This window comes from Pseudomonas kitaguniensis (assembly GCF_009296165.1).
GTDB classification, from domain to species: domain Bacteria; phylum Pseudomonadota; class Gammaproteobacteria; order Pseudomonadales; family Pseudomonadaceae; genus Aquipseudomonas; species Aquipseudomonas kitaguniensis.
This window is the reverse complement of record NZ_VUAZ01000104.1, coordinates 1-42801: the sequence shown is the minus strand read 5'-3', so window position 1 is coordinate 42801 and position 42801 is coordinate 1. Positions and strand designations below refer to the sequence as shown.

Sequence of the window (42801 nt, the reverse complement as noted above, 5' to 3'; positions counted from 1 at the left end):
GGGGCAAGCCCCCTCCCACACTGACTGTGTTCACACGTTCAGATGTGCAAATACAGTCAACTGTGGGAGGGGGCTTGCTCCCGATGAGGCCCGACCTGACCACACTTTAAAGAGGGTACATTTATGTCCCAAGAATACGATTACATCATTGTGGGTGCCGGCTCCGCCGGTAACACCCTGGCGACCCGTCTGACCGAAGACGAAGGCGTCACCGTTTTGCTGCTGGAAGCCGGCGGCCCTGACTACCGTCTCGATTTCCGTACCCAGATGCCGGCCGCCCTGGCGTTCCCGCTGCAGGGCCGTCGCTACAACTGGGCCTACGAAACCGACCCTGAGCCACACATGGACAACCGCCGGATGGAATGCGGCCGCGGCAAGGGCCTCGGTGGTTCTTCCTTGATCAACGGCATGTGCTACATCCGTGGCAACGCCATGGACTACGACAACTGGGCCAAATTGCCCGGTCTGCAAGACTGGACGTACCTCGACTGCCTGCCGTACTTCCGTAAAGCTGAAACCCGCGACATCGGCGCCAACGACTGGCACGGCGGCGATGGCCCGGTCAGCGTGACTACGCCGAAAGCCGGCAACAACCCGCTGTTCAACGCCATGGTTGAAGCGGGCGTACAAGCTGGCTACCCGCGTACCGAAGACTTGAACGGCTACCAGCAAGAAGGCTTCGGCCCGATGGACCGCACCGTCACGCCAAACGGCCGTCGCGCCAGCACCGCACGCGGTTACCTGGACACGGCTAAAAAGCGTTCGACGCTGACCATCGTCACCCACGCCCTGACCGACAAAGTGTTGTTTGAAGGCAAGCGTGCCGTGGGCGTGCGTTACCTGATCGGCGCTGCCGAAGAGCGTGTTGAAGCCCGCGCGCGCAAAGAAGTGCTGGTGTGCAGCGGCGCAATCGCCTCGCCGCAACTGCTGCAGCGCTCCGGTGTCGGCCCGGCCAAACTGCTCGAAAGCCTCGACATTCCGGTGGTCCACGACCTGCCGGGCGTCGGCGAAAACCTGCAGGACCACCTTGAGCTGTACCTGCAATATGCCTGCACCCAACCGGTGTCGCTGTACCCGTCGCTGCTCTGGTACAACCAGCCAGCCATCGGCGCTGAATGGCTGTTCAACGGCACCGGGATCGGCGCCAGCAACCAGTTCGAAGCCGGCGGTTTTATCCGTTCGCGCCCGGAATTCGAATGGCCGAACATCCAGTACCACTTCCTGCCGGTGGCGATTAACTACAACGGCAGCAAGGGCGTGCAAGAACACGGTTTTCAGGCGCACATGGGTTCCATGCGTTCGCCGAGCCGTGGCCGCATCCAGCTCAAATCGAAGAACCCGCGGGACTACCCGAGCATCCTCTTCAACTACATGGCCAGCGAGCAGGATTGGCAGGAGTTTCGCGACGGCATCCGCCTGACCCGTGAAATCATGCAGCAGCCGGCGCTGGATCAATACCGTGGCCGCGAAATCAGCCCCGGCATCGAAGTGCAAACGGATGCGCAGCTCGACAAGTTCATCCGCGAACACGCCGAAACCGCGTACCACCCATCGTGCTCGTGCAAGATGGGCGACGATGAAATGGCCGTAGTCGATGGCGAAGGCCGCGTGCATGGCCTGCAAGGCCTGCGCGTGGTAGATGCCTCGATCATGCCGATCATCACCACCGGCAACCTGAACGCGCCGACGATCATGATCGCCGAGAAAATCGCCGACAAGATCCGTGGCCGCCAGCCATTGCCGCGCAGCACCGCCGACTACTACGTGGCAGGCGATGCGCCAGTGCGTGGCAAGCCGATGCGTGAAGTCGGCCCTACCGCGCAGTAACGGTGTCGCTCCCATCGGGAGCAAGCCCCCTCCCACATTTGAAGGTATTCACACATCAAAATGTGCGAGGGGGCTTGCTCCCGGTGAGGCCCGAACAGGCACCTCAACGCCCTCCGCCTGCCTACACTCTCCTTGATCAGCGCCCCGCCCCAGGCCTACTCTGTTGCCTGCCCGCGATGAGCCGCCCACAAGGAAGGCCCCATGTTCGAACACCACGCCACACTCAAAAAGCATTTCAGTGCCCTGCGCACCACCGCTGAATTCTTCTCGCTGCGTTACGTGCGCGAATCCGGCCAATACCTGTCGGTACGCAAAAATGTCGCCGCACCGCCACACTTGAACCACGACGAGGGCGCCATGCTCACCGTGCGTGTCAATGGCGTGGAAGCCTACGCCGCCACCAACGACATCTCCCTTGCCGGCCTGCAAGCCGCCCTCGAACGCGCAGAACAACAAGCCCGGCGGATCTTGCCGCACGCTCTGCTTGACCTGCACACGCAGCCCGTCGCAACTGACGTCGCCGACTACGTGTCGCCCGACCTCGACCAGCCCTTCCCGTCCTTGAGCGACTGCTACCAATTGCTCGGTGACGAGTCTGCGAGCGTGCCCAAAGACCCGCGGCTGGTGAGCTGGGAAGTCAGCCTGGGCACCACCCGCGTCGAACAGATCTACCTCAATAGTGCCGGCGCCGAACTGCGCCAGGCGCAACGCTTTGTTTACCCGGGCGTGAGCGTCACCGCCTTCGACGGCAACGACAGCCAAACCCGCACCTTGGGCGGCAGCAACTTCGGCCAGCAAGGCGGCGCGAACGTGATCAGCCGCTTCGGCCTGGTCGGCGCCGCCAGCACCGTCGCCGACCAGGCCCTGCAATTGCTGCTCGCGCCGAACACGCCGCACGGCCCGCGCGACCTGCTGTTAATGCCCGACCAGATGATCTTGCAGATCCATGAATCCATCGGCCACCCGCTGGAACTGGACCGCATCCTCGGCGATGAGCGCAATTACGCCGGCACCAGCTTTGTGAAGGCCAGCGACTTCGGCCACCTGCAATACGGCTCCAAATTACTTAACGTGACCTTCGACCCGGAGATCCCCGAGCAGCTCGCCAGCTACAGCCATGACGATGACGGCACCCGCGCCAGCAAGCAGTTCCTGATCCGCGACGGGCTGCTGATCAAGCCATTGGGCGGTGCGCTGTCGCAATTTCGCGCGAATATGCCAGGCGTCGCCAACAGCCGCGCGTGCGGCTGGAATCGCCCGCCAATCGACCGTATGGCCAACCTGAACATCGAGGCAGGCGACAAAAGCCAGGCCGAACTGATCAGCGGCATCGAGCACGGTATTTTGATGAGCACCAACCGCTCCTGGTCCATCGACGATGCGCGTAACAAATTCCAGTTCGGCTGCGAATGGGGCCAATTGATCGAAAACGGCGAGCTCAAGGGCGTGGTGAAAAACCCCAACTACCGGGCGATTTCCGCGCAGTTCTGGCGCAACCTCAGCGCCGTCGGCGACGCCAGCACCTTCAAGGTTTTGGGCACGCCGAACTGCGGCAAAGGCGAACCCAACCAAGTCATCCGCGTCGGCCATGCCTCGCCCGCGTGCGTGTTCAGTAATGTCGATGTTTTTGGGGGAGATGCCTGATGAACAACTTCAAGGCACTGGTGGATTGGCTCAAGCAGGCGATCACCGACAAGGAACAATTCCACCTCGGCTTTGCTGCCGAATCATCCGAATTCGTGCGTTTCAACCACGCCAAAGTGCGCCAGGCCGGGCAAGTGCAACAGGCCAGTGTGAACCTCAAGCTGATCAGCGATGGCCGGCATGCCGACCTCGGCATCACCCTCGCCGGTTCGCCGGAACTCGACCGCCAGCGCCTCGCCGATGGCCTGCAACAACTGCGCGAAACCCTGCCGTTACTGCCGCAGGACCCGTACTTGCTGCTCAACCACAACGCCTGGCAAAGCCACAACGAACAGTTGCGACCCTTGCCGGAGCTGGCCAAGGTACTCGAAGCAATACACCAGGCCGCAGAAGGTGTGGACATGGTTGGCTTCTACGCCGCCGGCCCGATCAGCCGTGGTTTTGCCAGTTCAAACGGTGCATTCGGCTGGCATCAGGCCAATAGTTTTAACGTCGATTTCAGCTTGTTCCACGCCAACGGCGAAGCGGTAAAAGCCAGCTACGCCGGGCACACCTGGAACAGCGCCGAGTTCGCCGCGCGCTTCCAACAGGCGCGCGAACAGTTGGAGTTTCTCGGCCGCCCACTGCACAAGCTAGCGCCAGGCCAGTACCGCGCCTACCTCGCGCCGGCCGCACTGGAAGAAATCTTCAGCATCATCACCTGGGGTGGTTTTTCCGCCCAGGCCATCGCCAGCAAGGGCAGTTCGTTGCAACGCCTGTACGCGGGCGAACAGTCGTTGAGCCCATTGGTCACGGTGAACGAGCAGATCAGCGGCTCCTTGAGCCAGGCGTTTTCCACCGAAGGCTACCCGCGTGGTGATGTAACGCTGATCAGCGCGGGCGCAGCCTGCGGCCAACTGATCAACTCGCGCAGCGCAGCCGAATATGGCCTCAGCACCAACGGCGCGAGCAGCGACGAATCACCCAGCGCCCTGCAAGTGGCAGCAGGCAGTTTGGCCCAGGCCGATATTCTCAAACAGTTGGGCACCGGGCTGTACATCAGCAACCTGTGGTACTTGAACTACTCCGACCTGCCGGCGGCGCGCCTGACCGGCATGACGCGCTTCGCCACGTTCTGGGTGGAAGACGGCGAGATCAAAGCGCCGGTCAGCACCATGCGTTTTGATGACAGCGTGTACCAGTTGCTCGGCTCCCAACTCGAAGCCCTGACCGCTGAGCGAGAACTGCTGCTGTCGGCAAGTACCTACAGCCAGCGCAATACAGCCTCCAACTTGCTGCCGGGCGCCCTGGTAAAACGCCTGACACTGACCTTGTAACGGCAGTTACTCCAATGTGGGAGGGGGCTTTCAGCCCCTCCTTAACCTGTTAAGGGATCAGAAGCTTTAAATACTCGGCTCTTTCGGTGCTCATTTTAGCGACGCACAAATTAATTGATATTTCATAGGCAATAACTCCAACTTCAATGTCATTTGCTTCCAATTCACAATTTGTATCTCTTAGCCCAATCCAATTTCGCTGCGACGTTAAGATTCGTTTCTGAATGATGTCGCGTGACGTTGGGTCAAGCTTATATTGCTCTGCAGTTCTGTCGCGCAGCTTCCTGTATTCATTATTTAATGCGGTATCAGATTTCACTTTTTCTGATGTGGAGCACTCAAGCATTTCCTGTGTAAAACTTAAATTGGCGCAGGGCGCAGCTTCCTTGCTAGCGTCTGCCACTGCAAAAGAACTAAGGCCGACCATCAATAAAACCACTACAAATAAATTATTCACTCTGCACCCTCTTTAAATAATTTGCGCGCTGCCTTCCCGCCCCATAGCGGCTGCGGCATCACCCTACGGCATCCCTGCTATGCGGAGTGGGCTGACCATGGGCCTTTAGAGCCATCGGGAGCAAGTCGAATCGTCTCACCGCCCCTCCCACAGTGTTTGTGCTGTTTTCACACACCTCGTTTCGCCCCTTCCTACCGCCCATTCCCATTTAACCCGTCTCCCCGCGCGGCCAGTTGTCGCCTCGAAAAAACCCCGCTATAACGGTTAGTGGCACTCTGCCATCCAACCCGCGTGCGTGCACGTAAAGCATGACCTTGCCCGGGATAGGGCAAGCTGGAGCGTTGACATGAACCATGGAAGTTTTGTCATTCAAAAGCTGTTCAAACACTACAACGTGTACACAGAGCAACTAGGCAACGACCCAACCAAGAACACCGTGCTGATGGTCAATGGCGCACTGTCCACCACCCGCTCCTTTGCCCGCACCAGCAAGTGCCTGGCGCAACACTTCAACGTGCTGCTGTTCGATTTGCCGTTTTCCGGCTACTCCCGCGAGCACAACACTGACTTGGGCCTGGTGACCAAGGACGACGAAGTGCAAATCCTGCGGGCGCTGGTGGAGCGCTTCGAGGTCAACCACTTGGTGTCGGCTTCGTGGGGCGGCATCTCGACATTGCTGACCCTGGCGCACAACCCGCCCTCCATTCAAAGCTCGGTGGTGATGGCCCTGGCCCCCAACCTCAACCAGGCCATGCTCGATTATGTGGAACGTGTGCGCGTGCTGATCGAGGCCGACGACAAGTCCGCGGTCGGCGACCTGCTCAACGAGACGGTCGGCAAATACCTCTCGCCACGGCTTAAACGCAATAACCACCGGCACTTGTCGAGCATGGCCACTAACGAGTACTGCCAGGCGCGCTTTCATATCCAGCAAGTGCTGGCGCTGGGCGATGGCAATTACCTGCCGGCGCTTACCCAAATCGAAACGCCGGTGCATTTTCTCAACGGCACGCTGGACGAATACACGCCCACCGACGAGGCCCAGTTGTTCAAGCGGTATGTGGGGCGCAGCAGCTTTGCCAGTGCCGAACACACCGGCCACTTACTTGACCTTGAGTCGCGCGAGGCGGCGCTGGCGGTGCACCGTGCGCTGTTGGATTTTTTGGTTGGAAAGCACGCTGCGTTGTCAGACCTAGACGAACAGCCAATGGGAAAAGGCGCGACGGATGGCGCATAATCGCCGACACATAGCCTGCTAACAAAAAGGGTTCACATGCCGAATCGCGTCCCTCTCGATGCCAAGACCGCCCGCTGGCTGCCCTGGGTGGTGGCGATTGCCTTCTTCATGCAGTCGCTGGATGGGACGATTCTCAACACGGCGCTGCCGGCCATGGCCCGCGACCTCGCCGAAAACCCGCTGCGTATGCAAGGCGTGGTGATTGCTTACATGCTCACCGTCGCCTTGCTGATCCCGGCGTCGGGCTGGGTGGCCGACCGCTTCGGCACCAAAAAAATCTTCTTCGGCGCGATCATGCTGTTCAGCATCGGCTCGTTGCTGTGTGCGCTGTCCAGCAGCCTGAGCATGCTGGTCGGCGCGCGAGTGATTCAAGGCTTGGGCGGCGCATTGATGCTGCCCGTTGGGCGCCTGGTGGTCTTGCGCGCTTACCCGCGTTCCGAACTGGTGCGCATCATGGGCTTCATTACCATCCCCGGCCTGCTCGGCCCACTGCTCGGCCCGACGCTGGGCGGCTGGATGGTGCAATACCTGACCTGGCACTGGATCTTCCTGATCAACCTGCCGGTGGGCATGATCGGTTGCTACGCCGTGTGGAAACTCATCCCCGACCTGCGCGGCAGCGAGCGCACGCGTTTTGACAGCATGGGGTTTGTGCTGTTTGGCGCGGCGATGGTGTTGATCACCATCGCCATGGAAGGCTTGGGCGAACTGCACCTGCCGCACCTGCGGGTGATGCTGTTGCTGTTCGGCGGGCTGGCGTGCCTCGCGGCTTATTGGCTGCGCGCCGGGCATATCGATAACCCGCTGTTCTCACCGGTGCTGTTCAAGACCCGCACCTTTGCCGTGGGCATTTTGGGTAACCTGTTTGCGCGGCTGGGCAGCGGCGCCCTGCCGTTTCTGGTGCCGCTGCTGTTGCAGGTGGCGCTGGGTTACTCGCCGTCGGAAGCCGGCATGAGCATGTTGCCGCTGGCGGCGGCGGCGATGTTTGCCAAGTCCATCGCGCGCACACTGATCGAGCGCCTCGGTTACCGCGTGGTGCTGACCGGTAACACGCTGTTGCTCGGCATGATGCTCGCCAGTATGGGCCTGGTCAGCGAACACACGCCCTACCCGCTGCTGCTGTGCATGCTGGCGGTTTTGGGGGCGATCAACTCGCTGCAATTTACCGCGATGAACACCGTCACCCTGATCGACCTCGACGACGCCCAGGCCAGCAGCGGCAACAGTTTGCTCTCGGTGGTCGCACAATTGTCCCTCAGCCTTGGGGTGGCCTGCGCCGGTGCGCTGCTCGGCGGGTTTACCCTGGAAACCGGCAACGACGGCGTCGAAAGCGTATTGGGCGCCTTCCAGTTAACCTTCCTCACCGTGGGCATCATGGCGATGCTGGCGGCGGCGATCTTCTTGCAACTGTCGCCAACCGACGGCAAACGGGCAGTCAGCCGCGAGCACGACATCGAGCATTAACCGGCTTCTCGTCTAGAACTTGCGGGGAAAATCCCACAGGGCTGGTACACTGCGCGACATTTTGTTTTGCAGAGCCAGTCCCGTGACTACCATCGCCACCGCTTTTAATACTTTGCCGCTCTCCGCCGCCATGTTGGCTAACCTCGACTCGCTGGGTTATGTCGAGATGACGCAGATCCAGGCGCAAAGCTTGCCGGTGATCCTCAAGGGACTGGACCTGATTGCCCAGGCCAAGACCGGCAGCGGCAAAACCGCCGCCTTCGGCATCGGCCTGTTGAACCCGATCAACCCGCGCTACTTCGGCTGCCAGGCGCTGGTCATGTGCCCGACGCGTGAGCTGGCCGACCAGGTCGCCAAGGAAATCCGCCGTCTGGCCCGCGCCGAAGACAACATCAAGGTGCTGACCCTGTGCGGCGGCGTGTCCCTCGGCCCGCAGATCGCTTCGCTGGAGCATGGCGCGCACGTTATCGTCGGCACCCCCGGCCGTATCCAGCAGCACCTGCGCAAAGGTTCGCTGGTACTGGACGGCTTGAACACGCTGATCCTCGACGAAGCCGACCGCATGCTCGACATGGGTTTCTACGACGCCATCGAAGACATCATCAGCAAAACCCCGGCACGCCGCCAAACCTTGCTGTTCTCGGCCACCTACCCGGTGAGCATCAAGCAATTGGCCTCCAAGTTCATGCGTGCGCCGCAACAGGTCAAGGCCGAAGCGTTCCACTCCGATGACCAGATCGAGCAGCGCTTCTACGAGATCTCGCCGGAAGAGCGCATGGACGCCGTGACCAAAGTGCTCGCGCATTTCCGCCCGGCCTCTTGCGTCGCCTTCTGCTTCACCAAGCAGCAAGTGCAGGAAACCGTGGATCACCTGACCGCCAAGGGCATTTCCGCCGTCGGCCTGCATGGCGACCTCGAACAGCGCGACCGCGACCAGGTACTGGCGATGTTCGCCAACCGCAGCACCTCGGTGCTGGTGGCGACCGACGTTGCCGCGCGCGGTTTGGACATTGACTCGCTGGACATGGTGATCAACGTCGAACTGGCCCGCGACTCTGAAATCCACATCCACCGCGTCGGCCGTACCGGCCGCGCCGGTGAGACCGGCATCGCCATCAGCCTGGTGGCGCCGTCCGAAGCGCACCGCGCCCAAGCCATCGAGCAATTGCAAAAATCGCCGTTGAACTGGGACCAACTGGACAACCTCAAGCCACAAAGCGGCGGCCCACTGCTGCCGGTGATGAGCACCTTGTGCATCGGCGCTGGCCGTAAAGACAAGGTTCGCCCAGGCGACATCCTTGGCGCACTGACCGGTGAAGCCGGCATACCGGGTGCCCAGGTCGGCAAAATCGCAATCTTTGACTTCCAGGCCTTTGTGGCCGTAGAGCGCGGGATCGCTAAACAGGCGCTGCAGCGCTTGAATGACGGCAAGATCAAAGGCCGTTCGTTGCGCGTGCGTATCCTGTAAAGCGCTCCCCTTCAATGGAGGCCTAATGTGGGAGGGGGCTTGCTCCCGATGAGGGTATTTCAGCCACCTGATGTGTGGCTGAACCACCGCCATCGGGCGCAAGCCCCCTCCCACATTTGCCTGTATTCCAATTCAGCACTTGTATGAGGACACCGTTTTGCGCTCGACCGAAGTTGTGATCATTGGCGCCGGCGCCGCAGGCTTGATGTGTGCACTGACCGCCGCCGGGCGTGGGCGCAAGGTGATGTTGATCGACCACGCGAACAAGGCCGGCAAAAAGATCCTGATGTCCGGTGGTGGCCGCTGCAATTTCACCAATATGTACACCGAGCCTGCCAACTTCCTTTCGCACAACGCGCACTTCTGCAAATCCGCGCTGGCGCGTTACACCCAGTGGGATTTTATCGCGCTGGTGGCCAAGCACGGCGTGCCGTACCACGAGAAAAAACTCGGCCAGTTGTTCTGCGATAACAAGTCGAGCGACATCCTCGGCATGCTGCTGGATGAATGCATCCAGACCGGCGTGAACATTCATCTGGACACCTCGATCGAGGAAATCGCCAAGCTCGAACGTGGCTATAAGTTGCAGACCACGCTGGGTGAGCTGCGCTGCGAATCACTGGTGATCGCCACCGGCGGCTTGTCGATTCCGACCTTGGGCGCCACCGGTTTTGGTTATCAGGTCGCCAAACAGTTCGGCCATGAACTGCTGCCGACCCGCGCCGGGCTGGTGCCGTTCACCATCACCGACCAACTCAAAGACCTGTGCGGCGAGTTGTCCGGCACCTCGGTGGACTGCCTGGTCAGCTGCAACGACCAGAGCTTTCGCGAGAACCTCCTGTTTACTCACCGTGGCCTCAGCGGGCCGGCGATCTTGCAGATTTCCTCTTATTGGGAACCCGGCGACACCGTCGAAATCAACCTGCTGCCCGACCACGACGCGCACACTTGGCTGCAACAGCAACAAGTGGAGCGCCCCAACAGTGAGCTGAAAACCCTGCTGGGTGAAATCTTCACCAAGAAGATGGCCAACCTGCTGGCCGACAGCTGGTTCGCGTCCAAACCGATGAAGCAGTACACCCACGCGGAAGTGGCTGACATCGCGCAAAAACTCGGCCGTTGGCAACTGGTGCCGGCGGGTACCGAGGGCTACCGCACGGCCGAGGTGACGCTGGGCGGCGTTGATACGCGGGAAGTGTCGTCCAAGACCATGGAATCGCTGAAAAGCCCGGGCTTGTACTTTATCGGTGAAGTGCTGGATGTGACCGGTCACCTCGGCGGGTTCAATTTCCAGTGGGCGTGGGCTTCGGGTTACGCCGCCGCGCAATACGCCTGAAGATAGATGTACCCGATCAAACTGTGGGAGGGGGCTTGCCCCCGATAGCGGTGCCTCAGTCAGTACATGTATTGCCTGAACCACTGCCATCGGGAGCAAGCCCCCTCCCACATTAATTGCATTCCATATCTGGAGTGCAGTGCCTGGAATATATTTTGCCCATCGATGTGATCGCCACGCTTGCCGTGGCGTCTTTGATAGCTCAATTTAGCGGCATCGTCCCGGAAGACTCCAGACTTCATGTCATCGACCTCGTTCAAGCAGTCCATGCGGCGCCTGTGGGCGCTGGATAAATTCAGTTACAGCGTGCGCGTGTTCATCGCCCTCACCGGCAGCATGGCGCTGTGCTGGTATCAGGACGAGATGGCATTGCTGATCCCGCTGTTCCTGGGGATTATCGCCAGCGCGCTGGCCGAGACCGATGACAGTTGGCAAGGCCGCCTGAATGCCCTGGCGGTGACGCTGGTGTGTTTCAGCATTGCCGCGCTGTCGGTGGAGCTGCTGTTCCCGTACCCGTGGTTTTTCGCAATTGCCCTCGCCCTGGCCAGCTTCTGCCTGACCATGCTCGGGGCGCTGGGCGAACGCTATGGCGCAATCGCTTCGGCAACATTGATTCTGTCGGTGTACACCATGATCGGCGTCGACCAGCGCGGTGACGCCTTCACCGACTTCTGGCACGAACCGTTGCTGCTGGTGGCCGGTGCCGCATGGTACGGCGTGCTGTCGGTGCTATGGCAGGCGCTGTTTTCCAACCAGCCGGTGCAGCAAAGCCTGGCGCGGTTGTTTCGCGAATTGGGGCGTTACCTCAAGCTCAAGTCCTCACTGTTTGAACCGATTCGCCAGTTGGATGTGGAAGCGCGCCGCCTGGAGCTTGCCCAGCAAAATGGCCGGGTAGTTGCAGCGCTGAACGCGGCAAAAGAAATTATCCTGCACCGCGTGGGCAATGGTCGCCCCGGCTCGAAGGTCAGTCGCTACCTGAAGCTGTATTTTTTGGCCCAAGACATTCACGAACGCGCCAGCTCGTCCCACTACCCTTACAACGCCCTGGCCGACGCGTTCTTTCACAGTGACGTGTTGTTCCGCTGCCAGCGCCTGCTGCGCCAGCAAGGCAAAGCCTGCCAGACGCTCGGCGAATCAATCCAACTGCGCCAGCCGTTCATTTATGACGACAGCTTCGCCGAAGCGCTGGGCGACTTGAACGCCTCGCTGGAACACTTGCGCATCCAGAGCAACCCGGCCTGGCGCGGCTTGCTGCGTTCGTTGCGTGCCCTGGCCGCCAACCTGTCGACCCTCGACCGCCTGCTCGGTGACGCGAGCAACCCCGACGCCCTCGCCGACGCTACCGACAGCAACCTGCTCGACCGTGCGCCGCGCAACCTCAAAGAAATGTGGACGCGCCTGCGCACGCAACTCACGCCCACCTCGCTATTGTTCCGCCACGCCCTGCGCCTGGCCCTGGCACTGACCATCGGCTACGGCACGCTGCACGCGATCCACGCCTCGCAAGGTTATTGGATCATCCTCACCACCCTGTTCGTCTGCCAGCCCAACTACGGCGCCACCCGACGCAAGCTCGGCCAGCGGATCATCGGCACCGCCATCGGCCTCACCGTCGCGTGGGCGCTGTTCGACCTGTTCCCGAGCCCGCTGGTGCAATCGATGTTCGCCATCGCCGCTGGCCTGGTGTTCTTCCTCAACCGCACCACGCGCTACACGCTGGCCACGGCGGCGATTACGCTGATGGTGTTGTTCTGCTTCAACCAGGTGGGCGATGGCTACGGGCTGTTCCTGCCGAGGCTGTTCGACACCCTGATCGGCAGCCTGATCGCGGGCCTCGCGGTGTTCCTGTTCTTGCCCGACTGGCAAGGCCGTCGCCTGAACAAGGTGCTGGCGAACACCCTGACCTGCAACAGCATTTACCTGCGCCAAATCATGCAGCAATACGCCGCCGGCAAAAGCGACGACCTCGCCTACCGCCTGGCCCGTCGCAATGCGCACAACGCCGATGCGGCGCTGTCGACGACACTCGCGAACATGCTGATGGAGCCGGGCCACTTTCGCAAAGAAGCCGATGTGGGCTTTCGTTTCCTGGTGTTGTCGCACACCTTGCTCAGCTATTTGTCGGGGCTGGGGGCGCACCGCGAAACCCTGTTGCCGGCCGAAGTGCGTGAGCACTTGATCGACGGCGCCGGCAATACCCTGGCCGCGAGCATCGACGAGATCGCCACGGCGCTGGCCAACAAACAGCCGATCGCGATTCAGAGTGACGCCGAAGAAGCCCTGGCGGCGGACCTTGAGCAGATGCCGGATGAGATCGATGAAGGGCAGCGGTTGGTGCAGACGCAATTGGCCTTGATCTGCCGGCAGTTAGGGCCGCTGCGCACGCTGGCCGCGCACCTGATCAAAGATACCCGCGCGGCTTAGGCCGCCCTCGGGCGCAAGCCCCCTCCCACATTTGGCCCGCAAGAACACTACATTCCGTGCGCCTTCATCAACCGCGCATAACTGCCATCGAGCTTCATCCTGGCAATCTCGCGGTCAAAACCGGCGACGATCTGCTCATGCTCGGGGTTCTTCAGGCTGACCAGAATATGCAGGCTGTTTTCACTCAGCGGCGTCGGCAAAAACTCCACCGCATTACGCACCTTCAGCGACTCGCGCGCGAGGTAGTAGCGGGCCACATATTCATCTTCCAGCGTTAGCCTTACGCGCTGCGCCGCAAGCATGCGCACGGCCATGGCGAAGTTATGCACAGGTACTTTTTGCAACTGCTCATCTTGGTCGAATGCCGCCGAATAGGCATACCCGCGGACCACGGCGATGGGCTCGCCGTGCAGCTGCTGCAAATTCTGATACTCGATAGGGTCTTCAACGCGCTTGATAAAACGCACACGATTAACCAGGTACGGTTCGGAAAACTGCCCCAACTGCGTACGCGCAGCGTCATACCAGGCGTTGACCAGCACGTCATAGCGGCCATCGCCCACGCCCAGCAACGCACGCGCCCAAGGCACCTGTTCGAAATCACTCGCGTAGCCGGCGCGCGCCAAGGCCGTGCTGACAATATCGGTGGCCAGGCCGCCGTTGATCAAGGTGGCATCGGTAAAAGGCGGCCATGCATCCGCGACCAGGCGCAGGCGCTGCGCGAACGCTGGCTGGGCCAGCAACAACACTGCGATCAAAGCAACGGCACGAGAAAATCGCGGCATGCTCAAGGTCCTTGGCGGGGCAGGTGATGGCCTTATAACAATAGCTCATCAATAATCCTGTACTGCAGATTACACAAAGAAGTCAGCGACGACTGAACTCAATGATGGCGATATGACGCCACTCACACAATTGCCGAATTTAGACAGCGAGGCACGCTGCGCTTACTATCGGCAACCGTCACTCAGAAGAGATCACACCATGAGCGTTGAATGGGTCTGCAAACATCACGATGAGCTTGGCAAGGAACAGTTGTACGCGATTTTGCGCCTGCGCAGCGACGTCTTCGTTGTCGAACAGAAGTGCGCTTACGCGGACCTCGACGGGCAGGACCTGTCGGGCGACACCCACCACCTGATGGCCTGGAACGATGACGCATTGGTGGCGTACTTGCGCCTGCTCGACCCGGAGTCTCAGGGCGGCGATGTGGTGGTGGGTCGAGTGGTGGTGGCGCCGGTGGCACGCGGCACCGGGCTGGGCCATCAGATGATGCAGGAAGCGCTCACGCGCATTGCATCTATCTGGCCAGAAATGCCGATTTTTCTGTCAGCCCAAGCGCATCTGCAGGGGTATTACGGGCGGTACGGTTTTGTGGTGGCGGGCGAGGAATACCTGGAAGACGATATTCCCCACATCGGTATGCGCCGCCTCTGAGGGCGCCATCGGGAGCAAGCCCCCTCCCACAGTTGAATGTGTTCACACATTGAATGGGGTGGCTGTGCTGAAGCCATCGGAGCAGGCTCTTTCTCATATTTTGACTGTGTTCACACATCCACTGTGGGAGGGGGCTTGCTCCCGATGGCGGCAGGCCAGTCACCGCAGAACTCAGGGGTAACCCAAAACCTGCTTGATCGACGCCAGATTCGCCTCGATCCAGCCCCGATCAATCGCGCCCCAGCTACGAATCCGATAGTGCCCCGCATGGTTGCGGGCGCCGTCTTCCTGCTCGAATTCGCACACAATATCCAGGTCGGCCAGTGCGGCAATGGTGTCCTGCGCCGTGCGCCGGGGCATGCCGGTGGCCTCAGTCAACGCCGGCACGCTGCTGGCCTGCTGGCTGTCAATCAAGTACGCCACGTACAGGCGGCGGTAAAAACTGCTTTTGGTCTTGCTCACGTCCATGGTCTATCGCCTGGTGAGGTTAGGGCTTGCCCTGCAAATCGCGATACGTGAGGTACACCCGCAGGTCGAATTCCACCTGATGGTAGCCCGGCATCATGTACTCGCAGAGTTTATAGAACGCCTTGTTGTGGTCCGACTCTTTGAAGTGCGCCAGCTCGTGCACCACGATCATGCGCAAAAATTGCGGCGCGGCCTCTTTGAACAACGCGGCAATGCGAATCTCTTTCTTGGACTTGAGATTACCGCCCTGCACCCGTGAAATCGTGGTGTGCAGGCCCAAAGCGCGGTGGGTCAGGTCGAGGCGGTTGTCGAAGAGTACTTTGTCGATGGCCGGCGCGTTACGCAGGTGTTCCTGCTTCAAGGCCAAGGCGTAGCTGTACAGCGCTTTATCACTCTGCACCGCGTGGCGCTCGGGGTAACGCTGATCCAGGTACGCGCCCAACTGGTCCTTGGCGATCAGTTGGCGCACTTGCTCCTGGAGGGCTGCGGGGTAGGCCTGGAGGTATTTCAGCGCGGTCATGGGGTCTGCAACAGGGTTCGAAAGGCCGCCAGTGTAGCGAATTCAAAGCAGACGGGGGCGAGACCAGGCGGCCAATTCCTCGGCCATCAGCGGTTGCGCCGCCCACGGCCCCTGAATAAACGAGCAACCATTGGCTTTGAGCCACTGCGACTGTTCGAGTGTTTCCACACCTTCAGCGATCACCAACACATCAAAATGCCCGCACAACTGGATAATACTGCGGGCCATCGCCGCGTCCCGCACCGAGCCAGGCAAGCGCGCGACCAGTTGCGGGTCCAGCTTGAGCGTATCGAACTCCAGGTCACGCAGATGGGCCAGTGAACAGCGGCCCAAACCGAAGTCATCGAGGGCAATACGCACCCCAAGCTGACGCAATAACTTGAGCTGCTTGTTGGCCTCATCCACGTTGTTCATGAGGCTGTCTTCGCTGATTTCCACCTCCAACTGCCGCCCCTGTAACCCATGTCGCTCGATGACCTGCTGCAGTTGGCTCGCAAGGTTAGGCATATTAAATTGGCTGCTGCTCAAGCTCACGCTCAACACCAGGTCTTCGTCAAAGGTGCTGTGCCAGGCCTGGCGCTGCGCCGCCACTTGCTGGTAGATCCAGGTGCTCAACTGGCTGATCAGCCGCGCCTCCTCCAGCAACGGTAAAAACAGGCCCGGCGGCACGTCACCGACACTCGGGTGCTGCCAGCGCAACAGCGCCTCGACGCCGCGCAAACGGCCGTCATCCAGCGACACCTGCGGCTGGTACACCAGGGTGAAATCCTTGTTCTGAATGGCACTGCGCACGCTGTCTTCGAGCATCAGGCGTGAACGCGCGCGGCCGTTCATTTCCTGATCGTAATAGCGATATTGCTGACGCCCCGCGCGCTTGGCTTCGTACATGGCAATATCCGCTGCGCGCAGCAGGCCATTCAAGTCCGAGCCGCAGTCCGGGAACGTCGCAATGCCGATGCTGGCACCGAGCATCACATCCAAACCATCGACCTGCTGACACACCGACACGCGCTCGATCAGCTTCTCTGAAATCTTTGCCGCCTGTTCCGGGAACTCCAGCTCCAGCAACGCGGTGAACTCATCCCCGCCCATACGCCCCAAAATGTCGTAGGAACGCAAACACGCCTGCATTTGTTCCGACACCCAGCGCAACACCCGGTCGCCCGCGTCATGGCCCAATGTGTCATTGACGCGCTTGAAGCCGTCGAGGTCCAGGTACAGCAACACCAGCGACAGCCCGTTGCGCTCGCTGCGCAATAAGGTGTTCTCCACCGCCTGGTGGAAGCCGCGCCGGTTCAGCAGCCCGGTCAACGGGTCGGTAACGGCCTGGAACTCCAGTTGCTGGTGCAGGTGGCGCACCTCGGACATGTCCAGCACCGTCACCACCATGGCCTTTTGCTCGGCGGGCAATGGCGCGCAGGACAAAGCCACCGGCACCTGCTGGCCGCGACCCGTGCGCAAAATGGCGTCGTGCTGGCGCCACGTCTGCCCCTTGCGGTACGCCTCGAACATCGGGAAACCCAACCAGGTGGGCACATGCGGCTTTTGCAGGAAACTCAGGAAGCTCTCGCCCTGCAACTCCGCCATGGTGGCATTGAGTAACCGGGAAATGGCGGGGTTGGCGTACTCGATCACACTGCCCTCGCCCACCACCAGAATGCCCTCGGCGGCGTTGTCGAGCACCGAGGCATTAAACGCGCGGGCCGATTCCAGGTCATGGCTCAGGCGCTGCAAGGCCCGGCGGTTGCGCTGCTGCTCCAGCAGGGCCTGCACCTTGGGCTTGAGGATATTCGGGTCAAAGGGCTTGAACAGGTAGTCGATCGCACCGCTGGCGTAGCCTTCCAGCACGGCGGCGGAGGACTGGGCATGGGCGCTCAAAAAGATAATCGGCGTCATACGCGTACGCTGGCTGCCGCGCATCAGGCGCGCCACTTCAAAACCGTCCATGCCGGGCATGCGCACATCCAACAGCACCAGGTCGATTTCGTGCGCCAGCAGTAACTCCAGGGCTTCGAGACCGGAACTTGCGGTTATGACGCGCCAGTCTTCACGCTGCAAAAGCGCACGCATACTGCTGAGGTTTTCCGGGTAGTCATCGACTACCAGAAGAACCGAACTGCCATCGCCGTGGTGTGAAGCGCAATCCATGCTACGTCTCTTCCTAAAGGAACTACACCGGCTACTTCTGATAACAAAACCGGACAAACCCTGAGGGCTAACTCTAGCCCCGGTTCTAAAAAATCAGAAGTGACCTCAGTGCCATCATTGCGCCAAAGTTCAGGAAGCCGACTAACGGTCAACCTCTACAGCCCGCGGTTCATGGGAAACATGGCTTTTTGACACTCCTCTGACGCCAATAAATTGCCACGCAATGTTTAACAAGCCGGTGAGCACCGCCTATAAAGAAACAGTAAGGCCTGCGGGCCAAAGCCTTCACCCTCTGTAAAAGGCCAACACCATGATCGACCTTTCCACCTGGAACCTGAGCATTCCGGTCGGCTCCCCGCCCACGACAATCGACACGCCGAAACTGCTTAGCGGCTTCAAGGACCAATATTTCCAGGCCGAAGGCAGTGACGTGCAATTCTGGACGCCGGTGACCGGCACCCGCACCGAAAACGCCGTTTACCCACGCAGTGAACTGCGCGAAACCTACCCCAACGGGCGCTTGCGTAATTGGACCTACCCCGAGGCCGACAACTACCTGCGCGCCACCCTGGCCGTGACCCAAGTGCCGTCCTCCGGCAAAATCGTCATCGGCCAAATTCACGCGTATGACAGCCAAAAGCCGCTGATCAAACTTGAGTACCAATTCAAGGAAAAAACCCAGACCGGCAACATCGTCGCCAAAGTGCGCATGCGCCCGGATGAAGCGGAAGGCCGCGTGATCATCGTGGCCTCCAATGTGCCGTTGACGACGAGCTTCACCTACGTCATCAACCTCAATAAAGCCGGGCTGTTGAGTGTCGAGGCGGCCGACGGGCAGTGGAACGAGCGCATCGGCGCCGCGTGGGGCGACAAACCGTTGTATTTCAAGGCGGGGGCGTATGTGCAGGACAACAGTGGCGACACCAAGGAAGGCGCCCGCGTGACGTTTGCCAAGCTGGACATTGATCACGACTAAGCGCATTGGCCGCCATTTGTGTAGGCCATGTCCTATAAATACAAGGACCATTCCCTCAGCACAGTCACCCCTGTGGCAGGGGGCTTGCTCCCGATAGCGGTGGGTCAGCCACTTGATGCATGGGCTGGCCCACCGCCATCGGGAGCAAGCCCCCTCCCACAGTTGTTTTGTGTGGGCTGAGCAGGCAGTGTTGGTCCTACACGACCGTTGCGGCGGATCAGGTCGGCGCTTATAGTTCGCGCCGTCGCTGGCATTCATCAGCGACAGGGTTTCGCAGCCCTAACGATACGTGTGTAACCAAGCATCATGAATGCAACGACGGCGCTTCTGCGTTCGGCGTTTACTTTATGGTGGCTGTGTGTGGGAGATCTTCGGATCTGCCGGGTTCCTCGTATCCTCGGTCTGCGAACCCGCACACAGCTGCCACCCATTCGTTTCGCAGCGAACGGCGGTAGTCCTTTTTAGATACGAGGAGTATTTGCCATGACAACCCAACTGCCGCCCCGCCGCTTCTATCCGTGCGCGCAAACCGCCACCGACTCCCCCGTGCTGTTAATCGACAGCGAAGCCCCATTGCCGGACCTGCACGCCTGCCTGCGTGAACGCCTCAACGCAGCCGTTGAACACCTCAACCTGATGGCCTGCTCCAGCCTGCCGGACTTCGCCGAGCGCGACCTGAACAACGTGGCCAACACCGCACGCATTCTGGTGCAGGACGTGAGCGATGTGTTCCGCGTGATCGAACAGCGTGGTTTGGATACGCCTGACGCAGCCTGATCAAATCTCACCCACAAAAAAGCCCGCATCGCTGCGGGCTTCTTTTGAACACCTAAGGCTTAGTTCACCTTGGCGTTCAACTCACCTTTCAGGTAACGCTGGTACATCGCTTCCAGCGAGACCGGCTTGATCTTCGACGCATTGCCCGCCGTACCAAACGCTTCGTAACGTGCGATACACACGTCGCGCATGGCGGTGACGGTGGCGCCGAAGAATTTACGCGGGTCGAATTCGCTTGGGTTAGTGGCCATCAGGCGACGCATTGCGCCGGTGGACGCCAAACGCAGGTCGGTGTCGATGTTGACCTTGCGCACGCCGTACTTGATGCCTTCAACGATTTCTTCAACCGGCACGCCGTAGGTTTCTTTGATGTCGCCGCCGTACTGGTTGATGATCGCCAGCCACTCTTGTGGCACCGAGGAAGAACCGTGCATCACTAGGTGGGTGTTAGGGATGCGTTTGTGGATTTCCTTGATGCGGTCGATAGCCAGCACGTCGCCGGTCGGCGGCTTGGTGAACTTGTAGGCGCCGTGGCTGGTGCCGATGGCGATAGCCAGGGCGTCAACCTGGGTCTTCTTGACGAAGTCCGCGGCTTCTTCCGGGTCGGTCAGCATTTGGCTGTGATCGAGCACGCCTTCGGCGCCGATGCCGTCTTCTTCACCGGCCATGCCAGTTTCCAGCGAACCCAGGCAGCCCAGTTCGCCTTCAACCGAAACGCCGCAGGCGTGAGCCATGGCCACGGTTTGTTGGGTCACGCGTACGTTGTATTCGTAGTCGGTTGGGGTCTTGCCGTCTTCGCCGAGCGAGCCGTCCATCATCACCGAGCTGAAGCCCAGCTGGATGGAGCGCTGGCACACGTCAGGGCTGGTGCCGTGGTCCTGGTGCATGCACACCGGGATGTGCGGGAATTCTTCGATGGCAGCGAGGATAAGGTGACGCAGGAACGGGGCACCGGCGTATTTACGCGCGCCGGCCGAAGCCTGGACGATCACGGGGGAGTCGGTCTTGTCAGCGGCTTCCATGATGGCGCGCATCTGCTCAAGGTTGTTGACGTTAAAGGCTGGGACGCCGTAGCCGAACTCGGCTGCGTGGTCCAGCATTTGACGCATGCTGATAAGTGCCATTGTGTTGTCTCTCCCGATCGAGGGTCGTTAATCGTGCAAGCCTGCCGTAGCGGCGGCTGCTATTCAAGTTATTGCAGATCAAGGGGTTAAGGCTTGGCCTGCTGAATCGTTTTTTCTATGTCCGGCTCACGCTTATGCCAATTTTGGAACCGGATTTAATGTGGGAGGGGGCTTGCTCCCGATGGCGGTGGGTCAGCCACCACCGTCATGGACTGATAGATAACCATCGGGAGCAGGCCCCTCCCACACTTCAAATCTCAATGACATCAGAGATCGTGTTCGGTATTACTGAGCCTTACACCCGCGCCCAATCAAATCATCGGTGGCGACCCAGTAAATCAGGCCTTCCTCACCTTTGGTGTGAAACGCCAACTGGTCGTTGCTGTACAGCACGCCCGAGGCGGCAACGTCTTGTTTAAGGCGATACACCGGGTCAGCCCCGCCGAGGCGCACATCCACCTCGCTGTGGGCCGCATTGGCAAAGCGCCAGTTGACTTCGGCCTTGCTGTCACAGGTCCAGGTGGTCCACGTGCCTTGCGGCTCTGCCTTATTGAACAGGTTCATGCTGCTGCAACCGGCCAACAAGGCCAGTGCTGCCAGGGCGAAAACGCCTTTCATTGCCAATCCTCGAACGACGGCCCAAGGGCCGCCACTGCTGTCGGTTAGTTGATCAGACCCATCAAGGGCAACCCTGTTCCTGACCGTTGGGCGCGGAGTCGTATTTCTCCAGCCGTTCATTGCCGATGCGCTTGTTGATCACCGGCATGGTTTCGGCTTGCCAGTCAGCCTGGTAGCAGTTGTTTCTCTGCGCTGGCGCAGGCTTGCCGGCCGGTGACGGCGCCGCGCTTGGCGTGCTACCGCAGCCGGCCAACAGGCCCGCCGCGATGACCAGTGCCAACGACTTGATCATGGGAATGCTCCTTTTCCGGATCATGCGCCTTAGCCCTTGGCTCGGGTTTCCAGCACTTCAACGGCGGGCAGTACTTTGCCTTCGACGAATTCAAGAAACGCGCCGCCACCGGTAGAAATGTAGGAGATCTGGTCAGCAACGCCATATTTATCGATGGCCGCCAGGGTGTCGCCGCCGCCTGCGATGGAGAATGCCGAGCTTTCAGCGATGGCCTTGGCCAGCACTTTGGTGCCGTTGCCGAACTGGTCGAATTCAAATACGCCGACCGGGCCGTTCCACAAAATGGTCTTCGACGACTTCAGCAGTTCAGCGAAGTTGGCCGCGGTTTGCGGGCCGATGTCGAGGATCATGTCGTCAGCGGCCACGTCAGCGATGAGCTTGACGGTGGCTTCGGCGCTTTCGGCGAATTCCTTGGCAACTACCACGTCGACCGGCAGTGGCACGCTGACTTTTGCCGCAATGGCGCGGGCGGTGTCGAGCAGGTCCGGTTCGTACAGCGACTTGCCCACCGGGTGGCCGGCGGCGGCCAGGAAGGTGTTGGCGATGCCGCCGCCGACGATCAGTTGGTTGCAGATTTGGCTGAGGCTGTTGAGCACGTCCAGCTTGGTCGACACTTTGGAGCCGGCAACAATGGCGGCCATCGGCTGCGCCGGGGCGCCCAACGCTTTGCCCAGTGCGTCCAGTTCAGCGGCCAGCAACGGGCCTGCCGCGGCCACTTTGGCGAATTTGGCCACGCCGTGGGTCGAGCCTTCAGCGCGGTGCGCGGTGCCGAAGGCGTCCATCACAAACACGTCGCACAGCGCCGCGTATTGCTGGGCCAGCTCATCGCTGTTGCTTTTCTCGCCCTTGTTGAAGCGCACGTTTTCGAACAGCACGATGTCGCCGGCTTTTACGTCGACGCCACCCAGGTAATCTGCCACCAGTGGCACGTCACGGCCCAAGGCTTTGCTCAGGTAAGCGGCCACAGGCTTGAGGCTGTTTTCAGCGGAAAACTCACCTTCGGTCGGGCGACCCAGGTGCGAGCAGACCATCACGGCCGCGCCTTTTTCCAGGGCCAGCTTGATGGTCGGCAGCGAGGCCAGGATTCGCGCATCGCTGGTGACAACACCGTCCTTGACTGGGACGTTGAGGTCTTCGCGAATCAGCACGCGCTTACCTTGCAGATCGAGGTCGGTCATCTTCAACACGGTCATGGGTCGCAGTTCCTGAATTACTGTTGAGGTTGTTTAGAAGCGATGTGCAGATAATGTTCGGCAACATCCAGCATGCGGTTGGCAAAGCCCCATTCGTTGTCGAACCAGGCCAGAATATTCACAAGCCTTGGGCCGGAAACTCGCGTTTGGCTGGCATCGACAATTGCCGAATGCGGGTCATGGTTGAAATCACAACTGGCGTGCGCCAACTCGGTATAGGCCAGCAGGCCTTTGAGCGGGCCGCTGGTGGCGGCGTCGCGCAAGATCCGGTTGACCTCGGTAGCATCGGTGTCGCTGACGGTTTGCATGGTGATGTCCAGGCAGGACACGTTCACCGTCGGCACCCGTACGGCTTTGGCCTGTATACGCCCGGCAAGTTCCGGCAATAATCGTTCGATGCCACGGGCCAGGCCGGTGGACACCGGAATCACCGACTGGAACGCCGAGCGCGTGCGGCGCAGGTCTTCGTGGTGATAAGCATCGATGACCGGCTGGTCGTTCATCGCCGAGTGAATCGTGGTGATCGACACGTAATCCAGGCCAATCGCCTGATCCAGCAAGCGCAACAGCGGCACGCTGCAATTGGTGGTGCACGAGGCGTTGGACACCAGCAGCTCGTTGCCGGTCAGGCAATCCTGGTTGATGCCGTAGACGATGGTGGCGTCGACATCCGCCTCGCTGGCCATCGGCTGGGAAAACAGCACACGCGGCGCGCCGGCGTCGAGAAAACGCTGGCCATCAGCACGCGTGTGGTAAGCACCGGAGCATTCCAACACCAGGTCGACGCCCAGCGCCGCCCAGTCGATGCCCTCGGGGGTGGCACTGCGCAAGACTTTTACGCAGTCGCCGTTGATATGCAGACAATCGCCTTCTACCCGCACTTCGCCGGGGAAGCGGCCGTGGGTGGAGTCAAAGCGTGTCAGGTATTCGATGCTGGCCATGTCGGCCAAATCGTTGATCGCGACAATTTCAAACCCGGCCGCCGCCCCTCGTTCGAACAGCGCACGCAAGACGCAACGACCAATGCGGCCGTAGCCGTTGAGTGCAACTTTGTAGGGACGCGGTTGGGGCATGGGGTTCTCGATCAATGTTAGTTCGGTGTTGAATGTTCTGACGCTATCGCGAGCAAGCCCGCTCCCACATTTGGAATGGGTTCACAATTCAAACTATGTGAACGACCAATGTGGGAGCGGGCTTGCTCGCGATGAGGCCAGAACAACCACCCCAATCTACAGCCTTAGTCTTCCAGCAGTTCTTCAGCCTGACCCAGAATGTTTTCCAGGGTAAAGCCGAACTCTTCGAACAACGCTGGCGCCGGCGCCGACTCACCGTAGGTGGTCATGCCGATCACGCGGCCTTCCAGGCCCACGTATTTGTACCAGTAGTCGGCGTGAGCCGCTTCGATGGCGATACGCGCGCTGACTTGCAGTGGCAACACCGATTGCTTGTAGCCGGCGTCCTGCGTTTCGAACACGCTGGTGCACGGGATCGACACCACACGCACCTTGCGGCCTTGCTCGGTCAGCTTGTCGTACGCCTGAACGGTCAGGCCCACTTCGGAACCGGTCGAGATCAGGATCAGCTCCGGCTCGCCCTCGCAGTCCTTGAGCACATAACCGCCACGGCTGATGTCGGCGATTTGCGCGTCGGTACGCACTTGGTGTTGCAGGTTCTGACGCGAAAAGATCAGCGCCGAAGGGCCGTCCTTGCGCTCGATGGCGTGCTTCCAGGCCACCGCGGATTCAACCGCGTCGGCTGGGCGCCAGCAATCCAGGTTCGGCGTGGTACGCAGGCTGGTCAGTTGCTCGACCGGCTGGTGCGTCGGGCCGTCTTCGCCGAGGCCGATGGAGTCGTGCGTGTACACATGGATCACACGCTTCTTCATCAACGCGGCCATACGCACGGCGTTGCGCGCGTATTCCATGAACATCAGGAAGGTCGCGCCGTAAGGCACCAGGCCGCCGTGCAACGACACGCCGTTCATGATGGCGCTCATGCCGAACTCGCGCACGCCGTAGTACATGTAGTTGCCGCTGGCGTCTTCAGCCGACACGCCTTTGCAGCCTTTCCACAAGGTCAGGTTGGAACCGGCCAGGTCAGCCGAACCGCCGAGAATTTCCGGCAGCAGCGGGCCATAGGCGTTCAGCGCGTTCTGGCTGGCTTTACGGCTGGCGATGGTTTCGCCTTTGGCCGCGACTTCGGCGATGTAGGCCGAGGCTTTTTCCGAGAAGTCGGCAGGCAGGTCACCGGCCAGGCGACGCACCAGCTCGTTGGCCTGTTCCGGGAATTCGGCGGAGTAGGCAGCAAAACGCTGGTCCCACTCGGCTTCGGCGGCCAGGCCTTTTTCCTTGGCATTCCACTCGGCGTAGATGTCGGCCGGAATCTCGAACGGGCCGTGGTTCCACTTCAGCGCAGCGCGGGTCAGGGCAATTTCCGCGTCGCCCAGTGGGGCACCGTGGCAGTCTTCTTTACCTTGCTTGTTCGGCGAACCGAAACCGATGGTGGTCTTGCAGCAGATCAACGTCGGCTGCTCGCTCTTGCGCGCGGTTTCGATGGCGGTTTTGATTTCTTCCGGGTCGTGGCCGTCGACGTTGCGGATCACCTGCCAGTTGTAGGCTTCGAAACGCTTCGGGGTGTCGTCGGTGAACCAGCCTTCGACTTCGCCGTCGATGGAGATGCCGTTGTCATCGTAGAAAGCAATCAGTTTGCCCAGGCCCAAGGTGCCAGCCAGCGAGGAAACTTCGTGGGAAATGCCTTCCATCATGCAGCCATCACCCAGGAACACGTAGGTGTGGTGGTCGACAATGTTGTGGCCAGGGCGGTTGAACTGCGCCGCCAAAACTTTTTCAGCCAGCGCGAAGCCAACAGCGTTGGCCAGGCCTTGGCCCAGGGGACCGGTGGTGGTCTCGACGCCTGGGGTGTAGCCGAATTCCGGGTGGCCCGGGGTGCGGCTGTGCAGTTGGCGGAAGCTTTTAAGGTCATCGATGGTGACGTCGTAGCCGGTCAAGTGCAGCAGCGAATAAATCAGCATCGAGCCGTGGCCGTTGGACAGCACGAAGCGGTCACGGTCTGCGAACAGCGGGTTGCTTGGGTTGTGTTTCAGGTAGTCACGCCAAAGTACCTCGGCGATATCCGCCATGCCCATCGGGGCACCGGGATGGCCGCTGTTGGCTTTTTGCACGGCATCCATGCTGAGGGCACGAATGGCGTTGGCACGCTCACGACGGCTGGGCATCGCTGTTCTCCTGAGGATAGTGAATAAAAGAAACGGAAAAAAGGACCCGCATTTTCCCTCAGCCACCGCCTTCGGGCAATGAAAGATAGTCACTTGTGGGTGTTTTTCCTGTGGTTAGCCCGGCAATCGCCTGCAGAAACCGTGCGCCGCTTCGTCTAAAGCTTATAGCCGCTGCTTATAACCGCCGATTATCGACCAATATCAAAACTTTTTGATATTGGCCTTGCAGGGATTTCCAGCCGTCACTAGACTGCTGGCCTTATGAACTTACCCGTGCCCTCCCTGCGTCCCGACGACGGCGATGAACTTGCAGCCTTGTGCAAGGCCGCTGGTGATCCGTTGCGCCTGAACGTATTGCGCGCACTGGCCAACAACTCGTTCGGCGTACTCGAACTGGCGCAGATCTTCGCCATCGGCCAGTCGGGCATGAGCCACCACTTAAAGGTGTTGTCACAGGCAGACCTGGTGGCCACGCGCCGCGAAGGCAATGCGATTTTTTACCGCCGCGCCCTGCCCCACACCGAGTTGCTTGGCGGCAAATTGCACGCGGCCTTGCTCGAAGAAGTCGACAACCTGGGCCTGCCCGGTGACGTGCAATCACGCATCGGCCAGGTTCACGGGCAACGCGCGGCGGCCAGCCAGGACTTTTTCTCACGCGTGGCCGAGAAGTTTCGCGCCCAACAAGACCTGATCGCTGGCCTGCCCCAATACCGCGAGAGCGTACTGGCGCTGTTGGACAAGCTGAGCTTCAGTGAAGGGGCGACTGCACTGGAAGTCGGCCCCGGCGACGGCGGCTTTTTGCCGGAACTGGCGCGACGTTTTCAACAGGTCACGGCGCTGGACAACAGCCCGGCGATGCTCGAACTGGCGCGCCAGTTGTGCGAGCGCGAAGCGCTGGGCAATGTCAGCCTGCAGCTCGCAGACGCCTTGAACGACACCAGCCTGCGGGCCGATTGCGTGGTGCTGAACATGGTCTTGCACCATTTTGCCGCCCCCGCCGACGCCCTCAAGCAGATGGCCAATTTGCTGCAACCCGGCGGTAGCCTGCTGGTCACAGATTTATGCAGCCACAACCAGAGTTGGGCCAAGGAGGCCTGCGGTGATCTCTGGTTGGGTTTTGAACAGGACGATCTGGCCCGTTGGGCCACCGCTGCGGGACTCGTTCCCGGGGAAAGCCTCTATGTAGGTTTACGTAATGGTTTCCAGATTCAGGTCCGCCATTTTCAGCGGCCGGCTGGCGACACTCACCATCGGTAAATATCAGGAAAACATCGAGATGAGCGAATACTCCCTTTTCACCTCCGAGTCCGTGTCTGAAGGGCATCCGGACAAAATCGCCGACCAGATTTCTGACGCGGTGCTGGACGCCATCATTGCTGAAGACAAGTTCGCCCGAGTGGCGTGCGAGACTCTGGTGAAAACGGGCGTGGCGATCATCGCCGGTGAAGTCACCACCACCGCGTGGGTCGATCTGGAACAGATCGTGCGTGACGTGATCACCAAGATTGGCTACAACAGTTCCGACGTTGGCTTCGACGGCGCGACCTGCGGCGTGATGAACATCATCGGCAAGCAGTCGCCCGACATCAACCAGGGCGTGGACCGCGCCAAGCCTGAAGATCAGGGCGCTGGCGACCAGGGCCTGATGTTCGGCTACGCCAGCAACGAAACCGAGGTGCTGATGCCGGCGCCGATCACCTTCTCGCACCAGCTTGTGCAACGGCAAGCCGAGGCCCGCAAAAATGGCCTGCTGCCGTGGCTGCGCCCGGATGCCAAATCCCAGGTGACCTGCCGTTACGAAGGCGGCAAAGTCGTGGGTATCGACGCGGTTGTGCTGTCGACCCAGCACAACCCGGACGTGTCCTACGCCGACCTGCGCGAAGGCGTGATGGAGCTGATCGTCAAGCACGTGCTGCCTGCCGAACTGCTGACCAAGGACACGCAGTTCCACATCAACCCGACCGGCCAGTTCATCATCGGTGGCCCGGTGGGCGACTGCGGCCTCACCGGCCGTAAAATCATCGTCGACAGCTACGGCGGCATGGCCCGTCACGGCGGCGGCGCGTTCTCCGGTAAAGACCCGTCCAAGGTTGACCGTTCGGCGGCCTACGCCGGTCGTTATGTGGCCAAAAACATCGTCGCCGCCGGCCTGGCCGAACGTTGCGAAATTCAGGTTTCCTACGCTATCGGCGTGGCTCAGCCTACGTCGATCTCGCTGAATACCTTCGGCACCGGCAAGATCAGCGACGACAAAATCGTCAAGCTGGTGCGTGAGATCTTCGACCTGCGCCCGTACGCCATCACCACCATGCTCGACCTGCTGCACCCGATGTACCAGGAAACCGCAGCCTACGGCCACTTCGGTCGTACACCTGCGCAGAAGACCGTCGGCGACGACACCTTCACCACCTTCACCTGGGAAAAAACCGACCGCGCCAACGACCTGCGCATCGCTGCCGGCCTGTAAGCACTCGCGGCACACAAGGCCCCGCAGGGTTTACCCTGCGGGGCTTTTTATTGCCTTGGTAAACGCCTTTCAAACGGTGCAGCGTCCGCTCAACAAAGGTTGCAACACATTTGCCAGGCCCGATAAAAACGCAGCGGGCGAAGCCTTGGCCGGCCTGTTCAGGCAAGCAGAAACACGCGGTAAACAGCCCCGCCCGCTCGGGGCTTTTTTATCGCCGCATGGATCACTTAGGCTGGGCACCCTTTGCGAGCAAGGATGCTCATATGCGCTTAATGACTGCTCTTTTACTCAGCGCCCTGCCTTTTTCGGCGTGGGCCGAAGCGTGCCCCGAAGAGGCCCGATCACAGGTCGGTACCCTGGCCATACAAGTCGAGCTGTGGGATGACAGCTACCACCGCCTTGGCCACTCGCCGGTCAGTGATGAGCTGTATGACCAGGCCCGCCAGCGCCTGGCGCAGTGGCGCGAATGTTTCCCCGCACCCAGCCAGGTGGCGGATAACCCACTGGCGAGTTCACGGGGCACCCGGCCTCACCCGGTCGCGCACACGGGCTTGAAAAAACTGCTGGATGAGCAGGCTGTTGGTGACTGGCTCAGCACACGCCAAGACGTATGGATTCAACCCAAGGTCGACGGCGTGGCCGTGACATTGGTGTATCGCCAGGGTCGCTTAAGCCAACTGATCAGCCGGGGCAATGGCCGGCTCGGCCAGGATTGGTCAGCCGCCGCGCGCAAGATCCCCGGCATTGTTCAGCAACTGCCGGAGCCGCTCGACCTGGTGCTGCAGGGCGAACTCTATTGGCGCCTCGACGAGCATGTGCAGTCAACCCACGGCGGGCTGAATGCGCGCAGCAAAGTGGCAGGCCTGATGAACCGCCGACAGTTGAGCGACACCGATGCCGCCGGTATCGGCTTGTTCATCTGGGGGTGGCCTGACGGCCCAGCGGACTTCAGCGAGCGCCTGGCCACGCTGACGCGCTGGGGCTTCACCGAAACCCGCCAATACAGCCAGCCCATCCAAACCCTCACTGATGCCGCGCATTGGCGCACTTTTTGGTACAACCATCCGCTGCCCTTTGCCAGTGATGGCGTGGTGTTGCACCAAGCCTTGCACGCGCCCGCCAAACGCTGGCAGGCTAGCGCGCCTTACTGGGCGGTGGCCTGGAAATACCCGGTCACCAAGGCGTTGGCACTGGTACGCGAGGTGCAGTTCAAGATCGGCCGCACCGGGCGCATTACGCCCATTTTGGAGCTCGCACCGGTGCGGCTGGACGATCGGCAAATCAACCGCGTCAGCGTAGGTTCGCTGAAACGCTGGCAAGCACTGGATATTCGCGCAGGCGACCAGGTGTCGATCAGCCTGGCGGGGCAAGTGATTCCGCGCCTGGACCAAGTGGTCCTGCGCAACGAGACCCGCGTGCAGGTGCCAGTGCCTGACCCTCAGAACTTCCATGCCCTGAGCTGTTGGCAACTCGACCCGGGTTGCGAGGAGCAATTGCTCGCGCGCCTGACGTGGCTAAGCGGCAACCAGGGCCTGTCATTGCCGCACGTGGGGCGCGAAACCTGGAACGTATTGATCCAGGCCGGTCTAATCGCAGGCATTCTCGATTGGTTGACCCTGGATGCCGCAGAGCTTGCTAATATTGATGGCTTCGGTGATCGCAGCCGTGCGCGGCTGCTCGACAGCCTTCAAAGCGCTCGGCAACGGCCCTTCGCACAATGGCTTAAAGCCTTGGGCGTTCCGCCCTCGGCGCGCAACGAGCTGGACGGTGGCTGGCAAACCCTGGCTGCCAAAGACACCCAAGCCTGGCTGGCTACCGACGGCATCGGCCCGGGCGCGCGGCGCAACTGAGCGCTTTTTTTCGCGACCCGCAGGTACAGGCCATGGCTGAAACATTACGTTTGGCCGGAATCGACGGGTTTTAAGCACGCCCCGGCCCATTATTGAACCTCGGCAGAATTCACCCTGCCCACCGATTGCGACCCTGGAGCCCCACATGAAATACCTCGCCCCACTTGCCTTTTTAACCGTCGCAAGCTTCCTCACCACGCCACTGCTGGCCGCCGAAACAGCGCCAGAACTCACCGGTTGCGCCGCCAAACGCCAAGCCATCAGCGCCCAGATCGAACAAGCCAAGGCGCACAACAACAGCGAACAACAAGCCGGCCTGGAAAAAGCCCTGAGCGAAGTCACCGCCAACTGCACCGACGCGTCCTTGCGCAAAGAGCGTGAAAACAAAGTGCTCGACGCCAAACATGAGGTCAGCCGCCGTCAGGCAGACCTCGACAAAGCCATGAAAAAGGGTGACGCGGACCGCATCAACAAGCGTAAGGACAAGCTTGCCCAAGCGCGCAAAGACCTGCAGGACGCCGTCGAAGAACTCGACCAGTAAAACCGGTCAATGGTCTCGAAACTGTTTATGACACGCCGTGCAGGCATCTTCGACCTTCTGCACCGCAGGGCCAAGGTTGGCGGCCGCGTAAGGCTGCACCTGGCTTGCAACCACCAATTCACCGGTGGCGGCTTCAAGGTTGCGGGCCAACGCCTGGAAGCGTGCTTGTTGCTGCCACACGTTATCCTTGGCGCTGGTGTGATCTTCTTCACGCACATTCGGAAAATGCTGCCACGGCTCAAAGGACAATGCATTGAGCTTGACCGCACCATCGGCGAACCGGGCGCCGTCGAACGGGATGCGTCCACGCAACATGCCGCCCAAGTCTTCGCTGGTCTTGAGCATCTGTTTGAAGATCGCTTTGCGCTGGCCCAGCGGCGAATTCGGATCGACACCGCCGCACGCGGTCAAGGCCAGGCAGGCCAGCAATGCAACCGTCAATTTGTTAAAAGTCATGGTGGCTCAGGGTCACGGGAAACGGCGGCCAGTATCCTCGCCCCGCCCGTAAAGGCCAATAGCCCTATTAATAATAAGGGTTGCCGAGAAGCGCTACGGCGCGGGCAATCGCTTCAGGAATTGTGCGCATGAATATCACCTTTAACACCTGGAGCCGCCGCCTGGCGTGGGCTCTACCATTGTTCGCGCTGCTGGCCGGTTGCGATACGGGTAAAGACGCCGGCAAAAAAGATGAAGCGGCCAAACCGCACGCCGTCGCCACTTACGTGAGCGCACCGTGGGAAGCGCTGCCGACAGTCTCGGACAGCGATTTGCTGGCCGGGTTTGAATCCTGGCGCAGCGCGTGCCAACGCCTCAAGGCCGACCCGATATGGGGCGCCACCTGTGCCGCAGCGGCCAGCGTGCCCGCAGATGCGCTGGCGGTTCGCGGTTTTCTCAAGGAACGCCTTGACGTGTTCGGCCTGCGCTCGGCCGACAACACACCCAACGGCTTGATCACCGGCTACTACGAACCGGTGTATCCCGGCAGCCTGACCGAAACCGCCACCGCGCATGTGCCGGTGTACGGCGTGCCGGATGACCTGATCATCGTCAACCTCGAAAGCATCTACCCGGAACTCAAGGGCAAGCGCCTGCGCGGTCGGCTCGAAGGCCGCGTGCTCAAGCCGTATGACGATGCCAGCACTCTCAACGGGCAAGGCTCCACGGCCAAGCCGATTGCCTGGCTGACCAACCCGATGGACCTGCAATTTCTGCAAATCCAGGGCTCTGGCCGCATTCAACTGTTGGATGGGCGCCAACTGCGCGTCGGTTACGCCGACCAGAACGGCTACCCCTACCGCCCTATTGGCCGCTGGCTGGTGGAGCAAGGCGCGCTGAAAAAAGACGAGGTGACCATGGGCGCCATCAGCGCCTGGGCCAAGGCGAACCCGCAGCGCATCCCGGAGTTGCTGGCGAGCAACCCCAGCTACGTGTTTTTCAGCGCCCGCCCCGACAGCAATGAAGGCCCGCGCGGTTCGCTGAACGTGCCGTTGACTGCCGGCTACAGCGTGGCGGTTGATCGCAAGGTAATCCCGCTGGGTAGCCTGCTGTGGCTGTCGACCACCAAACCCGATGGCTCGCCGATTGCCCGGCCGGTAGCAGCACAGGACACCGGCGGTGCAATCACCGGCGAAGTGCGTGCCGACTTGTTTTGGGGCACCGGTGAGGCCGCCGGTGAGTTGGCGGGCAGCATGAAGCAGCAAGGGCAAATCTGGATGCTCTGGCCAAAAGGCGCCGCGTTACCGCACGTGCCCGACGCACCGGCCGGCAGCTAACAAACACTGGAGGCCAAATGTGGGAGGGGCTTGCTGCTTCCCACACGGGCTTTGCGTCACGCCTCAGATCGAGACAAAAAAGAAACTCGCAATCAACGCCATGCCCACCAGCCACACCACTGAACGCAGCATCGCCCAGTCCGCCAGGTAGCAAATGATGTACAGCAACCGGCTGGTGATAAACAACACCGCCAGCACGTTGATGGTTACCAGTGACGCCGTACCGGCCAAGTGCGCAATGATCACGGCGGCGGCAAACGCAGGCGTTACTTCAAAGCTGTTGAGCTGTGCACTGTGGGCGCGTTTAGCAAAGCCTTCGAGCGTGTCCAGAAAAGCGCGTGGGTCGTGGTTATTGCGCGGCCCGAACTTGCCGCCGCTGAACTTGGCCACACCCGTGCACAGGTACGGCAGAAAAATTGCGATTAACACACACCAGAAAGCGACTGTCATCACACACTCCTTTTGTCGTTTTAAACAGCAATTGGGGTTTTAGCATTAAACCTGCCGAACCGCACTTACCCGCTATGAGCGCATAAAGCAGCCAAAGGTTCTATCACGCTTTTACCCAACGCCGTGCAACCTCACGCCGCCACTGCGGTCCATGCACCCATTAACGCTCTACCCACTCACCACCAGGGACCCCGGATGCTTGAACTTGTCGCCGCCTTCATTTGCCTCACCACGCTGCTCACCTATGTGAACTTTCGTTTTATCGGCCTGCCACCCACCATCGGCGTGATGGTCACCGCCTTGCTGTTTTCATTGATCCTGCAAGGCCTCAGCGTTATCGGCTTTCCCGGCCTCGAAGAACATATTCAGCAATTGATCGGCCAGATCGACTTCGGCGACTTGCTGATGAACTGGATGCTGTCGTTCCTGCTGTTCGCCGGCGCCTTGCACGTCAACTTGAATGACTTGCGCAGTTACCGCTGGCCCATCGGCCTGCTGGCGACCTTCGGCGTGTTGATTGCCACCGTGGTGATCGGCAGCCTGGCGTATTACATCTTTGCCTTGTTTGGCTGGCACGTAAGCTTCCTCTACTGCCTGTTGTTCGGTGCGCTGATTTCGCCCACCGACCCGATTGCAGTGCTGGGCGTGCTGCGAACGGCGAACGCCTCGAAACCCCTGAAAACCACCATCGTCGGCGAATCGCTGTTCAACGACGGCACCGCAGTGGTGGTGTTTACCGTGCTGCTGGGCATCGCACAGTTGGGCGAAACGCCGACCGTGGGCGCCACCGCCATGCTGTTCGCCCATGAGGCGATTGGCGGCGTGGTGTTCGGCGGGCTCATCGGCTACCTGGTGTACCTGATGATCAAGAGCATCGAGCAACACCAGATCGAAGTGATGCTGACCCTGGCGCTGGTCATCGGCGGCTCGGCCATGGCCACCGAACTGCACGTCTCAGCACCGATTGCGATGGTGGTGGCGGGGCTGATCATTGGTAACCTGGGCCGCAAGCTTGCGATGAACGACATGACCCGGCGTTACCTGGATGGCTTCTGGGAACTGCTCGATGACATGCTCAACGCCCTGCTGTTCGCGCTGATCGGCATGGAGCTGTTGCTGTTGCCGTTCAACTGGCTGCACATTTTTGCCGCCAGTTTGCTCGCCGTGGCGATTCTGCTGTCGCGCTTGCTGACTGTGGCGCCGGCTATCCTGCTGCTACGCCGCTGGCGCACGGTGCCGCGCGGCACTGTGCGCATCCTCACGTGGGGCGGCCTGCGCGGCGGGGTGTCGGTGGCATTGGCACTGGCCTTGCCGCTCGGCCCGGAGCGCGATTTGCTGCTGAGCATCACCTACATCGTGGTGTTGTTGTCGATCCTGTTGCAGGGTTTAAGCATCGGCAAACTGGTCAAGCACGTGACCAAAGGCGAACCCCAAGCCACGCCCGAACATCACTGATCCTTTTTGATCTGCTGCGGGTGCCTCGGGTCCGCAGCCGATTTACCCGGCAGGCTGCTTTCGCTGCGGATCTGCGCGTGGCTGATCAGCGCAAAAATAAAGCTGCCGCCGATGATGTTGCCCGCCAGGGTCGGCCCGGCGAACACCAGCCAGAAGTCCTTCCACGGCAATTCACCGGCAAACACCAGGTACGAGACTTCCGCCGAGCCGACGACGATGTGGGTGAAATCCCCCAGCGCCATCAGGTAGGTGATCAAGATGATGATGAACATCTTGGCGCTTTCCATCGACGGGATCATCCACACCATGGTGGCAATCATCCAACCGGAAATAATGCCTTTGGCGAACATCTGGCCGGGGTCGTTTTCCATGACTTTGCGGCCGATTTCAAGGAAGGCCTGGTCGGTCTTGGTGTCGAAAATCGGCAAATGCAGCATCACATAGGCCACCAGCAAAGTGCCGCAGAGGTTGCCCACCAGCACCACCGACCACAGGCGCAACAGCCGCCCGGCATTTGCCAGGGTAGGTTTGCTCATTACCGGCAGCACGGCGGTCAGGGTGTTTTCGGTGAACAGTTGCTGGCGCGCGAGGATGACCGCGAGGAAACCTGCGCAGTAACCGAAGCTGGCGATGACTTTGAATGCTTCGCCGTCCGGCAGGCGCGAGTTGAGCAAGCCCATGCCCATCAGCGACAGGCCCATGGTCAGGCCAGCCGCCAGCGCCGACCACCACAGTGCCGCGACGTTGCGCTCCAGCTCCTGGTCGCCCTGGGTGCGGATAATTTCGTGCAGTACCGCCGCACGCGGCGGCTGGTTTTCGTCCACGTCCTGCTGCTCTTCCTGCGACAGGTTGGGGGTTTTACCGTCTTCTTGCGTGGCCATGGTGATACCTGAGCGGGGGCGATGTTCAGGTACGACCTATCGCCATCAAGAGCGTTCACTGGCCACCCACAGGATTATTCGGGAAGGCTGTCTTCCTGGAACTGATCCTTCACGTACTTGATCTCGGTACGCCCGTGCGGCGCCGGCAAGCCGTCTTCACCGAGGTTGACGAAGACCATTTTTTCCACGGTGAGGATGCTTTTGCGCGTGATCTTGTTGCGCACTTCACAGGTCAGGGTGATCGAGGTGCGACCGAACTCGGTGGCGGTGATGCCCAACTCGATGATGTCGCCCTGGCGCGAGGCGCTGACGAAATTGATTTCAGAGATGTACTTGGTCACCACGCGCTGGTTGCCCAGTTGAACAATCGCGTAAATCGCCGCTTCTTCGTCGATCCAGCGCAGCAAGCTGCCACCGAACAGGGTGCCGTTGGGGTTGAGGTCTTCGGGTTTTACCCATTTGCGGGTGTGGAAGTTCATATTCACTCCAAAGCGTGTTGCGAAATGATGGGCAACATCATGGCAGAGCGCGGGCCCAAGCTCTATGCGCCATTGCCTATCAACCCGATGGACGATCTTCATGTGGCCGACAGAAAGGCTTGGGAAGTCTGCCGCACACAGCTATAATCGCCCCCGCTTCAAAACGGTCATCTCTGGTTGATACCGTTCTCCCGCCACCTGTCCGAGGGGCGCTGCAGCAGGTTCAACCTGTCAGGCTCGGATGGGGCGTTGTCGGGGCAGGTATTACCTGGCCTGGTACTAAACGCACAACGGCGCCCATTCGCACACTACGAATGGAGGCTCTTCATGAGCGCTGTAATTACGCCTGCAGATTTCACCGACTACAAAGTCGCCGACATGTCCCTCGCTGCCTGGGGCCGTCGCGAAACGTTTATCGCCGAATCCGAAATGCCTGCCCTGATGGGTCTGCGCCGCAAGTACGCCGGTGAGCAGCCGCTCAAGGGCGCGAAGATTCTCGGCTGCATCCACATGACCATCCAGACTGCCGTGCTGATCGAAACCCTGGTTGCCCTGGGTGCCGAAGTACGTTGGTCGTCCTGCAACATTTTCTCGACTCAAGACCAGGCCGCCGCTGCTATCGCCGCTGCCGGTATCGCGGTGTATGCCTGGAAAGGCGAAACCGAAGAAGAGTACGAGTGGTGCCTGGAGCAAACCATCCTTAAAGATGGCGCGCCATGGGATGCCAACATGATCCTCGACGACGGCGGCGACCTGACCGAGCTGCTGCACAAAAAGTACCCGCAGATTCTGGACCGCGTTCACGGCGTGACCGAAGAAACCACCACTGGCGTGCACCGCCTGCTGGACATGCTGGCCAAGGGCGAGCTGAAAATCCCGGCCATCAACGTCAATGACTCGGTGACCAAGAGCAAGAACGACAACAAGTACGGCTGCCGTCACAGCCTGAACGACGCGATCAAGCGTGGCACCGACCACCTGCTGTCCGGCAAGCAAGCGCTGGTCATCGGTTACGGTGACGTGGGCAAGGGCTCCGCTCAGTCGCTGCGTCAGGAAGGCATGATCGTTCGCGTTTCCGAAGTCGACCCGATCTGCGCCATGCAAGCCTGCATGGACGGTTTTGAACTGGTGTCGCCGTTCATCGACGGTATCAACACCGGCACCGAAGCTAGCATCGACAAAGCACTGCTGGGCAAGATCGACCTGATCGTGACCACCACCGGCAACGTCAATGTGTGCGACTCGAACATGCTCAAAGCCCTGAAAAAGCGCGCCGTTGTCTGCAACATCGGCCACTTTGACAACGAAATCGACACTGCTTTCATGCGCAAGAACTGGGCATGGGAAGAGGTCAAGCCGCAGGTACACAAGGTTCACCGTACCGGCGCCGGCACTTTCGACCCACAGAACGACGACTACCTGATTCTGCTGGCCGAAGGCCGCCTGGTAAACCTGGGTAACGCAACCGGCCACCCAAGCCGCATCATGGACGGCTCGTTCGCCAACCAGGTACTGGCGCAAATCTTCCTGTTCGGCCAGAAATACGCCGACCTGTCGCCAGCCCAAAAAGCCGAGCGCCTGACCGTGGAAGTGCTGCCGAAGAAACTCGACGAAGAAGTGGCCCTGGAAATGGTCCGCGGCTTCGGCGGTGTGGTGACTCAACTGACCAAAACCCAGGCCGACTACATCGGCGTGGCTGTTGAAGGCCCGTTCAAGCCACACGCTTACCGCTACTGATGTGCCTGCCGCCTGCTCCTCTGTGGGAGCAGGCTTTTGTGGGAGCGGGCTTGCTCGCGAAAACGGTGTATCAGTCACCCGATATGTTGACTGGCACAACGCCTTCGCGAGCAAGCCCGCTCCCACATTGACGGTGTACACCTTCTGGCTTTATGAGTTTCCATAGGTATTACCATGTCCCAAGACCGTCGCTACAGCTTCGAGTTCTTCCCGACCAAGACCGATGCTGGGCATGAAAAACTGATGGCCACGGCCAAGCAGTTGGCCAGCTACAACCCCGACTTCTTCTCGTGCACCTACGGCGCGGGCGGTTCGACCCGTGACCGCACGATCAACACCGTGCTGCAGCTGGAAAGCGAAGCCAAGGTTCCTGCCGCACCGCATTTGTCCTGCGTGGGCGACAGCAAGGCCGACCTGCGCAGCCTGCTGACCCAATACAAGCAAGCCGGCATCAAGCGTATCGTCGCCCTGCGCGGCGACCTGCCGTCCGGCATGGGCATGGCCAGCGGTGAGCTGCGCTACGCCAATGACCTGGTGAGCTTTATCCGCGAAGAAAGCGGCGATCACTTCCACATCGAAGTGGCGGCTTACCCGGAGATGCACCCTCAGGCGCGTAATTTCGAAGACGACCTGCACAATTTCGTGCGCAAGGCCAACGCCGGCGCCGACAGCGCGATCACCCAGTACTTCTTCAACGCCGACAGCTACTTCTACTTTGTCGAGCGTGTGCGGGCGATGGGCGTCAACATCCCGATCGTGCCGGGCATCATGCCGATCACCAATTACAGCAAGCTGGCGCGATTCTCCGACGCGTGCGGCGCAGAAATCCCACGCTGGGTGCGCAAGCAACTGGAAGCTTATGGCGATGACGTCAAGAGCATTCAGGCGTTTGGCGAGCAAGTCATCAGCGAGATGTGTGAAAGATTGTTGCAAGGTGGTGCGCCAGGCTTGCACTTCTATACGCTTAACCAGGCTGAACCGAGCCTCGCTGTCTGGAACAACCTGAAGCTGCCACGCTAAGGTTTCTTCCAAAGTGCCCAGGCCCTCATAAAGAGGGCCTTTGCGGTTTTAAACGCCCACGGAATTGTGCAGTCCATGAATACAGCAGCCCCGACGCCCCGCCCGCAACTGGTCTACCTGGTGTTCGGGGCAGAGACTTACCATCAAGAAGCGGTATTCAGTATCGCCAGCGCCCTGGCTTTTTTGCGCGATACGCAAGACGCCGCCATCGATATTCAGGTGTTCAGCGATAACCCCGAGCCTTATCGCCTGTTGCCGGTGCGTGTGCGCCCGCTGGATGAAGCCACGCGTAAACGCTGGTGCGAGCCGCATGGCTACCACTTCCGCACCAAACACGTGGTGCTGCGCCAGGTGCTGCAAGAGTCCGAAGTGGCGCTGTTGATCGACACCGACACGTTTTTTCATCACTCGCCCATGGCGCTGTTTGAACGCGTGCAACCGGGCACGCTGTTATGTAACGCCTTCTACACCAAGTACGGCGACAACCCCGAAAGCATTCTGTACAGCGCCCTGCACCAGCGCCTGCGTGACATGGGCGTGGCCGATGACGACATGATGACGCTTAATTCCGGGGTCATGGGCCTGCACCGGCAAGACGCGCACGTGCTTGATCGTTCGATCGAGTTGATGGACGAACTGTTCCCGCATGCCCAAGGCGCGTACACCCTGGAAGAGTTCTGCCTGTCGATCGCGGCTTACCGAACCCTCAACGTGCGTGAATGCCCAGACCTGATCCACCATTATTGGAGCCGCAAGCAGCTGTTCCGGGCCAAGGTCAAGGCGTGGATCGCCAAGCACGCGGCCAACCCCACCAGCGCCCTGGCCCTGGACGACACTCGCCAGGTGTCAGCCCACTTGCCACGCCCGCCGCGCCTGCAACGCTTGATGTACAAGCTGGTGACGCTGGTGCTGCCCAAAAACCAGCAGCAATTTATCCGCGAAATCCTCTACGGCTGCTATGAGCACGAAAACGAATTCGACCAGGCGTGCGGCCCGGTTTGGTGGGACAAGGCCCGACAAAATCAGGAAGAACGCCAGAAGCGCCCGATTGACGCGCACCTGCTTGAGCACTGGTTCGCCAACCCGGTGGTGCGGCTGATTCTGGGTGAGCGGCGCGAAGCGATCTATGAGCACCTGATGAAGTCCCCCGGCAAATAAAAACCCGCCGCTGCCCGTCGACAGCGATACCAGCGCTTCTTTTTCGCCCGAGACAGTCGTAACCTCGGGGCATGCGCGTATTTTTCCAGTTGCTAACCGCGGTTCTTTTCACTTGCCTGAGCCTGAGCGCCCAAGGCGAGAAACTGCGCATCGTCACCGAGCCGTGGGCACCTTACGTGTACGACGATAACGGCACGATGCGCGGGCTCGACTATGAAACCACGGTGATTGTGTTTCAGCGCCTGGGCATCGAGGTGGAATGGCAATTCCTGCCCTGGAAGCGTTGCCTGGCGATGCTCGACCAGGGCCTGGCGGATGGCGCGCTGGATATTTTTCACAGCCGCGAGCGCGGCAATCTGCTGCTCTACCCCAGCGAGCCGCTGTCCGACGTGGAGTTCGTGCTGTTCTACGCCACCGCGCGCCCGCATCCGTTTCACACCTTCGACGACCTGCGCGGCCTGACCATCGGCACCTCGCCGGGCTACCTCTATGGCGCTCAATTCAGCGAGTCCACCCTGTTCAATCAGGAGCCGGCCGCCAGCCATGAAGCCAACTTCGGCAAACTCGCGCTGGGCCGGGTCGACTTGGTGATCACCGACCGCCGGGTCGGCCAGCATGTGATCAAAGCGCTCGGGCTCAACGAGCAGATTACCCAGGCACCCGAAGTCATCAGTCGTCAGCCACAATATTTGGCGGTGCGCCGTGGCGCAGGCATGGATTTGCTGGTGCAGCGCTTTGCCGCCGAGCTTAAACGCTTCAAGCAAGAGCCCGCGTATGCGGCGTTAAGTGCCAAATATGCCGGCGTGAGCCCCCAAACCAACGCATTACTCCCGCCTGCACACACCGTTGAGCAGCAGGAAAGCAGCGCAGAGTGATTGCTCTGTTATACTCCGGCCTTTCCGCCAGGCTCACGCCCGGCCGCTGAGGTCTTGAAAAAGGCACCTAACCCCGCGACGAACGCAGCTTATAGCGCGCGACCGCCGGTGGAGTGCCCGCCAGACGCAGCAGGACCGGACGGGATTGCGCTCCCCTAAGCGCCATTCACGCCCGGTAAGATTATCCCTTTGGGCCAAGCCCTAACTAAAACAGGATTACTCATGTCCTTTGCTTCCCTCGGTCTCTCCGAGGCTTTAGTCCGCGCCATCGAGGCAGCGGGCTATACCGAGCCTACTCCGGTGCAACAGCGGGCCATTCCCGCCGTGTTGCAAGGCCGCGACCTGATGGTTGCGGCGCAGACAGGTACTGGTAAAACCGGTGGTTTCGCCCTCCCGATTCTGGAGCGGTTGTTCCCTAACGGTCACCCGGACAAATCCCAGCGTCATGGCCCGCGCCAACCGCGCGTACTGGTCCTGACCCCTACCCGCGAACTCGCCGCCCAAGTGCACGACAGCTTCAAGCTGTATGCCCGCGACTTGAAGTTCGTCAGCGCCTGCATCTTCGGCGCGTCGGCATGAACCCACAGGTTCAGGCCATGTCCCGTGGTGTTGACGTGCTGGTTGCCTGCCCCGGTCGCTTGCTCGACCTGTGCGGCCAAGGCAGCGTCGACTTGTCCCACGTGGAAATCCTCGTGCTGGACGAAGCTGACCGCATGCTCGACATGGGCTTTGTCCATGACGTGAAAAAGGTCCTCGCCCGCCTGCCGGCCAAACGTCAGAACCTGCTGTTTTCGGCAACGTTCTCCAACGACATCACCGCCTTGGCTGGCAAGCTGCTGCACAACCCGGAGCGCATCGAAGTCACGCCGCCGAACACCACGGTCGAGCGTATCGAGCAACGCGTATTCCGCCTGGCCGCCAGCCACAAACGTTCGCTGCTGGCGCACCTGATCACCGCCGGCGCCTGGGAACAAGTGCTGGTGTTCACCCGTACCAAGCACGGCGCCAACCGCCTGGCCGAGTACCTGGACAAGCACGGCCTCACCGCCGTTGCCATCCACGGCAACAAAAGCCAGAACGCGCGCACCAAAGCGCTGGCCGACTTCAAGGCCGGTGAAGTGCGCATCCTGGTCGCCACCGACATCGCCGCGCGCGGCTTGGACATCGACCAACTGCCGCACGTCGTCAACTTCGAGCTGCCAAACGTCGACGAAGACTATGTGCACCGTATCGGCCGTACCGGTCGTGCCGGGCGTTCGGGTGAAGCCATCTCGCTGGTTGCGCCGGACGAAGAAAAACTGCTGAAAAGCATCGAACGCATGACCAAGCAGAAAATCGCCGACGGCGACCTGATGGGCTTCGATTCCAGCGCCGTAGAGGCCGAAAAGCCTGAAGTGCGCGAGCGCCCGGACGTGCGTAACCCACGCAACCCACGCGGTCCGAAGGGCGATGGCCCGAACGGCGGCGGTGGTGGCGGTGGTCGTCGCGACAAGGGCAAAGACAAGGGCGGCAAAGAAAAAGCGCCGGTCAATGGCCGTGGCGACCGCCCGGCCCGCGAGCAAAAACCGCGTGAAGGCACCCCGGCCCGCGAACAGCGCCAGCCGAGCCAAACGCCACGCGCCGCAGCCGACCGCGCGCCGGACGAGTTCCTCGACGACGATGTGGATAACTTCGGTAACCGCGTTGATTACGTGCCCCAGGCCAAACCAGCCCAAGGCCGTGGCCGTCGTCCAGGTGCACCGGCACAAGGCGCCGGTGCAGGTGCCGCCAGCGGCGCGCCACGTGGCGGCCAGCCACAGGGCGGTCGTCAGAATGGTCCGCGCAACAGCAGCGGCGGCACTACCGGCACACCACCTGCCAAGCGCAGCGGCCCGCGTAATGGCGCACCGCGTGACGGCCAGGCGCGTCGCGAAGACTCGCGCAGCAACAACCGTCGCCCGGCCCGTGACGAGCAGCCTCGTTTGTCCGAGCCCGCCGTGCAAAACCCACGCGGTGGCCCGGCGCCGAAGATCATCCACAAGGAGTCGAAAGCTGACCGCTTCCCGACACCTGAGCAGTTGGATCAACTGCCAGGCCGCCCTCGTGGTGAAAAACCAGCGTTGCTGACCCGCAACCGCTGAGTTTTAAACGGCAAAAAAAACGCCCCGATTAATCG

Annotated in this window: 35 protein-coding genes, 2 pseudogenes and 1 riboswitch; of the genes and pseudogenes, 22 read left to right on the top strand and 15 right to left on the bottom strand. The window is 60.6% G+C overall.

The genetic code is table 11. The features are described 5' to 3' along the window. Positions 1-123: 123 nt before the first annotated feature. From betA to F0169_RS17455, 3 genes are all read left to right on the top strand, one after another. Positions 124-1827 (top strand): choline dehydrogenase, encoded by a 1704-nt coding sequence (gene betA, locus F0169_RS17465; protein ID WP_152747184.1) that lies wholly within the window; start codon positions 124-126, stop codon positions 1825-1827. Positions 1828-2028: 201 nt separating this feature from the next. Next, entirely contained in the window at positions 2029-3471 is a 1443-nt protein-coding gene (locus F0169_RS17460) for a TldD/PmbA family protein (protein WP_152747183.1), read from the top strand. Continuing rightward, the gene (locus F0169_RS17455) at positions 3471-4787 is read left to right on the top strand and encodes a TldD/PmbA family protein (RefSeq protein ID WP_058415166.1); all 1317 of its coding nucleotides are present in this window, start codon (positions 3471-3473) and stop codon (positions 4785-4787) included. Before F0169_RS17460 ends, F0169_RS17455 begins: the two co-directional genes overlap by 1 nt. A gap of 49 nt (positions 4788-4836) precedes the next feature. On the opposite strand, the gene F0169_RS17450 is transcribed toward F0169_RS17455, so the two are convergent. Beyond that, the gene (locus F0169_RS17450) at positions 4837-5244 is read right to left on the bottom strand and encodes a lysozyme inhibitor LprI family protein (RefSeq protein ID WP_152747182.1); all 408 of its coding nucleotides are present in this window, start codon (positions 5242-5244) and stop codon (positions 4837-4839) included. A 346-nt stretch (positions 5245-5590) separates the two neighbouring features. Here F0169_RS17450 and F0169_RS17445 point away from each other — a divergent pair, with 346 nt between their 5' ends. The 5 genes from F0169_RS17445 (at position 5591) to yccS (ending at position 13173) form a co-directional block, all read left to right on the top strand. Beyond that, complete coding sequence (locus F0169_RS17445) at positions 5591-6481, top strand: alpha/beta fold hydrolase (RefSeq protein WP_152747181.1); 891 nt, start codon at positions 5591-5593, stop codon at positions 6479-6481. Positions 6482-6517: 36 nt separating this feature from the next. Next, positions 6518-7945 carry a multidrug transporter subunit MdtD gene (gene mdtD / locus F0169_RS17440; protein ID WP_152747180.1) on the top strand — a complete coding sequence of 476 codons (1428 nt, stop codon included), beginning with the start codon at positions 6518-6520 and terminating at the stop codon, positions 7943-7945. A gap of 130 nt (positions 7946-8075) precedes the next feature. Continuing rightward, on the top strand, positions 8076-9413 hold the full coding sequence (gene dbpA / locus F0169_RS17435) for an ATP-dependent RNA helicase DbpA (RefSeq protein WP_235592463.1): 1338 nt from the start codon (positions 8076-8078) through the stop codon (positions 9411-9413). A gap of 157 nt (positions 9414-9570) precedes the next feature. Continuing rightward, positions 9571-10749, top strand: a complete 1179-nt coding sequence (locus F0169_RS17430) for a BaiN/RdsA family NAD(P)/FAD-dependent oxidoreductase (RefSeq protein WP_152747178.1) — start codon at positions 9571-9573, stop codon at positions 10747-10749. A 240-nt stretch (positions 10750-10989) separates the two neighbouring features. After that, entirely contained in the window at positions 10990-13173 is a 2184-nt protein-coding gene (gene yccS, locus F0169_RS17425; protein WP_058415161.1) for a YccS family putative transporter, read from the top strand. 47 nt (positions 13174-13220) lie between these two features. Here yccS and F0169_RS17420 read toward each other — a convergent pair whose 3' ends face one another. Further along, complete coding sequence (locus F0169_RS17420) at positions 13221-13958, bottom strand: substrate-binding periplasmic protein (RefSeq protein ID WP_122252407.1); 738 nt, start codon at positions 13956-13958, stop codon at positions 13221-13223. A 199-nt stretch (positions 13959-14157) separates the two neighbouring features. Here F0169_RS17420 and F0169_RS17415 point away from each other — a divergent pair, with 199 nt between their 5' ends. Further along, on the top strand, positions 14158-14610 hold the full coding sequence (locus F0169_RS17415) for a GNAT family N-acetyltransferase (RefSeq protein WP_152747177.1): 453 nt from the start codon (positions 14158-14160) through the stop codon (positions 14608-14610). A gap of 171 nt (positions 14611-14781) precedes the next feature. Here the strand turns inward: F0169_RS17415 and F0169_RS17410 are convergent, their stop codons facing one another. Genes F0169_RS17410 through F0169_RS17400 form a run of 3 tightly spaced genes read right to left on the bottom strand, consistent with a single transcriptional unit; the run spans position 14782 to position 17746 of the window. After that, positions 14782-15078 carry a winged helix-turn-helix domain-containing protein gene (locus tag F0169_RS17410; RefSeq protein ID WP_058415158.1) on the bottom strand — a complete coding sequence of 99 codons (297 nt, stop codon included), beginning with the start codon at positions 15076-15078 and terminating at the stop codon, positions 14782-14784. A 19-nt stretch (positions 15079-15097) separates the two neighbouring features. Next, a complete protein-coding gene (locus F0169_RS17405) occupies positions 15098-15598 on the bottom strand; it encodes a M48 metallopeptidase family protein (RefSeq protein ID WP_058415157.1) in 501 nt (166 codons plus the stop codon). 42 nt (positions 15599-15640) lie between these two features. Beyond that, positions 15641-17746, bottom strand: a complete 2106-nt coding sequence (locus F0169_RS17400; RefSeq protein ID WP_152747176.1) for a putative bifunctional diguanylate cyclase/phosphodiesterase — start codon at positions 17744-17746, stop codon at positions 15641-15643. A gap of 310 nt (positions 17747-18056) precedes the next feature. Between F0169_RS17400 and F0169_RS17395 the strand changes: the two genes are divergently transcribed. Together F0169_RS17395 and F0169_RS17390 are read left to right on the top strand one after the other, a co-directional pair. Then, positions 18057-18722: a polysaccharide lyase family 7 protein gene (locus F0169_RS17395; RefSeq protein WP_152747175.1), complete on the top strand. Its 666-nt coding sequence runs from the start codon at positions 18057-18059 to the stop codon at positions 18720-18722. A 483-nt stretch (positions 18723-19205) separates the two neighbouring features. Next, entirely contained in the window at positions 19206-19499 is a 294-nt protein-coding gene (locus tag F0169_RS17390; RefSeq protein ID WP_152747174.1) for a fructose-bisphosphate aldolase, read from the top strand. A gap of 59 nt (positions 19500-19558) precedes the next feature. Here F0169_RS17390 and fba read toward each other — a convergent pair whose 3' ends face one another. From fba to tkt, 6 genes are all read right to left on the bottom strand, one after another. Beyond that, positions 19559-20623: a class II fructose-bisphosphate aldolase gene (fba, locus tag F0169_RS17385; RefSeq protein ID WP_053128086.1), complete on the bottom strand. Its 1065-nt coding sequence runs from the start codon at positions 20621-20623 to the stop codon at positions 19559-19561. Positions 20624-20908: 285 nt separating this feature from the next. Then, on the bottom strand, positions 20909-21241 hold the full coding sequence (locus tag F0169_RS17380) for an MliC family protein (protein ID WP_099234787.1): 333 nt from the start codon (positions 21239-21241) through the stop codon (positions 20909-20911). A gap of 61 nt (positions 21242-21302) precedes the next feature. Beyond that, positions 21303-21533: a hypothetical protein gene (locus tag F0169_RS17375; RefSeq protein WP_122252395.1), complete on the bottom strand. Its 231-nt coding sequence runs from the start codon at positions 21531-21533 to the stop codon at positions 21303-21305. Positions 21534-21562: 29 nt separating this feature from the next. After that, complete coding sequence (locus F0169_RS17370) at positions 21563-22726, bottom strand: phosphoglycerate kinase (RefSeq protein WP_058415150.1); 1164 nt, start codon at positions 22724-22726, stop codon at positions 21563-21565. A 17-nt stretch (positions 22727-22743) separates the two neighbouring features. Beyond that, on the bottom strand, positions 22744-23799 hold the full coding sequence (gene epd, locus F0169_RS17365) for an erythrose-4-phosphate dehydrogenase (RefSeq protein ID WP_152747173.1): 1056 nt from the start codon (positions 23797-23799) through the stop codon (positions 22744-22746). Between the two features lie 164 nt (positions 23800-23963). Then, entirely contained in the window at positions 23964-25961 is a 1998-nt protein-coding gene (gene tkt / locus F0169_RS17360; RefSeq protein ID WP_058415148.1) for a transketolase, read from the bottom strand. A gap of 261 nt (positions 25962-26222) precedes the next feature. Between tkt and F0169_RS17355 the strand changes: the two genes are divergently transcribed. From F0169_RS17355 to F0169_RS17340, 4 genes and pseudogenes are all read left to right on the top strand, one after another. Next, the gene (locus tag F0169_RS17355; RefSeq protein WP_058415147.1) at positions 26223-27218 is read left to right on the top strand and encodes an ArsR/SmtB family transcription factor; all 996 of its coding nucleotides are present in this window, start codon (positions 26223-26225) and stop codon (positions 27216-27218) included. 19 nt (positions 27219-27237) lie between these two features. Continuing rightward, positions 27238-28428 carry a methionine adenosyltransferase gene (gene metK / locus F0169_RS17350; protein ID WP_058415146.1) on the top strand — a complete coding sequence of 397 codons (1191 nt, stop codon included), beginning with the start codon at positions 27238-27240 and terminating at the stop codon, positions 28426-28428. A gap of 263 nt (positions 28429-28691) precedes the next feature. Next, positions 28692-30352 (top strand): annotated as a pseudogene (ligB, locus tag F0169_RS17345) (NAD-dependent DNA ligase LigB). Positions 30353-30423: 71 nt separating this feature from the next. Continuing rightward, positions 30424-30819 (top strand): DUF1090 domain-containing protein, encoded by a 396-nt coding sequence (locus tag F0169_RS17340; protein WP_058415144.1) that lies wholly within the window; start codon positions 30424-30426, stop codon positions 30817-30819. A gap of 6 nt (positions 30820-30825) precedes the next feature. Here F0169_RS17340 and F0169_RS17335 read toward each other — a convergent pair whose 3' ends face one another. Beyond that, positions 30826-31275, bottom strand: a complete 450-nt coding sequence (locus F0169_RS17335; protein ID WP_058415143.1) for a c-type cytochrome — start codon at positions 31273-31275, stop codon at positions 30826-30828. A gap of 128 nt (positions 31276-31403) precedes the next feature. On the opposite strand from F0169_RS17335, the gene mltA reads away from it, so the two are divergent. Then, positions 31404-32591 (top strand): murein transglycosylase A, encoded by a 1188-nt coding sequence (mltA, locus tag F0169_RS17330; RefSeq protein ID WP_152747172.1) that lies wholly within the window; start codon positions 31404-31406, stop codon positions 32589-32591. A 63-nt stretch (positions 32592-32654) separates the two neighbouring features. On the opposite strand, the gene F0169_RS17325 is transcribed toward mltA, so the two are convergent. Beyond that, positions 32655-33041 carry an MAPEG family protein gene (locus F0169_RS17325; protein WP_058415141.1) on the bottom strand — a complete coding sequence of 129 codons (387 nt, stop codon included), beginning with the start codon at positions 33039-33041 and terminating at the stop codon, positions 32655-32657. Between the two features lie 195 nt (positions 33042-33236). Here F0169_RS17325 and F0169_RS17320 point away from each other — a divergent pair, with 195 nt between their 5' ends. After that, positions 33237-34496, top strand: a complete 1260-nt coding sequence (locus tag F0169_RS17320; protein WP_058415140.1) for a cation:proton antiporter — start codon at positions 33237-33239, stop codon at positions 34494-34496. Here F0169_RS17320 and F0169_RS17315 read toward each other — a convergent pair. Both F0169_RS17315 and F0169_RS17310 read right to left on the bottom strand, forming a co-directional pair. After that, on the bottom strand, positions 34490-35377 hold the full coding sequence (locus tag F0169_RS17315; RefSeq protein WP_058415139.1) for a formate/nitrite transporter family protein: 888 nt from the start codon (positions 35375-35377) through the stop codon (positions 34490-34492). The genes F0169_RS17320 and F0169_RS17315 overlap by 7 nt on opposite strands. 74 nt (positions 35378-35451) lie before the next feature. Next, positions 35452-35856: an acyl-CoA thioesterase gene (locus F0169_RS17310; protein ID WP_058415137.1), complete on the bottom strand. Its 405-nt coding sequence runs from the start codon at positions 35854-35856 to the stop codon at positions 35452-35454. A 198-nt stretch (positions 35857-36054) separates the two neighbouring features. Next, positions 36055-36162, top strand: a riboswitch (S-adenosyl-L-homocysteine riboswitch). 21 nt (positions 36163-36183) lie between these two features. Here F0169_RS17310 and ahcY point away from each other — a divergent pair. The 5 genes and pseudogenes from ahcY (at position 36184) to rhlE2 (ending at position 42766) form a co-directional block, all read left to right on the top strand. Next, the gene (gene ahcY, locus F0169_RS17305) at positions 36184-37593 is read left to right on the top strand and encodes an adenosylhomocysteinase (protein WP_058415136.1); all 1410 of its coding nucleotides are present in this window, start codon (positions 36184-36186) and stop codon (positions 37591-37593) included. 174 nt (positions 37594-37767) lie between these two features. Continuing rightward, positions 37768-38613: a methylenetetrahydrofolate reductase [NAD(P)H] gene (metF, locus tag F0169_RS17300; RefSeq protein WP_058415135.1), complete on the top strand. Its 846-nt coding sequence runs from the start codon at positions 37768-37770 to the stop codon at positions 38611-38613. A gap of 75 nt (positions 38614-38688) precedes the next feature. After that, on the top strand, positions 38689-39771 hold the full coding sequence (locus tag F0169_RS17295; protein ID WP_152747171.1) for a hypothetical protein: 1083 nt from the start codon (positions 38689-38691) through the stop codon (positions 39769-39771). A gap of 71 nt (positions 39772-39842) precedes the next feature. Further along, on the top strand, positions 39843-40646 hold the full coding sequence (locus tag F0169_RS17290; RefSeq protein WP_152747170.1) for a substrate-binding periplasmic protein: 804 nt from the start codon (positions 39843-39845) through the stop codon (positions 40644-40646). 222 nt (positions 40647-40868) lie between these two features. Continuing rightward, positions 40869-42766 (top strand): annotated as a pseudogene (gene rhlE2, locus F0169_RS17285) (RNA helicase RhlE2). Positions 42767-42801: the final 35 nt, after the last annotated feature.

Coding starts and splice junctions, on each gene's coding strand:
- betA (WP_152747184.1), top strand. CDS start 124: ATGTCCCAAGAATACGATTACATCATTGTGGGTGCCGGCTCCGCCGGT.
- F0169_RS17460 (WP_152747183.1), top strand. CDS start 2,029: ATGTTCGAACACCACGCCACACTCAAAAAGCATTTCAGTGCCCTGCGC.
- F0169_RS17455 (WP_058415166.1), top strand. CDS start 3,471: ATGAACAACTTCAAGGCACTGGTGGATTGGCTCAAGCAGGCGATCACC.
- F0169_RS17445 (WP_152747181.1), top strand. CDS start 5,591: ATGAACCATGGAAGTTTTGTCATTCAAAAGCTGTTCAAACACTACAAC.
- mdtD (WP_152747180.1), top strand. CDS start 6,518: ATGCCGAATCGCGTCCCTCTCGATGCCAAGACCGCCCGCTGGCTGCCC.
- dbpA (WP_235592463.1), top strand. CDS start 8,076: ATGTTGGCTAACCTCGACTCGCTGGGTTATGTCGAGATGACGCAGATC.
- yccS (WP_058415161.1), top strand. CDS start 10,990: ATGTCATCGACCTCGTTCAAGCAGTCCATGCGGCGCCTGTGGGCGCTG.
- F0169_RS17420 (WP_122252407.1), bottom strand. CDS start 13,958: ATGCCGCGATTTTCTCGTGCCGTTGCTTTGATCGCAGTGTTGTTGCTG.
- F0169_RS17415 (WP_152747177.1), top strand. CDS start 14,158: ATGAGCGTTGAATGGGTCTGCAAACATCACGATGAGCTTGGCAAGGAA.
- F0169_RS17410 (WP_058415158.1), bottom strand. CDS start 15,078: ATGGACGTGAGCAAGACCAAAAGCAGTTTTTACCGCCGCCTGTACGTG.
- F0169_RS17405 (WP_058415157.1), bottom strand. CDS start 15,598: ATGACCGCGCTGAAATACCTCCAGGCCTACCCCGCAGCCCTCCAGGAG.
- F0169_RS17400 (WP_152747176.1), bottom strand. CDS start 17,746: ATGGATTGCGCTTCACACCACGGCGATGGCAGTTCGGTTCTTCTGGTA.
- F0169_RS17395 (WP_152747175.1), top strand. CDS start 18,057: ATGATCGACCTTTCCACCTGGAACCTGAGCATTCCGGTCGGCTCCCCG.
- F0169_RS17390 (WP_152747174.1), top strand. CDS start 19,206: ATGACAACCCAACTGCCGCCCCGCCGCTTCTATCCGTGCGCGCAAACC.
- fba (WP_053128086.1), bottom strand. CDS start 20,623: ATGGCACTTATCAGCATGCGTCAAATGCTGGACCACGCAGCCGAGTTC.
- F0169_RS17380 (WP_099234787.1), bottom strand. CDS start 21,241: ATGAAAGGCGTTTTCGCCCTGGCAGCACTGGCCTTGTTGGCCGGTTGC.
- F0169_RS17375 (WP_122252395.1), bottom strand. CDS start 21,533: ATGATCAAGTCGTTGGCACTGGTCATCGCGGCGGGCCTGTTGGCCGGC.
- F0169_RS17370 (WP_058415150.1), bottom strand. CDS start 22,726: ATGACCGTGTTGAAGATGACCGACCTCGATCTGCAAGGTAAGCGCGTG.
- epd (WP_152747173.1), bottom strand. CDS start 23,799: ATGCCCCAACCGCGTCCCTACAAAGTTGCACTCAACGGCTACGGCCGC.
- tkt (WP_058415148.1), bottom strand. CDS start 25,961: ATGCCCAGCCGTCGTGAGCGTGCCAACGCCATTCGTGCCCTCAGCATG.
- F0169_RS17355 (WP_058415147.1), top strand. CDS start 26,223: ATGAACTTACCCGTGCCCTCCCTGCGTCCCGACGACGGCGATGAACTT.
- metK (WP_058415146.1), top strand. CDS start 27,238: ATGAGCGAATACTCCCTTTTCACCTCCGAGTCCGTGTCTGAAGGGCAT.
- F0169_RS17340 (WP_058415144.1), top strand. CDS start 30,424: ATGAAATACCTCGCCCCACTTGCCTTTTTAACCGTCGCAAGCTTCCTC.
- F0169_RS17335 (WP_058415143.1), bottom strand. CDS start 31,275: ATGACTTTTAACAAATTGACGGTTGCATTGCTGGCCTGCCTGGCCTTG.
- mltA (WP_152747172.1), top strand. CDS start 31,404: ATGAATATCACCTTTAACACCTGGAGCCGCCGCCTGGCGTGGGCTCTA.
- F0169_RS17325 (WP_058415141.1), bottom strand. CDS start 33,041: ATGACAGTCGCTTTCTGGTGTGTGTTAATCGCAATTTTTCTGCCGTAC.
- F0169_RS17320 (WP_058415140.1), top strand. CDS start 33,237: ATGCTTGAACTTGTCGCCGCCTTCATTTGCCTCACCACGCTGCTCACC.
- F0169_RS17315 (WP_058415139.1), bottom strand. CDS start 35,377: ATGGCCACGCAAGAAGACGGTAAAACCCCCAACCTGTCGCAGGAAGAG.
- F0169_RS17310 (WP_058415137.1), bottom strand. CDS start 35,856: ATGAACTTCCACACCCGCAAATGGGTAAAACCCGAAGACCTCAACCCC.
- ahcY (WP_058415136.1), top strand. CDS start 36,184: ATGAGCGCTGTAATTACGCCTGCAGATTTCACCGACTACAAAGTCGCC.
- metF (WP_058415135.1), top strand. CDS start 37,768: ATGTCCCAAGACCGTCGCTACAGCTTCGAGTTCTTCCCGACCAAGACC.
- F0169_RS17295 (WP_152747171.1), top strand. CDS start 38,689: ATGAATACAGCAGCCCCGACGCCCCGCCCGCAACTGGTCTACCTGGTG.
- F0169_RS17290 (WP_152747170.1), top strand. CDS start 39,843: ATGCGCGTATTTTTCCAGTTGCTAACCGCGGTTCTTTTCACTTGCCTG.